Annotated in this window: 50 protein-coding genes (2 of these 50 cut by a window edge); 21 read left to right on the top strand and 29 right to left on the bottom strand. The window is 31.8% G+C overall.

Annotated features, from left to right (window positions below):
- A protein-coding gene (acs, locus tag ACFPTQ_RS09840) for an acetate--CoA ligase (protein ID WP_379776965.1) crosses the window boundary here: on the top strand, positions 1 to 1,029 show its 3' portion. It extends 879 nt beyond the left edge of the window; 1,029 of the gene's 1,908 nt are visible here — the last part of the coding sequence; its start codon lies off the left edge, out of view; it ends in the stop codon at positions 1,027 to 1,029.
- Between the two features lie 45 nt (positions 1,030 to 1,074).
- Here acs and ACFPTQ_RS09845 read toward each other — a convergent pair whose 3' ends face one another.
- The 6 genes from ACFPTQ_RS09845 to ACFPTQ_RS09870 form a co-directional block, all read right to left on the bottom strand.
- Entirely contained in the window at positions 1,075 to 1,674 is a 600-nt protein-coding gene (locus ACFPTQ_RS09845) for a 3'-5' exonuclease (RefSeq protein WP_379776966.1), read from the bottom strand.
- Between the two features lie 3 nt (positions 1,675 to 1,677).
- A complete protein-coding gene (locus ACFPTQ_RS09850) occupies positions 1,678 to 3,585 on the bottom strand; it encodes a DUF294 nucleotidyltransferase-like domain-containing protein (protein WP_379776969.1) in 1,908 nt (635 codons plus the stop codon).
- A gap of 487 nt (positions 3,586 to 4,072) precedes the next feature.
- Positions 4,073 to 5,476 (bottom strand): L-fucose:H+ symporter permease, encoded by a 1,404-nt coding sequence (fucP, locus tag ACFPTQ_RS09855; protein ID WP_379776972.1) that lies wholly within the window; start codon positions 5,474 to 5,476, stop codon positions 4,073 to 4,075.
- A gap of 26 nt (positions 5,477 to 5,502) precedes the next feature.
- Entirely contained in the window at positions 5,503 to 6,426 is a 924-nt protein-coding gene (locus ACFPTQ_RS09860) for a carbohydrate kinase family protein (protein WP_379776975.1), read from the bottom strand.
- Positions 6,427 to 6,449: 23 nt separating this feature from the next.
- Complete coding sequence (locus ACFPTQ_RS09865; RefSeq protein ID WP_379776978.1) at positions 6,450 to 7,313, bottom strand: sugar phosphate isomerase/epimerase family protein; 864 nt, start codon at positions 7,311 to 7,313, stop codon at positions 6,450 to 6,452.
- A 76-nt stretch (positions 7,314 to 7,389) separates the two neighbouring features.
- Positions 7,390 to 8,724 (bottom strand): carbohydrate porin, encoded by a 1,335-nt coding sequence (locus tag ACFPTQ_RS09870; RefSeq protein WP_379776981.1) that lies wholly within the window; start codon positions 8,722 to 8,724, stop codon positions 7,390 to 7,392.
- Positions 8,725 to 9,109: 385 nt separating this feature from the next.
- Between ACFPTQ_RS09870 and ACFPTQ_RS09875 the strand changes: the two genes are divergently transcribed.
- Positions 9,110 to 9,862, top strand: a complete 753-nt coding sequence (locus tag ACFPTQ_RS09875) for an NUDIX hydrolase (RefSeq protein WP_379776984.1) — start codon at positions 9,110 to 9,112, stop codon at positions 9,860 to 9,862.
- A 176-nt stretch (positions 9,863 to 10,038) separates the two neighbouring features.
- Here ACFPTQ_RS09875 and ACFPTQ_RS09880 read toward each other — a convergent pair whose 3' ends face one another.
- The 5 genes from ACFPTQ_RS09880 to ACFPTQ_RS09900 form a co-directional block, all read right to left on the bottom strand.
- Positions 10,039 to 10,524, bottom strand: coding sequence for a hypothetical protein (locus tag ACFPTQ_RS09880; protein ID WP_379776986.1), 486 nt, complete (start codon positions 10,522 to 10,524; stop codon positions 10,039 to 10,041).
- A gap of 244 nt (positions 10,525 to 10,768) precedes the next feature.
- Positions 10,769 to 12,049 carry an NAD(P)/FAD-dependent oxidoreductase gene (locus ACFPTQ_RS09885; protein ID WP_379776989.1) on the bottom strand — a complete coding sequence of 427 codons (1,281 nt, stop codon included), beginning with the start codon at positions 12,047 to 12,049 and terminating at the stop codon, positions 10,769 to 10,771.
- A gap of 57 nt (positions 12,050 to 12,106) precedes the next feature.
- Entirely contained in the window at positions 12,107 to 13,453 is a 1,347-nt protein-coding gene (locus ACFPTQ_RS09890) for a DEAD/DEAH box helicase (RefSeq protein ID WP_379776991.1), read from the bottom strand.
- A 41-nt stretch (positions 13,454 to 13,494) separates the two neighbouring features.
- On the bottom strand, positions 13,495 to 15,045 hold the full coding sequence (locus ACFPTQ_RS09895) for a DEAD/DEAH box helicase (protein ID WP_379776993.1): 1,551 nt from the start codon (positions 15,043 to 15,045) through the stop codon (positions 13,495 to 13,497).
- Between the two features lie 104 nt (positions 15,046 to 15,149).
- Positions 15,150 to 15,677 carry a DUF6155 family protein gene (locus ACFPTQ_RS09900; protein WP_379776996.1) on the bottom strand — a complete coding sequence of 176 codons (528 nt, stop codon included), beginning with the start codon at positions 15,675 to 15,677 and terminating at the stop codon, positions 15,150 to 15,152.
- A gap of 99 nt (positions 15,678 to 15,776) precedes the next feature.
- Here ACFPTQ_RS09900 and ACFPTQ_RS09905 point away from each other — a divergent pair, with 99 nt between their 5' ends.
- From ACFPTQ_RS09905 to ACFPTQ_RS09985, 17 genes are all read left to right on the top strand, one after another.
- A complete protein-coding gene (locus ACFPTQ_RS09905) occupies positions 15,777 to 16,052 on the top strand; it encodes a DUF3817 domain-containing protein (RefSeq protein WP_379777212.1) in 276 nt (91 codons plus the stop codon).
- A 151-nt stretch (positions 16,053 to 16,203) separates the two neighbouring features.
- Positions 16,204 to 16,611, top strand: coding sequence for a glyoxalase (locus ACFPTQ_RS09910; protein ID WP_379776999.1), 408 nt, complete (start codon positions 16,204 to 16,206; stop codon positions 16,609 to 16,611).
- Between the two features lie 238 nt (positions 16,612 to 16,849).
- On the top strand, positions 16,850 to 17,563 hold the full coding sequence (locus tag ACFPTQ_RS09915) for an alpha/beta fold hydrolase (protein ID WP_379777002.1): 714 nt from the start codon (positions 16,850 to 16,852) through the stop codon (positions 17,561 to 17,563).
- Between the two features lie 45 nt (positions 17,564 to 17,608).
- Positions 17,609 to 18,553 carry an ATP-grasp domain-containing protein gene (locus tag ACFPTQ_RS09920; RefSeq protein WP_379777005.1) on the top strand — a complete coding sequence of 315 codons (945 nt, stop codon included), beginning with the start codon at positions 17,609 to 17,611 and terminating at the stop codon, positions 18,551 to 18,553.
- A gap of 96 nt (positions 18,554 to 18,649) precedes the next feature.
- Entirely contained in the window at positions 18,650 to 19,756 is a 1,107-nt protein-coding gene (locus ACFPTQ_RS09925; protein WP_379777215.1) for a carboxylate-amine ligase, read from the top strand.
- 34 nt (positions 19,757 to 19,790) lie between these two features.
- On the top strand, positions 19,791 to 20,621 hold the full coding sequence (locus ACFPTQ_RS09930; protein ID WP_379777008.1) for a type 1 glutamine amidotransferase: 831 nt from the start codon (positions 19,791 to 19,793) through the stop codon (positions 20,619 to 20,621).
- Between the two features lie 2 nt (positions 20,622 to 20,623).
- The gene (locus tag ACFPTQ_RS09935) at positions 20,624 to 21,817 is read left to right on the top strand and encodes a hypothetical protein (RefSeq protein ID WP_379777010.1); all 1,194 of its coding nucleotides are present in this window, start codon (positions 20,624 to 20,626) and stop codon (positions 21,815 to 21,817) included.
- Between the two features lie 240 nt (positions 21,818 to 22,057).
- A complete protein-coding gene (locus tag ACFPTQ_RS09940) occupies positions 22,058 to 22,615 on the top strand; it encodes a gluconate 2-dehydrogenase subunit 3 family protein (protein ID WP_379777013.1) in 558 nt (185 codons plus the stop codon).
- Positions 22,616 to 22,652: 37 nt separating this feature from the next.
- Positions 22,653 to 24,356 carry a GMC oxidoreductase gene (locus ACFPTQ_RS09945; protein ID WP_379777016.1) on the top strand — a complete coding sequence of 568 codons (1,704 nt, stop codon included), beginning with the start codon at positions 22,653 to 22,655 and terminating at the stop codon, positions 24,354 to 24,356.
- Between the two features lie 13 nt (positions 24,357 to 24,369).
- A complete protein-coding gene (locus ACFPTQ_RS09950; RefSeq protein WP_379777020.1) occupies positions 24,370 to 25,536 on the top strand; it encodes a Gfo/Idh/MocA family protein in 1,167 nt (388 codons plus the stop codon).
- 32 nt (positions 25,537 to 25,568) lie between these two features.
- Positions 25,569 to 26,621 carry a sugar phosphate isomerase/epimerase family protein gene (locus ACFPTQ_RS09955; RefSeq protein ID WP_379777022.1) on the top strand — a complete coding sequence of 351 codons (1,053 nt, stop codon included), beginning with the start codon at positions 25,569 to 25,571 and terminating at the stop codon, positions 26,619 to 26,621.
- A gap of 10 nt (positions 26,622 to 26,631) precedes the next feature.
- Complete coding sequence (locus tag ACFPTQ_RS09960; protein WP_379777025.1) at positions 26,632 to 26,997, top strand: c-type cytochrome; 366 nt, start codon at positions 26,632 to 26,634, stop codon at positions 26,995 to 26,997.
- Between the two features lie 33 nt (positions 26,998 to 27,030).
- Positions 27,031 to 28,476: a Gfo/Idh/MocA family protein gene (locus ACFPTQ_RS09965; protein ID WP_379777028.1), complete on the top strand. Its 1,446-nt coding sequence runs from the start codon at positions 27,031 to 27,033 to the stop codon at positions 28,474 to 28,476.
- 29 nt (positions 28,477 to 28,505) lie between these two features.
- Entirely contained in the window at positions 28,506 to 29,234 is a 729-nt protein-coding gene (locus tag ACFPTQ_RS09970) for a 3-keto-disaccharide hydrolase (RefSeq protein WP_379777030.1), read from the top strand.
- Between the two features lie 52 nt (positions 29,235 to 29,286).
- Positions 29,287 to 30,513 carry a nucleoside permease gene (locus ACFPTQ_RS09975; protein ID WP_379777032.1) on the top strand — a complete coding sequence of 409 codons (1,227 nt, stop codon included), beginning with the start codon at positions 29,287 to 29,289 and terminating at the stop codon, positions 30,511 to 30,513.
- A gap of 18 nt (positions 30,514 to 30,531) precedes the next feature.
- Positions 30,532 to 31,425 carry a hydroxypyruvate isomerase family protein gene (locus ACFPTQ_RS09980; protein WP_379777035.1) on the top strand — a complete coding sequence of 298 codons (894 nt, stop codon included), beginning with the start codon at positions 30,532 to 30,534 and terminating at the stop codon, positions 31,423 to 31,425.
- 11 nt (positions 31,426 to 31,436) lie between these two features.
- The gene (locus ACFPTQ_RS09985; RefSeq protein WP_379777038.1) at positions 31,437 to 32,312 is read left to right on the top strand and encodes a sugar phosphate isomerase/epimerase family protein; all 876 of its coding nucleotides are present in this window, start codon (positions 31,437 to 31,439) and stop codon (positions 32,310 to 32,312) included.
- Positions 32,313 to 32,338: 26 nt separating this feature from the next.
- Here ACFPTQ_RS09985 and ACFPTQ_RS09990 read toward each other — a convergent pair whose 3' ends face one another.
- The 18 genes from ACFPTQ_RS09990 to ACFPTQ_RS10075 all read right to left on the bottom strand — a co-directional run bounded on the left by ACFPTQ_RS09990 (position 32,339) and on the right by ACFPTQ_RS10075 (position 54,639).
- A complete protein-coding gene (locus ACFPTQ_RS09990; protein ID WP_379777041.1) occupies positions 32,339 to 33,034 on the bottom strand; it encodes a DUF4240 domain-containing protein in 696 nt (231 codons plus the stop codon).
- Between the two features lie 53 nt (positions 33,035 to 33,087).
- Complete coding sequence (locus ACFPTQ_RS09995; protein WP_379777044.1) at positions 33,088 to 34,743, bottom strand: M1 family metallopeptidase; 1,656 nt, start codon at positions 34,741 to 34,743, stop codon at positions 33,088 to 33,090.
- A 38-nt stretch (positions 34,744 to 34,781) separates the two neighbouring features.
- Positions 34,782 to 35,996 carry an ATP-grasp domain-containing protein gene (locus ACFPTQ_RS10000; protein ID WP_379777047.1) on the bottom strand — a complete coding sequence of 405 codons (1,215 nt, stop codon included), beginning with the start codon at positions 35,994 to 35,996 and terminating at the stop codon, positions 34,782 to 34,784.
- A gap of 4 nt (positions 35,997 to 36,000) precedes the next feature.
- Entirely contained in the window at positions 36,001 to 37,431 is a 1,431-nt protein-coding gene (locus ACFPTQ_RS10005; RefSeq protein WP_379777049.1) for a leucyl aminopeptidase family protein, read from the bottom strand.
- A 4-nt stretch (positions 37,432 to 37,435) separates the two neighbouring features.
- Complete coding sequence (locus ACFPTQ_RS10010) at positions 37,436 to 38,566, bottom strand: alpha/beta hydrolase (RefSeq protein ID WP_379777052.1); 1,131 nt, start codon at positions 38,564 to 38,566, stop codon at positions 37,436 to 37,438.
- Positions 38,567 to 38,708: 142 nt separating this feature from the next.
- Positions 38,709 to 39,308 (bottom strand): bifunctional phosphoribosyl-AMP cyclohydrolase/phosphoribosyl-ATP diphosphatase HisIE, encoded by a 600-nt coding sequence (gene hisIE / locus ACFPTQ_RS10015; protein WP_379777055.1) that lies wholly within the window; start codon positions 39,306 to 39,308, stop codon positions 38,709 to 38,711.
- A gap of 92 nt (positions 39,309 to 39,400) precedes the next feature.
- A complete protein-coding gene (hisF, locus tag ACFPTQ_RS10020) occupies positions 39,401 to 40,156 on the bottom strand; it encodes an imidazole glycerol phosphate synthase subunit HisF (protein ID WP_379777058.1) in 756 nt (251 codons plus the stop codon).
- A 70-nt stretch (positions 40,157 to 40,226) separates the two neighbouring features.
- On the bottom strand, positions 40,227 to 40,952 hold the full coding sequence (gene hisA / locus ACFPTQ_RS10025) for a 1-(5-phosphoribosyl)-5-[(5-phosphoribosylamino)methylideneamino]imidazole-4-carboxamide isomerase (RefSeq protein ID WP_379777061.1): 726 nt from the start codon (positions 40,950 to 40,952) through the stop codon (positions 40,227 to 40,229).
- Between the two features lie 57 nt (positions 40,953 to 41,009).
- On the bottom strand, positions 41,010 to 41,597 hold the full coding sequence (gene hisH / locus ACFPTQ_RS10030; RefSeq protein ID WP_379777063.1) for an imidazole glycerol phosphate synthase subunit HisH: 588 nt from the start codon (positions 41,595 to 41,597) through the stop codon (positions 41,010 to 41,012).
- A 72-nt stretch (positions 41,598 to 41,669) separates the two neighbouring features.
- Positions 41,670 to 42,806 (bottom strand): bifunctional histidinol-phosphatase/imidazoleglycerol-phosphate dehydratase HisB, encoded by a 1,137-nt coding sequence (hisB, locus tag ACFPTQ_RS10035; protein ID WP_379777066.1) that lies wholly within the window; start codon positions 42,804 to 42,806, stop codon positions 41,670 to 41,672.
- A gap of 53 nt (positions 42,807 to 42,859) precedes the next feature.
- Positions 42,860 to 43,909: a histidinol-phosphate transaminase gene (gene hisC, locus ACFPTQ_RS10040; protein WP_379777069.1), complete on the bottom strand. Its 1,050-nt coding sequence runs from the start codon at positions 43,907 to 43,909 to the stop codon at positions 42,860 to 42,862.
- 88 nt (positions 43,910 to 43,997) lie between these two features.
- The gene (hisD, locus tag ACFPTQ_RS10045; protein WP_379777072.1) at positions 43,998 to 45,290 is read right to left on the bottom strand and encodes a histidinol dehydrogenase; all 1,293 of its coding nucleotides are present in this window, start codon (positions 45,288 to 45,290) and stop codon (positions 43,998 to 44,000) included.
- 96 nt (positions 45,291 to 45,386) lie between these two features.
- Positions 45,387 to 46,244, bottom strand: a complete 858-nt coding sequence (gene hisG, locus ACFPTQ_RS10050; RefSeq protein ID WP_379777075.1) for an ATP phosphoribosyltransferase — start codon at positions 46,242 to 46,244, stop codon at positions 45,387 to 45,389.
- Between the two features lie 280 nt (positions 46,245 to 46,524).
- Positions 46,525 to 47,025, bottom strand: coding sequence for a hypothetical protein (locus ACFPTQ_RS10055; protein ID WP_379777078.1), 501 nt, complete (start codon positions 47,023 to 47,025; stop codon positions 46,525 to 46,527).
- Positions 47,026 to 47,079: 54 nt separating this feature from the next.
- Positions 47,080 to 48,198, bottom strand: coding sequence for an efflux RND transporter periplasmic adaptor subunit (locus ACFPTQ_RS10060; protein ID WP_379777081.1), 1,119 nt, complete (start codon positions 48,196 to 48,198; stop codon positions 47,080 to 47,082).
- A gap of 10 nt (positions 48,199 to 48,208) precedes the next feature.
- On the bottom strand, positions 48,209 to 52,543 hold the full coding sequence (locus tag ACFPTQ_RS10065) for a CusA/CzcA family heavy metal efflux RND transporter (protein WP_379777084.1): 4,335 nt from the start codon (positions 52,541 to 52,543) through the stop codon (positions 48,209 to 48,211).
- Positions 52,544 to 52,591: 48 nt separating this feature from the next.
- The gene (locus ACFPTQ_RS10070; RefSeq protein ID WP_379777087.1) at positions 52,592 to 53,971 is read right to left on the bottom strand and encodes a sensor histidine kinase; all 1,380 of its coding nucleotides are present in this window, start codon (positions 53,969 to 53,971) and stop codon (positions 52,592 to 52,594) included.
- Between the two features lie 5 nt (positions 53,972 to 53,976).
- Complete coding sequence (locus ACFPTQ_RS10075) at positions 53,977 to 54,639, bottom strand: response regulator transcription factor (protein WP_379777089.1); 663 nt, start codon at positions 54,637 to 54,639, stop codon at positions 53,977 to 53,979.
- A gap of 182 nt (positions 54,640 to 54,821) precedes the next feature.
- On the opposite strand from ACFPTQ_RS10075, the gene ACFPTQ_RS10080 reads away from it, so the two are divergent.
- Positions 54,822 to 56,918, top strand: a complete 2,097-nt coding sequence (locus tag ACFPTQ_RS10080) for an LTA synthase family protein (RefSeq protein WP_379777092.1) — start codon at positions 54,822 to 54,824, stop codon at positions 56,916 to 56,918.
- 65 nt (positions 56,919 to 56,983) lie between these two features.
- Positions 56,984 to 57,671: the 5' end (the start) of an LTA synthase family protein gene (locus ACFPTQ_RS10085; protein ID WP_379777095.1), read on the top strand. The gene runs 1,229 nt beyond the window's last position; the window shows 688 of its 1,917 coding nt (coding positions 1-688); the start codon lies at positions 56,984 to 56,986; its stop codon lies off the right edge, out of view.

Consider the following 57,671-nt stretch of genomic DNA (forward strand, 5'->3'; position numbering starts at 1 on the left):
GGTTGGATAACCGGTCATTCTTATATTTTATACGGACCGTTATTAAATGGAGCAACAACAGTTATTTTTGAAGGTGTGCCTTCTTATCCTGATTATAGTCGTTTTTGGCAAGTAATTGAAAAACATAAAGTTACTCAGTTTTATACGGCACCAACAGCTATTCGCGCATTGGCAAAAGAAAAATTAGAATATGTTCAAAAATTTCCTTTAAAAAGTTTGAAAGTTATTGGTTCTGTTGGTGAGCCAATTAATGAAGAAGCTTGGCACTGGTATAATGATCACGTAGGAGGGAAGAGATGTCCAGTAGTTGATACTTGGTGGCAAACTGAAACCGGAGGAATAATGATTTCACCTTTAGCATTTATTACGCCAACTAAACCAACCTATGCAACTTTTCCTTTACCAGGAATTCAAGCTGTTTTGATGGATGAAAAGCGAAATGAAATCGAAGGTAACCAAGTAGTGGGTAGTTTGTGTATTAAATTCCCTTGGCCAGGTATGGCTAGGACGATTTGGAATGATCACCAGCGTTATAAAGACACTTACTTTTCTAAATATCCTGGTAAATTTTTTACAGGAGACGGCGCGTTACGTGATGAAGTAGGCTATTACCGAATTACGGGCAGAGTAGATGATGTTATTATTGTTTCTGGACATAACTTAGGAACGGCTCCAATCGAAGATGCAATAAATGAGCATCCAGCCGTAGCCGAAAGTGCTGTGGTAGGATTTCCGCATGATGTTAAAGGAAATGCTTTATATGGTTATGTTATTTTAAAAGAAACAGGTGAAGTTAGAAAAAAAGAGAATTTATTTATTGAAATTAATCAATACATCACGGATCACGTAGGTCCAATTGCTAAATTAGACAAAATTCAATTTGTTTCTGGTTTACCAAAAACACGTTCTGGAAAAATTATGCGTCGCATTTTGAGAAAAATTGCTGAGGGTAATTTTGCCGACTACGGAGATACAACCACACTATTAAATCCTGAAATTATTGAAGAAATTCAAAGTGGAAGAAAATAAAATAATTTAAAAAAAAATAGCTGCTCTTTTGAAGCAGCTATTTTTTTATTTTAACCCCAATTTGTTTTTTAATTTTAAAAAAAGTAAGGCTATTTTATAAGCGTTTTCAGTCGCCGAATCACCTTCTATTTTCTTTATTTTATAAAAATCAGAAAGTTCATCAAGTGATAATTCTTTATCTTCTGTTATTTCATGCAATTTTCTGTGCATGATATCAATATCCAAAGCTTCGTTACGCAATCTACCAAAATCCATGCGTTCAAGAGTGGCGTTTATCCTCTCTACATCCGATTGAATATCGTGTCCTACAAGTATTCCATTACCCAAATATTCAACAAACGATTTTAAGGCTTCGGGTTCAGATAATTTGAGTAATCTACTTTCAATAATGTATTCGTTTGAAAGATGGTTGTCGTGTAAAAAACGATATTGCAATAAAATAGTTTCAAAACTATCCTTAATCATGATACTATCATTTTCAACTGCAAATGCACTAATAAAAGTAATTACATCTTTCTCAATAGAATCACCAGTTGTCTTTGTTGATAATACAACATAGCGCTTGGATTTTTTGGAGAATTTTGTCAAATATTCTTTCCAGAATTCGGGATAATCTTTATTTATATTTTTTAACCAGTCTAGCATAAATTAAGAGAATTGAGTCAATTGGAACTTATCTTTTATTAATTCTTCCAGTTCTTTCATTGGAATAAGAGCATTTTTTAGTTTTTCTCTATCAATTTTAGACAACTCTTCTAGATTAATATATTGTCCTGAATTTTCATTTTTCAAGCCTTCTAAAGTTCTAATTCGTGTTAAAAATAAATAGGCTTCTGCACAGTTCAAATATATTTCCGAATGTTTAGGATCAGCAATAGCTAATTGCTTGAATCGCATATAGGTATTGTTAATTCCTTTTATATCATAATTTAAAATTAAAAGACGAGCACTATCAATCAGTGGCATTAATGCTCTGGTTTTAATATCAAATTTATCTTTATGAATTCCTTCTTCTTCAACAATAAATTTTTTGAAGAAACTCAGAGCTGAATTTTTTCGTAAAGCTTCATTACCAAGAAAGTCAAAAAAGAGTGCGTTGTTAGTTGCATTTTCAAAAACAAAATTATTGATTGTTGTTTCAATTTTTTGTTCGCCAATTATTAGTTCGTAATCAAAGAAAATCCCACTCAATGTTTCTGTGTTTTCTTTTGTAGCATTCATCCAATTGTTAAACTGTTTAATCCAGTCGCTCAAGGATTTACACCATAACATATTGCTACCCATGTGCCCATGAATACAGGGTTCATAGCCGATTTTTTCTAAAGTAGTCGTTGTCTTTTTTCCTAACTTTAAAAAGTAATCTTTGACTTCAATGTATTTGTTTTGAGGTACATCTTCAAATACTAAAAAGCTATCTTGATCAGTTAATAAAAGCTGTTCTTTTCTTCCTTGACTACCAATACTTATCCATGCATAACGGGCAGGAGGAGAACCTAAATCTAATATAGACAACTCGACTGCACGTTTTAAAATTGCAAAATTAATTTCGCTAGCGATATTTGTAATATGTGTTAATGGAATGTTTTTTTGAATTGATGATTGAATCAAATTGGTTAGACGTTTTCGTATTTCTTTTAGTTCATTTGAAGATAACGAACGTTTAATTTCTTTGATTAATACACCTGGGTTACTTGCTTGGGCAGCAATTAAATCGTGTTCAGAAATAACTCCTTTTATTGTTGATTTATCGGTGCCATCAACAGTTACACACAAATGCGTAACATTGTGTTTTAGCATCAATAATTGAGCTTCTGCCAAAGAAACATTTTCAAGAACAGTAATCACTGGCGACGACATAATATTACTTACCGGAATTGTGACTGGGTATCTTCCTGTAGCAATTTTTGAAGCCAAATCAGCATGAGTAACAATGCCGATAGGACCATTTTTTTCAAAAATAATCACATTATTTTTTAATGATTCAGCCATCATTTGAGCCACTTCTTGAGCGGTATTGTCAGAAGTAGCCAAAAGGGGAGTTGTATTGTATGCTAAAGTTTGAAAAAATTGTGCTTCAGATTGTTTTTCAGCATAAAATCCACCATCAGAAACAATGTTACCTTTAGTAGAACGATCATCGGGTAAATTACTAGCGAAATTTTCCAAAAGAAAATTTAATACTTCGGCATTATTTGCCAATAACGGTTTGAATACAGAAATAGGAATAGCATATACTAAACTGTCTTCTCTCGCTTTTGTTGTTACTTTATAATTGTTTTTAGCAAAAAACGGTCTCAAACCAAAAATACTTCCTTCGTGGCATTTATCTATGATATTTTCTTCGGCATCAACAATTACAGAAATAGTAATAACACCCGAAGCTACCACATAAAAGCTATCGTGCAAAGGGTCATTAGTTTTAAACAAAACTTGTTTTTTTTCTAAACTGACCACACGAATATTGCTAGCAATTTCAGCTAATTCTTCAGAAGTAAGCTGATTAAAAGGGGCGTGTTCTTTTAAAAATTCAGCAATTTGTTCGGCAATTAAATTCATTTGATATAGATAAATTACATTTCAAAATTAGTAAATAAACCATTATGATATTTACATAATTTAGTAAATCTCTTTAATATTTTCGAACTATCTTTCTTTAATTTTTTTATTTCTTTTTCATGTTTATTAAACCTTATTTCAATTTATATATCATTGGATAATAATTCCATTTATTACATTATAATTAAATATATCTTCGGTAGTGGATGCAAATTTCATACATTTTCTATTTTACATAATATAAATTATAGTTCAAAATATATAACTCAAAAAAAATACTTCATTTACTGTTTTTTGATTATTTATTATTCGGTATAACCAACTTTAAAAAATGAAACATAATTAACGTCGAACCTTACTAAATAATACAACTTATTTACCAATTAATTTTTAATATAATATTGTAATTCTTTTTATTAATCTATTACTTTAAATAAAAAACCGATATAATTAAGTCTATATCGGTTTTTAGAATTAAAACTATTTGTTATTTCGAAGTTTTATAAGTTGAATATCCATATGAAGCCACAACTGCCAAACAAATTAAAGGTAAAATAAAAGAAAAGTTAACTTCAGGGATAAATCCTAAAAGCTGTAAATCTGAAAATCCTGAACCACCCCAATCTAAAATACTTCCTTGTAAAACTGGCATTAATGCGCCGCCAACAATTGCCATAACTAGTCCGGCTGAACCAATTTTAGCTTCGTCTCCCATATCTTTTAATGCAATTCCGTATATCGTTGGAAACATAATCGACATAAAAATGGAAATACAAACTAACGCAATTAATCCCGGAATTCCTTGTAAAACAATTGCTCCAGTTGCACAAAAAACACCACCAACACCAAAAATCATTAACATTTTTGAAGGATTAATATTCTTCATTAATGCGGTTCCTATCCACCGTCCTATTAAAAATAAAACCATTGCCGTAATATTATAATATGTTGCCGTTAATTCTAAACCAAAGGTTTTATTAATGTTGTCTACATATTGAAAAATAAAAGTCCAGCACATAATTTGTGCGCCAACATAAAAAGCCTGTGCTACAACACCGTATTTGTAATTTTTGTTAGCAAATAACTTTTTAAACGATTCTCTAATAGACATTTTATCTTCATGAGCTGTTTTCGGCATTTTGGCTAAACTAATAATAATCAGAATAATTAAAACAAAAAGTCCCAATCCGATATAAGGAACACTAATAACATCTAAATCATTTTCCCGAATTGCAGCTAATTCATTTGATGTTAAAGCTTTGAAAGTTTCTGGAGTATAATCATCTGATTTGATTTTGTCAATTACTAAAAATTGCGCGATGATTAATCCTGTTATTGCGCCAATTGGATTAAAAGCCTGAGCTAAATTCAAACGTTGTGTAGCGGTTTCTTTGTTTCCAAGGAATAAAATCAACGGATTAGAAGTGGTTTCTAAAAATGCCAATCCACATGTAATTACCCATAATGAAATTAAAAAAAACGTATAACTCTGATATTGTGCTGCCGGATAGAATAAAAAAGCACCAGTGGCATACAATAGCAATCCTAATATAATTCCTGATTTATAACTGTATTTTCTAATGAACAAAGCTGCCGGTAATGCCATAAAGAAATAACCAAAATAAAACGCAAATTGTACTAAGGAGGCTTGTGTATTGGAAAGTTCAGGCATTACTTTTTTGAAAGTAGAAACCATAGGGGTTGTCAAATCATTGGCAATTCCCCAAAGCGCAAATAATATGGTAATGATAATGAACTGAAAAACATACTCTTTACTGATTACGGGTATTTTTTTAGTTGTCTTTTTAATTGTATCAAATTTGCGAGAGCTAATTAGCTCCTGTTGGTGGAATTCATCACTGATTACTGATGTTTTTTCAAATTGTGTCATTGTTTTTTTTTTGGTTTGGTTATTAATTAAAGTAATTCATATTTAGAGATTTCGTGATTAAAACCACTCAAAAACTCTTCAATTTCTGAAGGCGAGATTACAGGGTTTGCTCCTTCATTTTGTGCTACAATTGCCCCTATTGCGCTAGCAAAATTGATGGCGTACTGTGGATCTTTTCCGCTAAGCAGCATTGTAATTAAGGAAGCCAAAAATGAATCTCCTGAGCCTACCGTGTCCACAACATTTACTTTGAATCCACAATTATGATAAAAAGTATCATTACAATACAAAACCGCCCCATGAGAACCAAGAGTAACACATACAATAGCGGTATTGGTTTCCTTTGCAATGAATTTTATATTTTGCTCTAACGATTTTTTATTCGAATGTAAGTCTTCGCAGATTTCATTCAATTCTTCATCGTTGAATTTTATAAAATCGGCAGCATACAATAATTCTAAAATGTTCTTTTTTGTATAATGTGGTGCTCTCAAATTCACATCAAATATTTTGTATTTGGCTACTTTCAAAAGTTCGTCCAATGTATTTCTTGACACCGAATCTCTGGAAGACAAACTGCCATAAACAAAAAAATCAGCTTCTGCAACGATAGTAGTACTCACATTAGAAGACTCAATTTTATCCCAAGCCGAAGGATAATGAATATCATAAGAAGCATTTCCTTTTTCATTCAAAATTACATTTACTATTCCTGTTGGGTAATTTTCTTTCACCTGAACAGCTTTAGTATTTATACCTACTCCATCTAAATAATTAGTCAGTTTTATGCCATTGCTATCGTTTCCAATCGCACTGATTATGGCAACATCAATACCTAGTGAATTCAATCTTGACGCAACATTTAGTGGCGCTCCTCCAATTTTTTTATGCTCAAGAAAAACATCAAAAAGGATTTCTCCAAAACACACTCCAGTTAGTTTCTTTTTCATTTTTTATCTTTTTTAGTTAGGTGTTATTTGTATTCTATTGGATTGTCATACCATTTTGCAACCATTTTTCTCATAAATAATAAACTGCCTTTGGCCAGCTCTTCCGAATTGTATTTAGAAGGTCTCCATAAAGAAGTTGCTCCAATTAATTCGGTTATTTCAGATGAAAAATTTTCAAGGACCAAGGGGCCTTGGTAATTAATTTCTGCCAAAGCTTTAAATAAATCATCCCAATGCACATTTCCTTCCCCGGTCATACCTCTATCGGATTCTGTGATATGTAGGTGATTTAAATTGTTTCCTGCACGAATAATAGGATTGTAGAAATTACGTTCTTCAATATTCATGTGAAAAGTATCTAAATGCAATCCGATGTTAGTTGTACTGATGTTGTCAATCATATTTAAAACTTCCTCAGCTGCTGTAAATACATAACTTTCGTAACGGTTGATTGGCTCGATTCCTAAGTTTATATTTCGTTCTTTAGCATAAGCTGCAACTTCGGTAAATACTTGTTGAACAATTAATTTTTCATTCTTAGTACAAGGATTTCCGGTAAATGTTCCAATGGCTGAATGTAAAACGCCTCCTAAAAAATCACCATTCATTTCGGCTACTTTATCCAATGCTGATTTAATGATTTTTATGGCCTGTTCCGGATGAAAAGGAATATGACAATCAGCAGGTAAATTGAGTGTACAACGAGCCGAAATTTCTACTGCATCTAATTGTTTTTTTACTTGTTTTGAATCGAAATCCAATGAAGTTGGTAAAAGAATTTCAAGCATATCAAAACCGTATTCGGCTGTTTTTTGTATTGCATATTGTCCTCCGTCAGCAGTCCAATTAGGTATAAATGATAAAATAGATGTTCCAAAAATTGGCATAACAATTTAATTTTTAATTTAAAAAATAATTCAAGTGATACATTATAAATGACTAATAATTAGATGATAATGATTTTTAAAAAAACCACCATTCTGTTTTAACCCCAATATAAGATCCCCAGCGTTTTTGATTGATTTGTAGAAAAGGAGAATAATTATGGTCTCTTGCGTAATCATTATATCTTGCTACAGTAGCAACTAATCGAATGTGGGGACGGCTCCAGGGATCACGTTGTCCTAACGGAACAATTGTAGGAGCCAATGAAAATTTCCACATACTGGCTTCGGGATTATCACCATCTTTTCTAATTGCATAATGCACTTCCTGAATTAGATGAAGCCAATTGGTTAGATAATAGAAATTTCTTAAACCAATAACAAAATCAGTTTTTCGATTATAGAGTTGGTTACCATTAAAATATTCATCCGTATTTGTACTTGATGATCCTCCTTTGCTTTGGGTAAAAACGCCATAACCGTTAATACTAAACTTATTCGAAAGATTCAGTAAAAAATGCTCGACTATTGTAAACGAATAAGCTTTTATATATTTTCCGTTTTCATCCGGAGCACCATAAGTTGCCCAGGTAAAGGTATTTCCGTTATCGCCTCCATTAGCAATTCCGGAACCGTAACGAACAGAAATCTGATTAAATGAACCCGGCTTCACTGTTCTAAATCGACTATTGTATTTAATTCCGGCCACCCAGCCATTATCAGAAGGAAAATCTTTAGAAGCTTCGGCTGAACTTTTAGAAACATAATGGAATTCACCTAAAAGTTTCATTACACTCTTATTCTTAAAATGAATACTATGCTCTCCTATCCAAACCATGCGCTGACGGATAGCAGGATTCGTTGCTCCAGAAACCGTAACTTCATAATTATATGGAAAAACTCCTGTAGAATCAGTTGATGCAGGCATCAGCATCGTTAATTCGGTGTTTTTATATTTTACACCAAAGCCCTGAGATGAATGATCGTCAAAGTAAAAATAATCACTAATGTGAATGTCGTCATATCTGCGAAAACGGGATCCTGCCCAGGCCGACCATTTACTCCCCAAAATATTAGTTGCTTCAACATAAGCTTCTGGAAGAATAAAAGTCAATCCGTTATTAGACCGACTGCTAACATTACCTACAAACTGACCGTTAGCAGAATACATTCCTAATCGCATTTGAAAAGTAACATTCGTACTGTCATTTCCAATGATTTTTGGAGTAAAATGAATCGCAGGTAAAATATCTACATAATCTATCTGTTCCATTCGTCCGCCCAGTGATCCCTGTCCGGATAAATTTAACGGTTTCCATTGATTTCCTTCTCCGTTTGGAGACAGTCCAACCCCTATCCTACCAGTTGTACCCATTGAAAAATTAGAATTAGTAATTACTACCTGAGCCTTCATGTTTATTACAAAACAGCAAAATAACAGTACCCCAACTTGTATTTTTATTTGACCACAAAGGCCAGTTTTGCAATTTGTTTTCATGGTTTTGAATTAGTTTAAAATGTATTTTTATTAAACGTCAATTAGACTATTGTTTTTCAAATGTATTATTTTAATTTTATACACAATAAAAAAATTATAATATTTTTACATTTTAATTAAAAATATAAACTAATTATTACACATAAACCAGTTAGTTTAAAGAATTTTAAATAAAAAGTATATAGAATAATTTAACGTCATTAATACGTTTAATAATATTTTTCAAACAAAACCAAAAGAAGGAATATTAAAATTTAATCGTTAAATTTGTGGCTTAATAAAACCAACTTAGCCAAAAAACATGAGTTTAATTCAAAACAAGAAAGCCGAAATAATTCCAAATATATCTGTTGACTGTGTCATTTTTGGATTTGATAACACAACAAAATCACTTAATGTATTGTTAATTGAACGTGTTTTGAAACTAGAAAACTCTGAAAATACAATTGTTAACGATTATGTTTTGAAAGGATTTCACACCTATGAAAACGAAACCATAGACGATACGGCTAATCGGGTTTTGAAAGAATTGACTGGTTTAGATAATTTATACAAAAAACAATTCAATGTTTTTGGTGATCCCAATCGTTTAAAGAATGAAAAAGATGTGATTTGGGCCAAAAACGAACATTTCAGCGAAAGAACCATCACTATTGCTTATTATATTTTATTACCAACAAATATGGTTCAATTAGAAAACCAATACAATCCGCAATGGTTTCCGGTAAATCAGCTGCCGGAATTGGGTTTTGACCATAAAAAAATCATTGCCGAAGCCTATGCTGATTTAAAAGAAGATGCCTTATCTAAACCCATTGTTTTTGAATTATTAGCAGATAAGTTCACTATTAAAGATCTTCAAGATGCTTACGAAGCCATATTGGGAGTTGAAATAGACAATAGGAATTTTAGACGAAAATTAATTACTAAAAAATACATCATCGCGTTAGATGAAAAACAAGTGGGCGTTTCTAAAAAACCGTCTCAATTGTATATGTTCAGTAAAGATGTGTATCAAAAAATCTATAAGGAGAGTTATTTGATTAATATTTAAATTTTCTTTTAACCACGGAGCTATCTGCCGACAGGCAGGTTGCACGGATTTTAAGGATTATTTTTGTCATTCCGTAGGAATCCTAACTATACTCAATATATTACAAATGCTTTGTTTTTCTTTTAAAAAGTAAGTTAGTGGTAGTTGCAAACGAGTGCCAGCGACAGTAAATTTAATTAGTGGAAGCGAATTGGACTTAGGAAAACTTTTTCTTCCGATAACTTCATATTAACAACTTTATTTAACTGTATTTTTTTATTTTCAACATTCAATAACATGGAAATTTTTATTTTGATATTCTCAGGTTTTACCTTATTCGTTTCAAAATTCCAACTGTAATTAAAGTATGCTTCAATGCTGTCATGAACTATTTTTAAGTGCTCTGGAAGTTTATTGAAAATTTTTGCTTTTCCATTCTTTTCTGTTACCCAATTATAGAAGCCATCAGTTGCATAAACTTGTTTAAGTTTTAGTTCTTGATTGTCAAAAGCTTCGATATTTGCAGATTCGATGATTATAGTTTGTATTAAGTTATTGAAGACAATATCAACTGATAAAGCTGAATCGTTTGGGGTTGCGAAAAGGTGCATCTTAAAATTGGAATTTTTAAGCAATTCTATGTTCTGTTTACCAACATTTTCGTAAGAATATCTTTTTTCCAAACCTGAAAAATATAGTAATGCAAAAGATAGTAGAATTACCAAAAACAGTATAAGTTTTTTCACAAAATGACTAATAATTCACAAATTAATACAACTTCAAAGTTGAAACATTTTTAATTATTTTAACTTTTTACCAAATATAACAACTTTACCCAAAGTAATCCATTTCTCATTACCAAAGATTTCACTATAAAAAAAACCGATACAATTTCTGTATCGGTTTTAGTAGTATCAATAAAAGAAATTATTTTGCAACATCTTCTACTTTTACTTTTTTATCAGGTCTGATAATCATTCGTAATGAATTGTCTTTTGCAAAATACGAAATCATCCAGTTGTAGAATGTTCTAACTTTATTTCGGTAAGTAATCAAAGAAATTAAGTGAATAAATAACCAAATTAACCAAGCAAATGTTCCTTTAAAATGCATTTTTGGTTTTGGTAAATCCACTACCGCCTTAGCTTTTCCAATTATTGCCATCGAACCTTTATCTACATATTTGAATGGAACTAATGTTTTTTGATTAATAGCATTTTTAATGTTTTTAGCTAAATTAATTCCTTGTTGAATAGCTACTTGTGCTACTTGTGGATGTCCATGTGGGAAAGCTTCATCATTAAACTGAATACAAGTATCACCAATGGCGTAAATATTTGCAGTGTCTTCAATTTTATTATAAGCGTCTGTTTTTAAACGTTTTCCACGACCGTAACATTCTGTTGGAAGACCTTTAAATTCACGTGCTGTAACACCAGCAGCCCAAATTAAGTTCTTTGTTTGAATGGTGTCACCATTTGCGAAATATACGGTATCATTTACATAATCTACAACGTTGTTGTTTAATTTTACAATAACTCCTAAATCAGTAATAGCTTTGTAAGTATCTTCCTGAGATTCTTTACTCATTGGAGTTAATAAAGCTGGCGCTCCATCAACCAAATAAATATTACTTGCAGAAGTTTCTAATTCAGGGTATTCTTTTAAAAGAATGTTTTTACGCATTTCTGCAAACATTCCAGAGATTTCAACCCCTGTAGGCCCACCTCCAGCGACAACTACGGTTAATAATTTTCTTCTTTTACGAATATCTTTGGTGATTGCAGCTTTTTCTAAATTTTTAAGCAAGGTATTACGCATTACGATGGCATCGTTAAGCGTTTTCATTGGAATAGCATTTTTACGCACATTTTCCATTCCAAAATAACTCGTCTCTGCACCAGTTGCAAAAACCAATTTGTCATAATTTAATTCGCCATTGCTTAGAATAACTTTATTCTCAGCAGGCACAACTTCGATTAATTCTCCTAAACGAAATTGAAGGTTCTTTTTGCCAGCAAAAAATTTTCTAAATGGATAACTAATACTTGATGGTTCTAAATAAGCTGTAGCAACTTGATAAATAAGTGGCGGAAAAAAATTATAATTGTTTTTATCTACCAAAGTCACATGAACCCCTTCTTGATTTAGTAGTTCCTTTGCAAGGTTTAATCCAGCAAAACCGCCTCCGATTATTACGATTTCCATAGTTTTAAAATTTAAAAATAACATCTTTCGCTTGGTGCCAAGGATGTTGTACCGTTTTTAGTTTTTATTTTTAGTTTTTTGTTTCTTAACTGGTTTTTCTGTTGCCTGACTTTTGTTTTGCAACAAATAATTGGCTAGTATTTTTTCAACCAATTCATCCTTGGTCAAATGATGAAAAATGGTTTTAATTTTGTTTTTTAATTCGGCATCCACCTCATGGTTAGGCTTTGTTTTGAAAATTTGTTTTGCCCAAAGTAAAGTGTTGTTGTCTTCAATACTCTCTGTTGATGGTTTTGCAAATGGTTTGAATTGAATCCCTAGTTCTCTTTCAAAATCAGCAATTTCAATTTCTTCCTCCGCTTGTAAAACGGTTAACGACAATCCCTTCGCTCCTGCTCTAGCCGTTCTTCCACTACGATGAACATAATTTTCATAGGTATCAGGTAAATGATAATTGACTACATACGTAATTTCTTTAACGTCTATTCCTCTTGCTGCCAAATCGGTAGCTACTAAAATTTTGATATGTCCTTCACGGAATTGTTCCATTATACGGTCACGAATTCCTTGAGTTAAACTTCCATGAATTGCTCCCGAAGAAAATCGGTTGATTGCAAGATTTTTAGCTAGTTTATTAACTGCAGCTTTTGTTTTGCAAAAAATAATACCTCTCTCCCCTTCTCTGGAATTCAAAAAATGCATTAAAACATCTAGCTTTTCTATTGGATCTACAATAATGTATTGATGATCAATACTTTGATTTCCAGAAGTTTCCATGTTTGCACTTACTTGAACAACATTTTTATGCAAATAATTCTGAATCAACTGTTTGACAGTGCCAGGCATAGTTGCCGAAAACAAAAAAGTTCGGTGTTTTTTAGGCAGTTCAGCCACAATTTCATCCAAACTTTCTTTAAGAATACTAACCATTTCATCTGCTTCATCCAGCACTAAAAACGAAGTTTCTTTTAGGCTTATGGCTTTTCTTTGCAACAAATCAATCAAACGACCAGGAGTAGCCACTACCACATGTGTAGGATGGCTTAAACGTTCAATTTGTGGTTTTATTGAAATTCCACCACATGTTGCTGCAATTGATATTTCTGCTGAGTTTTTTGAAAACGCTTCTAGATTTTTATAAACCTGATGTCCTAATTCTCTAGTAGGAACTAGAATTACGGCTTGAACATTTGGTTTTGAAGCATCTATTAATTGTAAAATAGGCAAACCAAATGCAGCTGTTTTTCCCGTACCTGTTTTAGCCAAACCAACCAAATCAGTTTCATTTGCCAAAAGCAAAGGAATTACTTGTTCCTGAATAGCTGTTGGCTCCGTAAGATTCAAATCAGTTAAGGATTGAACTAAAGCGGGTGAAATTCCTAATTCTGAGAATTTTTTAGACATTATTTTGTTTTACTAATTGATATAAATAACAGTTTGAAAAATTAATCTTCATCTTCATCTGGTTCGTTCATGATTTTCTCACGATACTTTTTCCCAATAAGTAAGGTTAATTTTTGTTTGTAATCCTCCACAAGCCATTCGCGGTAATTTTTACTACATTGGCTTAAGCATTTTGCATAACGTTTTATTCTGCACTCAATATCGTCATCCAATTCTTTTGCTAATAATTTAGCTTCTTGTAATGTTTCGGTATTATACACACACATAGTGGCATGCTGATCTAATGATTTATCGAGAACTACTTTTGAACGTAAATTTTGTTTGATAGCTAATTTATGCTCTTCATCCACATCAAAAGTTACGTCTTCGGTTTTGCTAAATTTAGCTCTTAATTCCGGTGGCATTGTATATTTAAAATACATTTCGATTTCGGCATCATCACGTAAATTTTCCAAATAAAATTCAGGTGATTTAAAAATGTGCTGCCAGTTTACTGGGTCACTCCACAATCCAAAACGAGCTGCGTTATTTCCCAAATCGATAACAGTAAATTCGTCTTTATTTGGTAATTTTCTGGAACCACGACCAATCATCTGAAAATACAAAGTCAACGATTTTGTAGCACGATTTAAGATGATAGTTTCCACTGTTGGTTCATCAAAACCTGTGGTTAAGATTCCTACCGAAGTTAAAATAGCATCCTTAGTATGCTTAAACCAGTGCAAAATCTCTTTTCTTTCTTCGTTACTACTGGTGTTGTCTAAGTGTCGAATGGCATATCCTGCTTCTCTAAATGTTTCATATACATATAAAGATGTATTGATACCATTATTAAAAATCAAGGTTTTTTTTCCTAAAGATCGTTCTGTGTAGGCATGCAGTAATTTTTCCTGCATTAAACTATTAGTGTATAAATCATCGGAAGATTTTACAGTATAATCACCGTTGATACCTACTTTTAGAGAAGTCAAACCTACATCATAACTGTAAGTCGTAGCTTTTGCCAAGAATCCTTTTTCTATCAATGAACCTATTGTATCGCCTACAATTAATTCATGGTAATTTTGATTCATTGGTAATTTAATATTGGAGCTTAAAGGAGTTGCTGTTACTCCTAATATAAATGCGTTTGCAAATGAATTTAATAATTTACGGAAAGAATTATAATGAGCCTCATCAATAATAACTAAACCGATATTGTCTAACAATAATTTTTCGTCATTAATACGGTTTTTTAGGGTTTCAACCATTGCCACAAAACAAGAATATTCGTGTTGGTCTGGTAAATCTTTAACCTTACTATTGATGATTTTATTTTTTACACCAAAACCTTTTAACATCTTAGAAGTTTGTTTACACAATTCAATTCGATGTGTTAAAACCACTACTTTTTTGTCGTGTTTAGATAGGTATCGGCGAACAATTTCAGAGAATATAACTGTTTTTCCACCACCTGTAGGTAATTGATACAGTAAATGGTGTTTTTCAGGGCCATTATCGATTCGTTCAAAAATTGCATCGATATCCCCCTGCTGGTAAGCATAAAGTTCTTTTTTTTCTTCTTTTTCTATTTCTAAAGTACTTTCGAACATTTGTTTTTGTTGAATTTTTGCAAAAATACGTCTAAAAAACAGTTCTATTGTTATATTTAATTTAAAATATTAACCAAAATTGAAATAATTTGAATTACATCTTTTTATGCATCAATTCGCTCTATAATTTGTAAAAAATCGTTCTTATTTTTCCATTTTTGTTCAATTGTTTCTTGAAACACTGCATTTATTCGGTCTTGAAATTCGCTAATAACACCATTTGCAATTGAAAATTGTACCATTTGCTCAAATGAATTGAACATACTTTTGTAAAATGCTTCTTGATTAATGGTGTTTTCGGCTGAGTAGGCTTGAGCAATTTCAATACTAAATAACATCAAATCGACAATAATGTAGGGATCAACACCTAATGTTATAAAGTGCTTAATATTTTTCTGTGCTACGGAACGACGTAATTTAGCACGTTTCTTTTTTCCTGAAGACGCAATAGGAAAATATTCGTTAGAGATTTTAAGCTTAGCTTCTTGTAATCGTTTGTCCTCTTTGGGATTAAACACAAAATCATAGTAATCTTTGACTGCACTGAATTTGTCATACAATTCCAAAATTTGTTCTTGAAGTTGTTCTTTATCCAGTTCGCTTAGATATTTCTTTAAATCTCTTTTACTCATTACAAAAAATTTTATCATTACAAATGTAAATTACTTTTGAGCTAAATAGGAATAAAACAAATGTTATTACTTATTTTTGACATCATCAATTTTTATAATATGCTTAAAATTTTCAAAATCACTGCCCTACTAGAAGGGATATCCTATTTAGTTTTGTTTTCCAATATGCTTTTTATAAAACCTAATAATTTTGAATTGTACCACACCTTATTGTATCCAATAGGAATGAGTCACGGTATTTTATTTATTGGTTATATCGTTTTGGCTTTTTTACTCAAAACATCTCAAAAATGGAGTATCAAAGATTTTGGGATTATCTTAATCGCTTCTCTACTTCCATTTGGTACTTTCTATGTAGAAAAAAAATATTGCTAAATACCTAATTGAGAGCCACATTTGAAACAACATTCTCTTGTGGCTTTTTAGTATATCTTCTTCACTGTTCAAAAACTCATAACTTTGTTAATTACTTAAGTTATACGAACTCACTTCTGAAGTATTTTTTCGCTATTTTTAAGAAAAAAAGATGAACCCAAGAGATCGTTTTTTAAGTGAATTTAGAGGAGAAACTATCGGGAGTGTTAGTACGCAATCCTCTGCGGATGAAATTTTTCAAAATGAAGTTTTGAGACCTATTTTAAAACTACAAAATGATTTATTCATAGCTTCTTTTCATAATTATATAAGTAAATACAAACGTGATTTTTATTCGCTCAGTGTCGAAAAAAAATTGGCTACAATTGAAAATTCCATTCAAAAAGACATTAAATTTAGAAATGCTCTAAAAGGAATGGTAATTGCTTTGTTCACGGTTGATGAATATTCGCAATACATTAAAAATTCGTCTAGTTTGAATAAACGAATGATGAATATGCTGATTGAAAGACTAAAAAATCAGGTTCAATTATTTGAAAAAAGTTTAATCGAACAATAATCCCTTTATTTCTTCATATAGGTTTTATATATAGCATTATTCAAAGCCTCTTTATTTTAAAGTTCTATATCGATTTAATGTTAAGAAATTAATATTAAAATTATATTTTTAACAAGAATAATCATATTTTATATAACAATATATTGTGTAGTATTATCATTTTGTTAAAAGTAAAATACTACAAATCATTTCAAGAAATAGTATCATTTTATTCTTTATAATTGTTAAAAATATAAGTATGAATGAGTGCTATTTTAAATGGTACTCTCCAAATTTGAATAGAGAAACGGAGATGCTTGTCTTTGGTCACGCAGGATATCCTGTTGTATTGTTTCCAACATCAATGGGGAGTTTTCATGAAAACAAAGACATGGGATTAATCGAATCGGTTCGTTGGTATTTAGAACAAGGGCTAATTCAAATCTATTGTCCTGATAGTATCGATAAAGATAGTTTTTACAATAAACATATTCACCCGTATCATCGTATAGAAAATCACGATTGGTATGACAAGATGGTTTGTCATGAAATCGTTGAAAAAGTTAGATACAATACCCCTTATGGAAAAGTGGTTATGGCAGGATGCAGTTTTGGTGGCTATCATGCTGCTAATTTTGCCTTCAGACATCCTGGATATGTGAGTCATTTATTTAGCATGAGCGGAATTTTTAATATCAAAAGTTATTTAGACGGCTTTCATAATGATACTGTTTTTTACCATACTCCAGATGATTTTTTACCAGGATTTAATGATTATGAACTATGGAATATGGATATTGTCTTAGGAACATCGAATTGGGATATTTGTTTTGATGCTAATCTAAAAATAAGCAAGGTCTTATCCCAAAAAAATATGGGACACTGGCTAGATATTCGTCATGAAAAAACACATGATTGGCCACTATGGAAAGAAATGTTTCCTCATTATTTATCACGAATAAAATTTAGCTAAACCAACAAAATACAAAGTATAAAAGCATTTAAGAATATGAAGAATATGAAGAAAATAGGAATCTTATTTGGGATGGAAAACAGCTTTCCTCAAGCATTTATTGATAGAGTAAATTCAAAAAACGAAAAAGATATCATAGCCGAAGCCGTTTCTATTGATAAAGTTATTCAAAATAAGGCTTGTGAATATGCAGTGATAATAGATAGAATTTCTCAAGATGTACCTTTCTACAGGGCGTTCCTAAAGAATGCTGCGTTAACAGGAACTAATGTGATCAATAATCCGTTTTGGTGGAGTGCCGATGATAAATTTTTTAATAACGCTTTAGCTGATACACTTGGAGTTCCGCTTCCTAATACTGTTATTTTACCTTCAGCAGCGCATCCTACAGATACTACTTCAAATTCTTTTAGAAATCTGCAATATCCATTGGATTGGAAAGGCATATTTGAGTATGTTAAATTCCCAGCTTACATGAAACCCTATGCTGGTGGAGGTTGGAAAAATGTATATCGCTTGGAGAACGAAGAAGAGTTTTGGGAAAAACATAAGGAAACAGGACAATTAGTTATGTTGTTGCAAGAAGAAATTGTTTTTACCCATTATTTTAGAGTATATTGTCTTGGTTGTAAAACTGTAAAAATTATGCAATATGAGCCAAGAAATCCACATCATTTGCGTTATGTACAGGACGGCCCAGCAGTTGACAAAAAATTATTGGCCACAATAAAAGATTACACCATTCGTCTTTGTAAAGGTTTAGGTTATGATTTTAATACTGTCGAATTTGCGGTGAGAGATGGTATTCCGTATGCAATTGATTTTGGGAATCCTGCACCAGATGCTGATATACATTCTGTGGGGCCTGAAAACTTTGAATGGGTAGTTGAAGAATCGGCAAAAATGGCGATTGCAGCAGCAAAAAAACACAAATCAGGTAAAATAAATTTAACTTGGGGTGATTTTATAAAAGAAGCAGTTACTCTTTAGAAATAAATTATTAATGATTTGATTAATTGATTTTTAAAATAGGTATAGTAAAGTTATTATTAAGAAAAGAAAAAGACGTTCAGGAAAGAAATGAGAATAAAAAAGTTACCTGTTTTTACACTTGGTATAGAGGAAGAATATCAAATTATAGATCCAGAAACTAGGGATCTACGCTCACACCTGTCAAAAATTGTTGATGGAGCAAAAATAGTATTAAATGAACAAGTAAAAGCAGAAATGCACCAATCGGTGGTGGAAGTTGGGACTAACGTTTGTAATAATGTCAAGGAAGCCGAGTGTGAAATTAAATTTTTACGAACAAAAATTGTAGAATTAGCAAACAAACAAGAATTGATTGTAGGCGGTGCTGGTACACATCCTTTTTCTAAATGGCAAGACCAACTTATTACTGATGATCCTCGCTATCATAATATAATCAACGAACTTCAAGACGCCGCTCGTTCCAATTTAATTTTTGGAATGCATTGTCATGTAGGAATCGAAAGCCGTGAAATTGGTTTGAAATTAATCAATCAAGCCTGCTATTTTTTGCCTCATATATTTGCTTTGTCTACTAACTCCCCTTTTTGGGAAGGAAGACAAACCGGTTTTAAATCATTTAGAACTAAAGTATTTGATAAATTTCCAAGAACAGGTTTACCTGAATATTTTGATTCTGTGGCTTCTTATGATAATTTCTTAGATACCTTAGTGAAGACCAATTGTATTGATAATCCAAAAAAGATTTGGTGGGATTTACGACTTCATCCATTTTATAACACAATCGAATTTAGAATATGTGATATGGCACTAACAGTTGAAGAAACGATGTGTATAGTATCTGTTATTCAAGCAATTGTTGCTAAATTATATCGATTAAATACTCATAATTTAAAATTTAACACCTATCGATTAGCTTTGATTAAGGAAAATAAATTTAGAGCAGCACGATATGGTATTGATGGAAATTTAATTGATTTTGGACTTCAAAAAGAAGTTGAAACCAAGAAACTTATCAAAGAATTATTAGAGTTTATTGATGATGTTGTAGATGAATTAGGAAGCAGGGAACATATTAATTATGTAAGCCAAATTTTAAAAAATGGCACAGGTGCTGATAAGCAACTTGCTGTTTATGAAGAAACTAAAGATTTAAAAAAAGTAGTTGATTTTATTACCTCAGAATTTACCAAGGGGCTTTAAAATACTTCAAGTTTGTAAAAACAAAAATGGACTAATGAAAAAGAAAAGCATAAAAATAGCTCTTTTAGATATGTACAACGGCGAACCTAATCAAGGAATGCGTTGTATAATTGATATTGTAAATCGTTTTGTTCCTTTTGTAAGTTTTAAAATATTTGATGTTAGAGGGAAATGTGAATTACCAGAAATTGATAAATATGATATTTATATATCCACTGGTGGCCCAGGAAATCCGCTAGAAGGCGACGGAATATGGGATCAAAAATATTATGCTTTCGTAGATACAATTGTAAAATGGAATATTGAACACGCAAATAAGAAACACCTTCTATTTATTTGTCATTCCTTTCAAATGGCTTGCAAGCATTTTGGTTTAGCCGAAATTACTAAAAGAAATGTTACTTCGTTTGGAATTATGCCTATAAACAAAACTAAAGAAGGTCTTACAGATATTTTATACGAAGGATTAGACGATCCTTTTTATGCTATTGATTCAAGAGACTATCAAGTAGTTCAACCTAAACTAAGTGTTTTTGCTAAAAATGGAGCTAAAATCCTTTCGTTAGAAAAAATTAGAGACCAAGCAAAATATGAAAGAGCTATCATGGCTGTCCGATTTACTGATGAAATAGTCGGAACACAGTTTCATCCCGAGGCCGACCCTATTAGTTTTATTACGCAATTAAGAAATAAGGAAGTAAAAGATAAAATTAGAAAAATGAAAGGGAAAAGAAAATTTAGAAATATGTTGGAAAATTTAATCGATGATGATAAAATTTACCGAACAAATGAAACATTAATTCCTAATTTTCTACGTTATGCCATTTCTGATTTAATGAAAACTAAAAAAATTTCATCCAATTAATTATGATTACAAAATATCGTGATTTTTTCAATGAGCAATTTTCAAGTGAAAAATACCAAGCTTTAAAGCAAGATATCACCGCTGATTTTGATTACGAACCTACCTTTAGATTGGGTGAAACACCTTTCTTTATTTCGAATGAATTAAAAGACCAATTACTTGAAGGTTGTAATGATGTTATAGCTTTAATACAAAACAACCAATTTAAATCACTTACAAATAAATCATTAGAGTTAAATAATAATGTTCCAAATGAAGATGAACACAGCACTTTTATAGCTATTGATTTTGGAATTTGTGAAGAAGATGGAAAAATAATTCCTAAACTAATTGAAGTACAAGGTTTTCCTTCGCTTTTTAATTATCAGAATAACTTATTTGAAAAATTCAAAAAACAGTATCCTTTTTTAGCCGATTTAACTCCTTTTATCAACAACATCACAAACGAAGAATATCTTGAAATTTTAGAAGAGGTATTGTGCAATAAACATCCTAAACAGAATGTTGTTTTACTTGAAATTGAACCTGAAAAACAAAACACCAAGATCGATTTTTATTATTGCAATAGAGATATCGGAATTCCTATAGTATGCGTAACAGCGGTTATTAAAAAAGGGAAGCAACTTTTTTACAAAAATGCAGCTGGTGAAGAAATTCAAATCAAACGAATTTATAACAGGGTAATTTTTGACGAACTAGATTTAAGAAAATATCTACAACTCAATTTTAATTTTTCTGATGAATTGGATGTTGAATGGGCAGGACATCCTAATTGGTTTTTTAGGATTAGTAAATTTATTTTGCCAATGCTAAAAGGAAAATATTGTATTGAAACGACCTTGCTGAGTGAATTAAAAGAAATTCCTGAGGATTTAGAAAACTATGTTTTAAAACCTTTATTTTCTTTCTCTGGTTCAGGGGTTATTTTTCACGTAAAACGAGATGATATCGAATTGGTAAAAGACAAAGAATTGTATATACTTCAAAAGAAAGTAAATTATTTACCTATTGTTCAATCTCCTGATGGAAAGGTAAAAGCAGAAGTGAGAATGTTATATGTTTGGAAAAAGGAAGATACAAACCCTACTCCTCTTTGTAATTTAGTACGACTAAGCCGTGGTGAAATGATTGGTGTAAAATACAATAAAGACAAAGACTGGGTTGGAGGAACAATTGGTTTGTTTGAAAAAGCGTAATTTATTTTAGCAACAAAATGATACTATTTTGTACAATCTAAATTACATCTAGAATATCATTTTATTTACCTCATTATCTTTTTGTTAAATTATGTGTTTTTTATAGATTAAATTTCTCTAAATATTTTTATTATATTGTATTTTTATACAAAATGAATTTTTACCTATCTTTTTTTAATTAAAATTTTTTTTAGTAAATCGTTTTAGTATATTTGTTTTTTTAACAACATTATATGAAACATGGACAGACGTCATGCAATAAAGAATTTAGCTGTACTCCTAGGTGGAGCTATTTCTGCTACAACAATGGGAGCTTTATTTGAAAGTTTTACAGTTTTAGAAAATGATACTGTATTTTTTGCGCCTCTAGAAGAAGATATTTTGGCTCAATTTGCTGATATTATTATTCCTACTACTGCCTCATCTGCTGGAGCAAAAGAAGCTGGACTAGGTAAGTTTATACCGATGATGATAAGAGATTGTTATCCAAAAGAGATTCAGGAAATTTTCATGGTTGGTTTTAAAGAAATGCAAACTAAATGCCAGAAAAACTATGGGAAAACTTTTTTAGAGATGAGCATTTTTGAGCGTCAGCAATTAATGAATGTTTTAAAAGATGAAGCTATTGAGTCCAACAAAAAACCATCCTTTTTTATTATTGCTAGAGATTTAACAATTCTGGGGTATTTTAGTTCAGAAATAGGTTGTACTCAAGCAAGAGAATACATTGCTGTTCCTGGAAGATATGATGGAAGTGCAGATTATAAACCTGGACAAAAAGCTTGGGCAATAAATTAAGAATCATAAATTTTTAAACGTAAATACAACTATTAAAGTGAATATTAATACAGATTTAAAAAAACAAAACACATATGATGCTATTGTAGTAGGATCAGGTATTAGTGGTGGTTGGGCAGCAAAAGAACTTACCGAAAAAGGGCTAAGAGTTTTGATGTTAGAAAGAGGGATGAATATAGAGCATGTAAAAGATTACGAAAATGCTATGAAAGCCCCATGGGAATTTGAACATGCAGGTAAACTTACAGAAGAACAAAAAGCTACACACCCTGTACAAATAAGAGATTATCCTTACAGCGAAGCTAATGAAAAATGGTGGGTAAATGATTTAGAGTGTCCTTACACCGAAATTAAACGTTTTGATTGGTATAGAGGATTTCATGTTGGTGGAAAATCACTTATGTGGGGTCGTCAATCCTATCGTTTTAGTGATCATAATTTTGAAGACAATGCGCGAGATGGTCATGGTAACGACTGGCCTATACGTTATAAAGATATTGCACCATGGTATGATTACGTTGAAAAATTTGCTGGAATAAGTGGACAAAATGAAAATTGGCCGTTACTACCAGATGGTCAATTCTTGCCACCAATGGAAATGAATTGTGTTGAAAAATCTGTTAAAGAACGAATTGAAAAACACTACAATAAGTCAAGAATAATGACAATTGGTCGTACTGCTAATTTAACAGTACCTCACAATGGACGAGGAAGTTGTCAATATCGTAATTTATGTAGTAGAGGCTGTCCGTTTGGAGCCTACTTCAGTACACAATCAGCTACTTTGCCAGCTGCAATGGCAACTAAAAAACTAACTGTAAGACCCTACTCTATTGTCAATCATATTATTTATGATAAAGACACTAAAAAAGCAAAAGGTGTAATGGTCATTGATGCAGAAACAAATGAAACAATGGAGTTTTATGCCAAAATCATTTTTGTTAATGCTTCTACATTAGGATCAACTTTTTTACTTCTAAACTCTACTTCAGAGGCTCATCCAAATGGACTGGGCAATGGAAGCGGACATTTAGGACATAATTTGATGGATCATCACTTTAGATGTGGTGCTGAAGCCGATGCTGAAGGATTTGAAGATAAATACACCTATGGCAGAAGAGCAAATGGTATTTATATTCCAAGATATCAAAATATGGGTAATGATAAGAGAGATTACTTAAGAGGTTTTGGTTATCAAGGAGGAGCTAGTAGAGGATTATGGCATAAAGAAGTTGCTGAGTTAGCCTTTGGAGGGGATTTTAAAGAGTTGTTGTCTAAACCCGCCGATACCTGGACTATGGGACTTGGTGGTTTTGGAGAAATGTTACCTTACTATGAAAACAGAGTTTATATTGACCATTCTAAGAAAGACAAATGGGGACAGCCTGTATTAGCAATTGATTGTGAGTATAAGGAAAATGAAGCTAAAATGCGTGAAGATATGATGTATGATGCTGCTGAAATGTTAGAAGCAGCAGGATTAAAAAATGTAAGAACATATGATAATGATTGTCATCCAGGAATGGCAATTCATGAGATGGGTACTGCAAGAATGGGTAATGATCCTAAAACATCAGTTTTAAATAAGTGGAATCAAATGCACGAAGTGAGTAATGTATTTGTAACAGATGGATCATGTATGCCATCCATAGCTTGCCAAAATCCTTCATTGACATTTATGGCATTAACTGCTAGAGCATGTGATTATGCAGTTAAAGAATTGAAGAAAAAAAACATATAGTCTCCCCTAGTTTATGAAAAGAAAATTAAGAATGGGTATGCTTGGTGGTGGAAAGAATTCTTTTATCGGAGCTATTCATCGAATTGCAGCTAACATGGATGGACTTATTGAATTAAGTTGCGCCGCATTGAGTACAAATCCAGAAAATGCTGTAGCATCGGCTAAAGAATTATTTCTTCCAGAATCCAGAACCTATTTATCATTTGAAGAAATGATAAAAGCTGAAGCAGCTTTACCTACTGATGTTCGAATGGATTTTTTGACAATAGTAACACCTAATTTTGCGCACTTTGCCCCAGCAATGATGGCTTTAGATCACGGTTTTCATGTGGTAATTGAAAAACCAGTTACTTTTTCATTAGAGGAAGCCAAATTATTAAAACAAAAAGTTGAAGATACGGGATTACTTCTTTGTTTAACACATACTTACGCTGGATACCCTATGGTTAAACAAGCGAAAGCAATGGTTACACAAGGCGAATTCGGAAAGATACGTAAAGTTTGGGTAGAATATCCCCAAGGATGGTTAAGTAGTCTATCTGAAAAAGAAGGAAATACTCAAGCAGCTTGGAGAACTGATCCTAACAAAACAGGAAAAAGTTCTGTGATGGGAGACATTGGTACTCATGCCGCTCATTTAGCAGAATATATTACAGAATCTAAAATTACGGATGTTTGTGCCGAACTAAATACGTTAGTAGAAGGACGTATTATGGATGATGATGGAGCTGTATTATTAAAATTTGATAATGGTGCTAAAGGAGTATTAATGGCATCCCAAGTTGCTGCAGGAGAAGAAAATGCTTTACGTATTAGAGTATATGGTGAAACTGGGGGCATCGAATGGTCTCAGCAAGAGCCTAATACTTTAATCGTAAAATGGCATGATAAACCAACACAAATACTTAGGGCTGGTGTAAATTATAGTTCACAATTATCCTCTTTTGCAACTTTCAATTGCAGAACCCCCGGAGGTCATCCGGAAGGTTATATTGAAGCATTTGCTAATATTTATCGCAATTTCGCTTTAAGTTTATCTTGTAGATTAGAAGGAAGAGAAGCAAGTATCGAAATGCTTGATTTTCCAACTATCGATGATGGTTTAAGAGGAATGGCTTTTATTGAAAATGTAGTTGTTTCTTCAAAATCAGATAAGAAGTGGACTCCATATATTTTATAATTAATTTCTAGTGAAAAACTTCTAATACTCACATGACAACAATACAAGGACCTGCCGTATTTTTAGCACAGTTTATCAGTCAAGAACCTCCTTTCAATACTTTGGATGGAATATGCAAATGGGCAGCTGATTTAGGTTTTAAGGGCATACAAATGCCTACTCTAGATGCTCGCTTTATTGATTTACAAAAAGCAGCAGAAAGTAAAACATATGCTGATGAATTAAATGGAAAAATAGCCTCCTATGGTTTACAGATTACGGAATTATCCACGCATTTACAAGGACAGTTGGTAGCTGTTCATCCTGCTTATGATTTGTTTTTTGATGGATTTGCTCCTGAAAACTTAAGAGGAAATCCAAAAGCTAGACAAGAATGGGCAGTTCAACAACTTAAATATGCAGCCCAGGCATCACAAAATTTAGGATTAAATGCACATGCTACGTTTAGTGGTTCATTACTATGGCAGTATTTTCACCCTTGGCCACAACGACCACAGGGATTAATCGAGGAAGGTTTTTCAGAATTAGCAAAAAGATGGACTCCAATTTTAAATGAATTTGATCAAAACGGAGTTGATCTTTGTTATGAAATACATCCAGGGGAAGATTTATTTGATGGTGAAACTTACGAAATGTTCTTAAAAAAAGTAAATAATCATCCTAGAGCCTGTTTGCTATATGATCCTTCACATTTTGTATTACAACAACTTGATTATATACAATATATTGATTTTTATCATGAACGAATAAAAGCCTTTCATGTAAAAGATGCTGAATTTAATCCAACTGGAAAACAAGGAACTTTTGGAGGATATCAAAGTTGGGCAAATCGAGCCGGAAGATATCGTTCATTAGGTGATGGACAGATTGATTTTAAAACAATTTTCAGCAAATTAGCACAATATGATTTTAAAGGCTGGGCTGTAATGGAATGGGAATGCTGTCTTAAAAATCAAGAAGATGGAGCACGAGAAGGCGCAGCATTTATTAAAAACCACATTATTAAGGTCACAGAAAAGGCATTTGATGATTTTGCTGCAGTTAAAGTCAACAACGAATTAAACAAAAAAAGTTTAGGATTATAAATAATAAAAAATGAAATCGACTTATTTACTTTTAGGTATTGCAATAGTGACCTTATCTTCATTTTCAATTTACAATAAAGTTGAAAATAACTCCAAAAAAAACTGCATTCCACAACAACAGTCTGAAGGAGAAAAACTTATTTCAAAAATGGATTGTATTGGTTGTCACAAATTAGACAAAAAACTGGTTGGACCTTCTTATTTAGATATAGCCAAAAAATACAGTTCTAATGATAAAAATCTTAATTATTTATCTGATAAGATTATAAAAGGTGGTACAGGAGTTTGGGGATCTATTCCTATGGCAGCACATTCAACTTTAAAAAAGGAGGATGCTAAAAAAATGGCTAAATATATTTTATCCTTAAATAAATAATTCAAAGTTTGATTCATATAACAATTGATTTAAATGAAAGAAGAAGAAATTAAAAATGTTCGTCGTGATTTTTTAAAAAAAGGAGTATTAGCTACTGCTGCCTTTATGATAGTACCTCGTCACGTATTGGGAAGAGGATTTGTAGCACCAAGTGATCGGTTATCAATTGCTTCAATTGGTGTAGGTGGAAAAGGAAGGTCAGATATAGCAATGTTTGACAGAAGCGGTAAAGCAAACATTTCTTTTTTGTGTGATGTGGATACAAGAAGAGCGACTGATAGTGTCAAGGCATTTCCTAAAGCTAAATTTTATAAAGATTGGCGTGAAATGCTTGATAAAGAACACAAAAATTTTGATGCTGTTTCTGTTTCAACACCAGATCATAATCACGCTATTCAAGCATTAGCAGCTATGCAATTAGGAAAACATGTTTATGTTCAAAAACCAATTGCTCATGATTTGTACGAAGCCCGTATATTAACCAAAGCAGCCCAAAAATATAAAGTGGTTACCCAAATGGGTAATCAAGGAGCGTCTAATGATGGAACACGTATTTTAAAAGAATGGTATGAAGCTGGTTTAATTGGTGATGTTCATACTATATATGCTTGGACCGACAGACCTGTATGGCCGCAAGGTATTCCTTGGTCTTCTAATAAAGCTGATGTGCCAAAAGAACTAGATTGGGATTTATGGTTAGGAACCGCTCCATATAAAGATTATGTCAATAAATTAGTACCATTCAACTGGAGAGGATGGTGGGATTATGGAACAGGAGCTTTAGGTGATATGGGATGTCATTTATTAGAGGCACCATTTAGTGTACTAAATTTAAAGTATGCCAAAGATGTTCAATGCAGTGTTGGATCAGTTTACATAGACGAGTTTAGGAGAGGTTATTTCCCTGAAAGTTGTCCACCTTCAAGTCATGTTACATTTACATTTCCTAAAACAAATAAAACAAAAGGTGATGTTACTGTTCATTGGATGGATGGAGGAATCCAACCAGAAAGACCAATTGAATTAGGCCCTAATGAAATTTTTGGAGATGGTGGAAATGGAACCTTATTTATAGGCACCAAAGGTAAAATGTTGTGTGATACATATGGATTAAGTCCAAGATTACTCCCTTTGAGCAAAAATGAAAATCTTAAAATTGCACAAAAATATTCCAGAGTTCAAAATGGTGCCGATGGACATTATAATCAATGGGTAGAAGCAGCAATTGCAGGTTATGGTAAAAAAGAATTAAGTTCTCCTTTTGAAATTGCAGGACCATTAACTGAAGCGTTGTTGATGGCAAATCTAGCTATTAGAGGTTATGATATAATAAGAGAAGAGTTAGGCGAAGAAGTTTACCCTGGACGTTCTGCTAAATTATTATGGGATAATGATGCTATGAAAATTACCAATTTTGATGAAGTAAATCAATTTGTTAAGCGTGAATACCGTGAAGGTTGGAACAATTTAACTTTATAAAACAATTTAATACTATAAATACAGATACAATGAAAAATATTTTTGCAACTTTAATTTTAATGATAATGATTCAAACTGCTAATGGACAGATTGTACCACGAGGATTTAAATTATTATTTGATGGAAAAACAACTACAGGATGGCATAATTACGGAAAAAAAACTGTAGGAACTGCATGGAAAATAGAAGATGGTATTTTACACTACGACCCAAGTGCAGCTCAAAATGATCAGGGAGGAGATTTAGTGACTGACTTAGAATATGAAAATTTTCACTTAAAATTAGAATGGAAAGTTGCCAAAAATTCGAATAGCGGGATTATTTTTTATGTGAATGAGGATGTTGAAAAATTCAAACACCCATATGAAACTGGTTTAGAAATGCAAATTTTAGACAATGACGGGCATCCTGATGGGAAAATCGAAAAACACAGAGCTGGTGATTTATATGACTTAATTAAAAGTAGTTCTGAACCTGTAAAAGCTGTTGGAGAATGGAATTCAGTAGATATTGTATGTAAATTTGGTAAACTAACCATGTTGCTTAATGGAATTAAAGTTGTAGAAACAACACTGTGGGATGATAACTTTAAAAAATTAGTAGCGGGCAGTAAATTTTCAAACTGGCCAGGTTTTGCAGCTTTCAAAAAAGGAAAAATTGCATTACAAGATCATGGTGATAATGTATGGTATAGAAATATTATGATCAAAGAATGGAATACAATGAAAGTTACAACAGGTTGTGAAGTTGGTATGTAATATAATTCATTTGAGTGGGCAAAATCATTAACTAAAATAAAGTTTAAATACAATGAATAATACAATCCGTATTAAATTATCAATAATGATGTTTCTGAATTTTTTTATTTGGGGAGCTTGGTTTGTAACATTAGGAACATTTCTAGCTAATAATCTAAAAGCTACAGGAACAGAATCTGCTGCTGCCTTCGGTACACAATCTTGGGGTGCAATTATTGCACCATTTATTATAGGTTTGATTGCAGATCGATATTTTAATGCGGAAAAAATATTAGGATTACTTCATTTGGTTGGAGCTTTATTGATGTATCAAATGTATCAAACTGAAAATTTTGATTCATTTTACATATATGTATTCAGTTATATGATTGTTTACATGCCCACTTTAGCCTTGGTAAACTCTGTATCCTTCAATCAAATTCAAGATCCAGAAAAAGAATTTTCAAAAATTAGAATTTGGGGAACTATTGGATGGATTGTCGCTGGCTTATCTATAAGTTATATTTTTCATTGGGACACATCAGATTCTATTAGCAATGGTTTCTTGAAAAATACATTTTTACTTTCTGGAATAGCTTCGTTTATATTAGGTATATTTAGTTTTTTATTACCTAAAACGCAACCCAAAATTAATACTGAAAAATTAAAAATTGTGGATCTTTTTAACTTGGAAGCCTTACAATTATTAAAAGATAAAAACTTTGCAATATTTTTCTTTTCCTCTATATTGATATGTATACCTTTGGCTTTTTATTATCAAAATGCTCACTCTTTCTTAACTGAATCTGGCGTAACCAATCCAACAGGAAAAATGGCAATTGGTCAAATTTCTGAAGCTTTATTTCTTTTACTTATTCCCGTTTTTTTTAACCGATTTGGTTTTAAAATTACTATTTTAGTGGGTATGTTGGCATGGGCTGTTCGATATCTATTATTTGCTTATGGTAATGGAAGTGAATTAAGTTTTATGCTAATTATTGGAATCGCTTTACACGGAATTTGTTATGATTTCTTTTTTGTGTCTGGACAAATTTATACCGATTCAAAAGCAGGAGAAAAATACAAAAGTGCGGCTCAGGGATTGATTACATTAGCAACTTACGGAGTGGGAATGTTAATTGGTTTCGCAGTAGCTGGCAGCATTACTGATAATTACAAAACTATTGAAGGTACAATTAATTGGCAATTGGTTTGGATTATACCATCTGGAATTGCACTAATAGTATTTTTGATTTTCTCACTTTTGTTCACTGATAAAAGCGAAAAAAAGTTAAGTTAATTAAAACCTAAAAATTCAATGAATACTAATTTAGACAGAAGATCAGCTATAAAAGGGATTGTTGCTTCAACAGTTAGTTTAGGTATTTCCTCTGCTTTTAAAGATTTTTCAGATGAAAATACTATAAATGAAATGGACTCAGAAAAACTAAAAGGTAATATTAATCATTCTGTATGTAGATGGTGTTTCGATAGCTTGGATATTGAAACGCTCTGTATTGAAGCAAAAAAAATTGGAATTTCAGGAATTGATTTAGTTGGACCAAAAGATTGGCCTGTATTAAAAAAATATGGTCTTATTTCCACTATGTGTAATGGTGCCGAAATCAATCTTGTAGACGGTTTCAATGATGTACAATTTCATGATGTTTTGATCAAAAAATATACTGAAATGATTCCTTTGGTTGCCGAAGCAGGTTATAAAAATCTGATATGTTTTAGTGGAAACCGTAGAGGAAAAACAGATGAAGAAGGCTGGGAAAATTGTGTAAAAGGTTTAAAAGCATTAATACCTTTAGCAGAAAAACATAAGGTTACACTTGTGATGGAATTACTTAACAGTAAAATTGACCATAAGGATTATCAATGTCATACAACTAAATGGGGTGTCGAACTAGCAAAACGTATAGGTTCTAATAATTTTAAATTGCTGTATGACATTTACCATATGCAAATTGATGAAGGTGATATCATTAGAAATATAACCGAAAATCATCAATATATTGCTCATTATCATACAGCAGGTGTCCCTGGAAGAAATGAAATTGATAGTTCACAAGAATTAAATTATCCAGCAATAATGAAAGCTATACATAAAACCGGTTTTAATGGCTTTGTAGCTCAAGAGTTTATCCCTAAAAACTCCAATAAATTAGAATCTTTAAAACAAGCTATTAAAATTTGTGACATCTAATTTTAAAAATTATGATCAATAGAAGGCAATTTATAATTAATTCTGGAATGGCTATTGGTGCGTTAGCAATAGCTCCTTCGCTAGCTTTTAATACTAAAAATAACATCATTGGATTGCAATTATGGACTTTAAAAGATAGTCTTCCAAATAATGTAAAAGGGGTTCTACAACAAATCAGTAAAGCAGGTTTTAATGATTTGGAGACATATGGTTATTCTGTTGATGACGGATTCTTTGGTACTTCTTTAAAAGATTTTAAATCGATTATAGATGATAATGGTTTAAAAGCTAGTAGTAATCATTTTGATTTTAATGCTACAATTGAACATAATACTACTGAGTACATTAAACCTTATATTGAAGCTGCCAATTATTTAGGAAGTAATTATATTACTATCCCCCACTTCAATGCTAGTCTATATGGAAAATCTATCGATGATTATAAAAAATTAGCTTCGTTATTTAATGAAATTGGTAATTTGTGTCAAAAAGGAGGTTTAAAACTAGCCTATCATAATCACGATTTTGAATTCAATAAATTAGGTAGCACAAACGGATATGAAGTTTTATTAAAAGAAACAGATGCTAACCTAGTTGATTTTGAATTGGACTTATATTGGATTGTACGATCAGGGAATAGTCCATTGGAATTTTTTAAAAAATATCCAGGACGCTTCAAAATGTGGCATGTCAAAGATATGTACAAAAGTAATCCTAATTTAAATACTGAAATTGGAGCGGGTACTATCGATTTTAAAGCTATTTTTAATCAAGCAAGACTTTCTGGTATGAATCATTTTTTTGTTGAACAAGAATCAAACTATAATCCAAATCCAATAGAATCTATTACAAATAGTTTAAGTTTTATTAAAAAGGAATTATTGTAGTTCTTGCAAATGATACTTTATAAAAATCATTTTTTCCAAAACTTCTGAAATAACAATGGATAGATTTTTTCCATTGTTTTGGGTTCATCTACATTCCAGTTAAACTCTAAAATGGGATAATTTTCATCGTTAGTTTTGAAATTTTCATAATCAAGATAAGGATTCAATTCTTGATTAGTCATATTTTTAAAAGCGTTCATGGCAACATACCAAAAACCTTCAAAATCGTAGGTCTTAGGTTCATTTTCTACTATATTAATCAAATATTCTGGATTTTCTTGAACTTTGTAAAAAGCGTCTCTCCCTCTAGAAATTAACCAACATCTAAAATAATCAAAACCATCATCAGCAACGCCATTACTTATGATATAATTAGCACACCATAAATTTGATGTATAGGAATCGTACATTAATTTATCGGTTCTCAATCTAAAACCTAACATTTCCTGAGGTGATACTTGTTCTAATGCTGAAATAAGATAAATTTCCTGATCTTCTTGATTATTTGTTTCTTTAAGCGATTTTTCAATAATTGCCCAAAATTTATCCTCATCGATCATTTGATTACTCGGTTTAAATCCTAAAGAATCCAGATTAATTTTAGGAATTTCAACAGAATCAACAATAGTCGTTTTTGCATCCATTTTTACTTTGCTTTCTTGCCCATATTGCATAAGAGATAACATTGAAAAGAAAAAGAGATATAAAAACGAAGTTTTCATCTTTTAAAATTTAAATTGGATACTATTAAAAACAAGTATAAAATTAGTCTATTTTATTTCTTAATTTGAATAGCGGAAACATAAAAATTGGCGTCTAATTGAAGTTTTGAATTATCCTCAATGTTTTTCATGGTTTTCCAATTAGTTTGAGGATATATCCATGTTTCCTTGCCATCAATAGTGATTTTTAAAGGCATATCAAAATTTGAAACACAATTAGTCCAACGATAAAGCACTTGTTGTTCTTCAAAATAATATTCTAGCACCGGAATTCTGGTGTCTCTCAAATATTGATTAAAGAACGATGTCAAATCCAATCCTACGGCTGCACTTAAATAATCTTCTATTTGTTTCGTCGTTACTGTTTGATGATAAAATGTACTATTTAAACCTCTTAAAATACTCCTCCACTTATCGTCATTATTCAAAATTTGGCGCAGGGTATGAAGCATGTTTCCTCCTTTAGGATACATATCTCCTGATCCTTTTTGATTTACATTATAATATCCAATTATTGGAGTATCGTTTCGAATATCGTTTCTAGTTCCAATAACATATTCGGCGCCAGCTTGTTTCCCATAATAATATTCCACAAAAAGACTTTCTGAATAATTAGTAAAACTTTCATGTATCCACATATCAGCTATATCCTTGTAGGTAATATTATTAGCAAACCATTCATGTCCAGATTCGTGAATAATAATAAAATCAAATTTAAGCCCCCAACCTGTTCCACTTAAATCTCTGCCCAAATATCCGTTTTTAAATCCATTTCCATAAGTCACAGAACTTTGATGTTCCATTCCTAAATAAGGTGCTTCCACTAATTTATAGCCATCCTCATAAAATGGATAAGGACCAAACCAATATTCGAAGGCCTTGAGCATTCTAGGTACGTCTTTGAATTGTTTTTTTGCTTTGGCTAAATTGTCTCTTAAAACATAATAATTACAATCCAATGTTCCTTTTTCACCTTTAAATTTTTCAGAAAAAGATACATAATCCCCAATATTAATGTTTACGCCATAATTATTAATAGGATTTGCTACATACCAATGATAGGTTTTGGTTCCGTCTTTTTGTTTTTTCACACTTAATAATCGTCCATTGGAAACATCCATTAAATCTCCTGGTACATTTACACTAATGTGCATATCTTTTACTTCATCATACATATGGTCTTTATTAGGCCACCAAATACTTGCGCCAATTCCTTGACAGGAAGATGCAATAAAAGCTTTTCCATTACTGTCTTTTTTCCAAGTAATTCCTCCATCCCAAGGTGGTGTTTTAGCGACTAAAGGTTTACCACCATAAAATATAGTGAGCTCATTGACAGATCCTTTTTTTTGTACAGAAGTCAATTCGATAAAGTAAGCATTTCCTTCTCTACGGTATTTAAGTTCTTTAGCATCTTGAACAATAGATTTCATTACTAATGGATCTTGCAAATCAATTTGCATAATATTGTAGGGTTCTAAAACTTCGTATTTAACAACGTTAGAACCACTAATTGTGCTATCTATTGGATTGACTTTTATATCTAATCGATATTGTTTTAAATCCCACCAAGCTCTTTCCTTAGTAATACTTCCACGTAAACTATCTTGCTTAGTGAATTGAATTTCTTTCTTTACTGATGATTGTTGAGCGATTAATGATTTTGAGGAAAAGAAACAAAAAAGAATAAAAATATAAGTTTTACGCATCTTTATATAAATTACTTGATAAATATTGTTTACTACAATTAGTGAAAATTAACCACTTTATTTTGTTCAACGACAACTGTATAATCTGCAACTAAACGATCTACATAATTGTTTAATAATTCTTGAATTCTTTCCTCCCTCTCCGACTTTATAATTAAACCTGCGTGATACTCTAATGGCACTCTAAAACAAACTTCAGGATCGGAGAAAGAGGCTAAATCAGGATGCTGGTATTTGGATAAGGTTAAAACAATTCCGGCATATTCTTTTTTTAGCTCGGGTAATTGATACTTTTTTTCTTTGACTAATGCATCTTCAATTATAGCCCATTCTTTCCAAAGATTTACATTTGAAGCAGCTTCAACCATCTCAGTAATGTGTGCACCTCCAACACGAGAAGATGTTTCTAAAAAATAAATCTGTCCGTCTTCTTTGCATTTAATAAATTCAGTATGTGCCGCTCCATTTTTCAAGCCAAATTCTTTTAATACCTTTTCATTCATGCTTTTAATTGCGACATCATCTTCAGAATCATACGTAATATTACTTGTTCTAAAAACACCTCCTCCTTGTGAAATTTCCATTGGTGTGGCTAAATATTTAGAAGACAAACTAAATAAAAGTTTTCCATTTAAAATTAAACTATCACAATGATAAACATCGCCAGGTTTAAATTGTTCAATCAAATATTTAAAACGGTTATTCCCCATTTCGTTAATGTGATTCCATAGGGATTCTTTATTAAAAACTTTTATGATTCCTGCAGCAGAAGCCTCTGAACGGGGTTTTAAAACCCAAGGTGGCGAAATGGTATCTGCAAAAGTATTGATATCATGGTCATTAAATAAGGAACAAAATGCTGGAATTGGAATCCCACAGCTTTTCGCTCTCATTCGCATAGCTAATTTATCGCGAAAATAACGCCCAGTTGTTTGACCCATTCCATCAATTCGAAGATTCTCCCTAAGATAAGTTGCTTTTTCAACATCATAGTCATCAAGGGCAACAATAGCATCGACCTTATTTGATTTCATTAGATTGCTTACACCTAAGAATAAATGTTCTAAATTCCATTCGGTATCAGAACCTTGCATATAGAATATTTCATCTATGTGTTCTTTTGGCCAAGGTTTATCTCTTAGTTTCTCACTCGTTACGAGATATACTTTATTCCCTAAGGCTTTTAACTGAATAATAAAATCAGTTCCTTTGAAATAATTTGATATGCAAACGAAAGTTTTTACATTTTTCATAATGTCATAAAATTTCTACGAATTTAGTCAATAAATGAACACCAAAAGCAGTGGCATGTTTAGTTTTAGCAAATTCATCATCACCAAAAGCAACTCCTGCTATGTCAAGATGCGCCCAAGCTTGATGTTCTTTAGTGAAAAACTCTAAAAATTTTGCAGCACTAATTGCACCAGCAACAGCTTTTCCACTGAAATTTTTTACATCGGCTATATCACTTTCGATATCGCTTTTATAGGATTCCCATAATGGTAATGGCCATGAGCGCTCCCCAATACTCTCACCTATTTGTTGAATAGCACTTCCAATAAAAGAATTATTTGTAAATAAAGCAGCCGCTTCATATCCTAAGGTAGCGACGCTACTTCCTGTTAAGGTGGCAATATCAATTAAATATTCTGGATTGTAATTTTGAATTAAATAGGATAAACCATCAGCCAAGATTAAACGACCTTCGGCATCTGTATTAGTGATTTCTATAGAATTTTCACTGTAACTGTAAATGACATCGCTCGGAGCAAAAGATTTACTATCCACAGCATTTTCAGCACAAGGTACTATAGCGGTAACTTTAACAGGAAGTTGTAAATCGGCAATTAATTGCATAGCTCCCAAAACGGCAGCTCCACCAGCCATATCACATTTCATATGAACCATTCCAGCTGTTTTAATATCTAAACCTCCAGTATCAAAAGTAATTCCTTTACCAACCAAACCGATGTGTTTTATATTTTCAGCTGCATTTTTAGGCTGATAATTCATGATTATAAATTGTGGTTCTTTTTCACTCCCTTTACCAACAGCAACAAATGCGCCTAAACCCTGTTCGATAGCTTCTTTTAAATCGATTACTTTTACTTCAAAACCAAAGTGTTTTCCTTTTTCAACAGCCCAATCTGCTAAATATTTAGGTGTTACAATATTTGAAGGTAAATCAACTAATGAAAAAGTTTCCAATTGAGCGTTGGCAATTTTTATCGCTTTAGAAATGACTTTTGAGTAATCTTTGGTAGAGTAAATTTTTAATTCAAAATCAGGATGTAAAAAAGGATGCACTTCTAATTTTTTAAAATGTCCCAAATTATACGTTCCTAAAAGTAAACCACTTATCGCTGCTTCTATCTGTTCCTCAGTAAAAACTTCTGGAAAAAATAAAGACACATCTTGAGCAAATGTGTCTTTTTGTTTTTGGGCAATTCTTCGGAAAATGTTTTTTAATGACTTGTAATCAATTTTGTTCCCTATTCCAATAAAAATATAAATGGTATCGTTTTTCTCTATTAGGTAATGAGTATCTTTTTTCCCAGAAAATACTTTTGGATTAACTTCGAATCCATCAAATATATAAGGAGTCGAGTCGTTAAAATTACTTTCAAATACGGGGATTAATACCGTACCGGAATATTTTTCGGGAATATTGAGGAATCTAGTTTTCATTTTTTTAATTGTCTTTAGTATTAAAAAACAGCCATTCTATTGCTTTAGGAAATTCATCACTCCAATAGATTTCATTATGTTTTCCTAATTTGTTTATACTTAAATTGATTTTCATGTTATCGTCAACAAATTCGTTTTCTAGTACTTTGTTTTTAAAGTCTTCTACATGTTCTAGCATAGTTTCACTTTCATCACCACCAGCATATAAATAAATTTTAGTACTTTCTCCTCCTCTATTTTTTATTTTCATTTTTGGAGTTACCCAAAGGGACGGTGAAAAAATCATTAATTTACCAAAAACTTCAGGATATCGTAATCCCGAAAAAATACTCACTAAAGCACCCATCGAGCTTCCTCCAATTCCTGTAAATTCCCTTTCTTTTTTGGTCCTAAAATTACTATCTACATAAGGTTTAAGAGTTTCAACTAAAAACTTAATGTATTTTTTTCCTTGTCCTTTTCCTAAAACTGTTTTGCCAACATTGTATTCTTTTATGCGGTCTTCCTCGGCGTGTTCTACAGCAATTACAATGATTTTTCCAATTTTGTATTCGGACATTACGGCCAATTTCTTGTCAATTTCCCAATTCCCAAATTCAGCATTCTCATTGAATAAATTCTGAGCATCTTGCAAATACATAACTGGATAACTTTCGCTAGATTGATCGTAATCATGTGGTAATAGTGCCCAAACTTTACGGGTAGTATTTAATTGCGGAATTTCAAATTCATCTGAAATTAATTGAATTTGAGGCAAAAAATTGGGTTTATAAGGTAACCAATTTTTTCTCCAGCGAAACACATGCTCTTTTTGAATACCAGTATGATTCGTAGTCGAACGATTTTCTGTGCGTTCACCGTTGACGTCAATTTCTACAGCACTCCAATCTCCTTTTGTAAATTTATACAACACCGTTTCTGGCAACGGAAAATCATGTTCAAATTTAAAATGATACAATCCTACACCCATTTTTTCCATAACAAAATCAGGGTCTTGAGTTCTCCATTCATTAAAATTTCCTGAGATATAAACAGGTCGAAAATCATCTTCATCAGTTGTTAAAATGATATGTAGTCCTGTTTCTATATTGGTATCTGTACATTTTTCTGAAAGATGGCTGTTTTGAAAAATCATAATTGGTAATAAATAGGAATCCTTAATAAAAGTGGTAAATATAACAGATTGGTTTTTTGTAGAAAAATGAAAACGAATCCATAAAGTTTATTTTACACTTATAGATTCGTTTTTAATAATAAATTAACAGAAAGCGCTAAAGTTATTTCTGACGACTTTTTAAAACTTCAATTACATCATTAAGCTTATAGCCTTTTGCTTGCAAAAGAATTAAATAATGAAAAAGTAAATCAGCACTTTCACTCAAAAACAAATCATCATTATCATCTTTTGCTTCAATTACTACTTCAACAGCTTCCTCCCCTACTTTTTGAGCAATTTTATTGATTCCTTTTGCAAAAAGTGAAGCTACATAACTGTGTTCTAAGTCCGCATTTTCTTTTCTTGTTTGAATAGTACTTTCTAAATTAGAAATAAAACCATAGTTCATTTCATTTGGTGTTTGCCAACATGTATCTGCTCCTGTATGACAGGTTGGACCCACAGGTTGTGCTTGTATCAACAAAGTATCTCCGTCACAATCATTTTTAATATCAACCAAATTTAAAAAATGACCACTTTCTTCCCCTTTTGTCCAAAGTCTTTGTTTGGAACGACTGAAAAAAGTCACTTTTCCTGTTTCCATTGTTTTTTGAAAGGCTTCATCATTCATATAGCCTAACATTAATACATTTTTAGTTTCACTATCTTGTATAATGGCAGGAATTAATCCGTGTGCACTTTTTGAGAAATCTATTTCCATGTTTTTTAAGTTATGAGTTTGGTAAAAGTTATGGGTTATGAGTTAAGCGTTTTTGAAGTCCAGACTTCAACTCTTAACATATAACGTTTAACCTATAACCTTACTGCTATATTATTATTTTTAAGTTCTTTTTTCAACGTTTTGATTTCGATTTCTTTAAAATGAAAAACGCTTGCGGCCAAGGCGGCATCTGCATTTCCATCAATAAATGTATCGGCAAAGTGTTGCATGTTTCCAGCTCCACCAGAAGCAATAATTGGAATATTAACCAAACTAGACAAATGGGACAAAGCTTCATTTGCAAATCCATTTTTAGTTCCGTCATGATCCATTGAGGTAAACAAAATTTCCCCTGCACCTCTTTGTTCTACTTCTTTTGCCCAATCAAACAATCGGATTTCCGTAGGTACTTTTCCACCTACTAAATGTACAATCCATTCGCCATCAATTTGCTTGGCATCAATCGCTACAACAACGCACTGACTTCCAAATTTCTGAGCTAAATCATTAATCAATTGTGGATTTTTTACAGCAGATGAATTGATGGAAACTTTATCGGCACCATTTTGCAATAAAACTTCCACATCTTCCACAGCCGAAATTCCTCCTCCAACAGTAAAAGGAATATTGATGGTTGCAGCTACTTTTCGAACCAAATCTACTAAGGTTCTTCTTCTTTCTTCAGTAGCCGAAATGTCTAAAAAAACCAATTCATCGGCACCTTCATCCGAATAGATTTTAGCCAATTCAACAGGATCTCCTGCATCACGTAAATCTACAAAATTTACCCCTTTTACAGTACGACCGTTTTTAATGTCTAGACAAGGTATGATTCTTTTTGTAAGCATGTTTATTGTTTATGGTTTTTGGTTTGTAGTTGATAATTTACGTCTTGAACAATAAACTATTAACAACAAACTACAAACTAATAATATATTGTTCTAATTGTTTCAATGTGATTCTCCCCTCGTATATGGCTTTACCAATGATAGTTCCTTCACAACCAATTTCGGCCAATTTAGGTAATTCATCGAAAGTAGAAATTCCTCCAGATGCAATTAATTTCAATCCTTTGGCTTGACTTAAAATTTTAGCATACAAATCAAAACTTGGACCTTGCAACATTCCATCCTTTGCAATGTCTGTACAAATAACATATTCAATTCCTTTTGACTGATAGTTTTGAATAAAAGGAACTAAATCTTCATTGGATTCTTCTAACCAGCCTGAAACAGCTACTTTTTCATTATTAGCATCGGCTCCTAAGATGATTTTTTCTGCACCAAATTTGGTAATCCATTCTTCAAAAACTGGACGGTTTTTTACGGCAATACTTCCTCCAGTAATTTGGTTTGCCCCTGATTCAAAAGCAATTTTCAAATCAGAATCGGCTTTTAAACCACCACCAAAATCAATTTTCAGTTTGGTTTGTGTAGCAATTTGTTCCAAAATTTTATGATTTACAATTCGGCTTGATTTGGCTCCATCTAAATCTACTAAATGTAAATATTCGATTCCATGTGCTTCAAATTCTTTGGCAACTTCAAGCGGGTTTTCGTTGTAAACAATTTTAGTGTTGTAATCTCCTTTAGATAAACGAACACATTTTCCGTCGATAATGTCTATGGCTGGTATTATTCTCATTTTTTATTTAAAGATTTAAAAATTGAATGATTTAAAGATTTTTAAACTTTCAATTTTTTAATTATTCAATTCAAGAAAATTTCCTAAAATTTTCTCTCCAACATCTCCACTTTTTTCAGGGTGAAATTGCGTTCCAAAGAAATTTTTATTTTCCAATGCCGATGAATACGGAACTTCGTAGTCAGTAGTTGCAATAGTTTCTTCGCAAAGTGGCGCATAAAAACTATGTACCAAATACATATATTCCTTTTCAGCTACCTCTTTAAACAAATCCGATTTTAGATTATAAATCGTATTCCAACCCATTTGAGGTACTTTTACTTTGGGTGAAAACTTAATTACATCTACATCAAAAATTCCCAAACCAGTTGTATCTCCTTCTTCGGTATGATTACACATCAATTGCATCCCCAAACAAATCCCTAAAACAGGTTGTTTTAATGTAGGAATCAAAGTGTCTAATCCGCTTTCTTTAAGCATTTTCATAGCATAACTAGCTTCACCAACACCAGGAAAAATCACTTTGTCAGCAGCTTGAATTTCTTCATGATTATTGGTTAACACAGCAGAATATCCCAATCTTTCTATTGCAAATAGAATGCTTTGAATATTTCCTGCTCCGTAATTTATGATTACTATTTTCATTCTTTTAAGTTAGATGTCAGGAGTTAGAAGTGGGAAGTTTCTAACCTCACACTTCTAACTTCTAACTTTATTTTATAACATCCCTTTCGTTGAAGGTAAAATCATTTTTTCGGTGTCACGTTTAACAGCTACTTTTATCGCTTTCGCAAAAGCTTTAAAGATTGCTTCAATCTTGTGATGTTCATTGTCCCCTTCGGCTTTTATATTAATATTAGCTTTGGCACCATCAGAAAATGATTTAAAAAAGTGGAAAAACATTTCGGTTGGCATTTTCCCCACCATTTCACGTTTGAATTCGGTTTCCCAAATCAACCAGTTTCTTCCACCAAAATCGATGGCTACTTGTGCTAAACAATCGTCCATTGGCAAACAGAAACCATATCGTTCAATACCTAATTTATTCCCCAAAGCTTTAGCAAAAACCTCACCTAAGGCGATCGCAGTATCTTCAATGGTATGGTGTTCGTCAACTTCTAAATCACCTTTTACTTTAATGTCCAAGTCCATTTGTCCGTGACGTGAAATTTGGTCTAACATGTGATCGAAGAAAGCAATTCCAGTATCGATGTTGCTTTTTCCGGTTCCGTCCAAATTTAATTTGATATAAATATCCGTTTCATGCGTTTTTCTAGTGATAGATGCTGTACGTTCTTCTAACTTTAAAAACTCGTAAATCTTTTTCCAATCAGTAGTTTGTAAAACGATAGTTTCTTCTAATTCGTTGTGAGCAACCGAAGTTTCTGTACCTCCCAAACCATCTTCCTGTTTTAAGAAAATGGCTTTTGCACCCAAGTTTTTAGCTAATTCTACATCGGTAATTCGGTCACCCAAAACAAAAGAATTGGCCAAATCATAATTAGGGTTGTCAATGTATTTGGTTAGCATTCCTGTACGCGGTTTTCGTGTAGGCGCATTGTCCTCAGGAAACGAGCGGTCGATGAAAATATCGTCGAATAAAACACCTTCGTTTTGGAAAGCTTTTAAAATGAAGTTTTGTGTTGGCCAAAAAGTATCTTCTGGAAAAGAATCAGTTCCTAATCCATCCTGATTGGTTACCATTGCTAATTCATAATCCAATTCGTTAGCGATTTTTGCCAAATATTGAAAAGCTTTCGGGAAAAACTCTAATTTTTCCAAGCTGTCTAATTGATATCCTTCCGGTTCTAAAACAATCGTTCCGTCACGATCGATAAAAAGTACTTTTTTCATCTTATTTTAAATTTACCACAGATTAAGTTCATAACAACAATCTGTAATCTATACTATTTTAATTCCTTTAAAGCTGCTATTAAAACCTTGTTCTCCTCTTCTGTTCCAATGGTAAATCGTAAACAGTTTTCGCACAAAGGTTGCGTTGTTCTGTTTCTAATTACGATTCCTTTGGCAATCAATTCATCATAACGTTTGTTAGCATCATCTACTTTGGCTAAGATAAAATTGGCTTCAGAAGGATAAATATTTTCAACAAAGTTCACTTCACTTAATACTTTAAGTAAGGCTTTTCTTTGATCAATAATTGCAGCTATTTCGCTATCAATTTTAGATTGATCTTTTAGTCGTTCTAAAGCTTTTTGTTGCGTTAATTCATTAACGTTGTAAGGTGGTTTTATTTTGTTTAAAACAGCAATTACTTCAGCTGACCCATAACAAATTCCCAAACGAATTCCAGCCAAACCATAGGCTTTTGAAAGTGTTTGTGTGATTATTAAATTAGGATATTGATCTAATTTGGCTAACCAACTTTCTTTTTCAGAAAAGTCGATATAAGCTTCGTCAATCACCACAAAACCATTGAATTTTTCCAATAAAGTAGTAACACTTTCGGTAGTGAATGAATTTCCTGTTGGGTTATTTGGCGAACACAAAAAGATGATTTTAGTATTTGGTGTTACCGCTTCTAAAATAGCATCTACTCTTGGTTGGAAACTATCTGAAAGTATAATTTCTTTGTGTTCTACGTTGTTGATATTCGCCAAAACACCATACATTCCGTAAGTAGGCGGTAACGAAATTACATTGTCTTCTTTGGGTTCGCAAAAAGCTCTAAATAATAAATCTAAAACTTCATCACTTCCATTTCCTAATAAAATTTGTTTTGAACTTAGCCCTTTGTTTTTTGCCAAAACTGCTTTCACACTGTTTTGTTGCGGATCTGGGTAACGGTTTACTCCATTTTGATATGGATTTTCATTAGCATCTAAGAATACCATTTGAGCCGTATCAAAATCTTCAAATTCATCACGAGCCGAGGAATACGGTTTTAAAACCTTAACATTGTCACGAACTAAATTATTTATATCGAAATTTTTCATTATACTTATTTTTTGAAGAATAAAGAAAATAGAATAGAGAGAATAGACTTTGTGGTATATTTTCTTTCTATGTTCTATATTCTTTTCTCTATTTTCTTTTTTCTATCTCAGCTAATCTCAGAGTCACGGCATTTTTATGAGCTTGTAAACCTTCGGCTTCAGCCATGATTTCAATAGCACTTCCTATTTTTTGAATGCCGCTTTCAGAGATTTTTTGGAACGTCATGGATTTCACAAAACTATCCAAATTTACTCCGCTATAATTTTTAGCATAACCATTAGTTGGCAAAGTATGATTAGTTCCTGAAGCATAATCTCCAGCACTTTCCGGAGTATAATTACCAATAAAAACTGAACCTGCATTTTCAATTCCATCAACGTAAAAATCATTATTGGCAGTACAAACAATGAAATGCTCTGGTCCGTATTCGTTAATTAAGTCTAACGCAATTGTATCGTTTTCGACAAAAATCAATTTTGAATTCGCTATTGCTTTTTCAGCAATGGCTTTTCTTGGTAATACTTCTAATTGCAATTGAATTTCATTTTCAACAGTATCCATAAAAGACTTAGATGTAGAAACTAAAATTACTTGACTATCGGTCCCGTGTTCTGCTTGTGATAATAAATCTGAAGCTACAAATGCAGGAATCGCAGTATCATCGGCTACAACTAATAATTCAGAAGGTCCTGCCGGCATATCAATAGCTACTCCAAATTGAGTGGCTAATTGTTTAGCAACTGTTACATATTGATTTCCGGGTCCGAAAATTTTATATACTTTAGGAATAGCTTGTGTTCCAAAAGTCATTCCAGCAATAGCTTGAATCCCTCCCACTTTTATAATTTTAGTAACACCACATAGGTTAGCAGCATACAAAATAGCAGGATTGATGTTTCCGTTTTTATCAGGAGGCGAACACAAAACAATTTCTTTGCAACCCGCAATTTTAGCAGGAACAGCCAACATCAAAACAGTAGAAAACAAAGGAGCAGTTCCGCCAGGAATGTATAAACCTACTTTTTGAATAGGTCTTTTTTCTTGCCAACATTGTACACCTTCAGTAGTTTCAACTGAAACACGAGTCGTTTTTTGTGCTAAGTGAAATTTTTCAATATTTACTTTTGCTAAAGCAATTGCCACTTTTAAATCGGTTGGTAAGCTTGCAACAGCGGTTTCGATTTCAGCAGAAGAAACTTCAATATTTTCAAAACTTACACCATCAAACTGTTTTGTATAATTGGATACAGCAACATCTCCCTCTTTTTGAACAGCAGCAAAAATTTCTTTAACTATTGATTCAATATCGTTAACCGTTTTAGTAGGTCTTTCTAGAATGGTAGACCAAGTAGTAGCGGTTGGATTGTATATTTTATTCATATTTTAAGTTAAGGGTTAAGAGTTATGAGTTAAGTGTCAGTTGCATTCTATATTGTTTGAAAACTTCTAACTCCCAACTTCTAACATCTAACTTATTTAAAGTACCATTTTCTCGATTGGGCAAACCAAAATTCCTTCGGCTCCCGCTTCTTTTAATTGATCAATTACTTCCCAAAAAGTATCTTTTTCAATCACAGTGTGTACACTACTCCATCCTGGTTGAGCTAATGGCATAACCGTTGCACTTCTTAAAACAGGAAGAATATTGCTTACTGCTTCAATTTTTTCGTTAGGAACGTTCATCAAAATGTATTTTGAATTTCTCGCTCTTAAAACAGAATCAATACGGAATTTTAAAGTATCGATTATTTTTTGAGTATCAGGGCTTACTTTTGGAGAAACTGCTAAAACGGCTTCACTCTTTAAGATTACTTCAACTTCCTTTAAATTATTTTTAAACAAGGTACTACCGCTAGAAACAATATCTACAATAGCATCAGCTAAACCAATATTAGGCGCAATTTCAACAGAACCAGAAATTTGGTGAATATCAACTGTAACGCCATATTTGTTAAAGAAATCAATAACGGTATTTGGATATGAAGTGGCCACACGTAAACCGTCTAAATCTTTGACTGATTTGTATTCAAAAGATTTAGGAACAGCTACAGAAACTTTGCATTTAGAAAAACCTAATTTTTGAATTACTTCAATGTTTTTGCCTTTTTCAACTAATAAATTATCTCCTACGATAGCAAGATCTACAACTCCATCAATCAAATATTGAGGAATATCAGAGTTTCTTAAGTATAAAACTTCTAGAGGAAAATTAGAGGCTTCAGCCTTTAATTGATCATTTCCATTGTTGATTGAAATACCAGCATCTTTTAAAATCTGGATACTGTCTTCGTTTAATCTACCTGATTTTTGAATTGCAATTTTTAGCGTACTCATTTTTTTCTTTTTAGTTTTTTATTGTTAGTGTTGAGTACTACGGACTTAACACACAATGAAAAACCCGTTTGATGTACTCAAACGGGTTTATTAATATGATGACTTACAGACATACCATTAACATATCGCTTGAGAGCAATAATGTAAATGATGATGGTGTAATTGATTTGATAGCATTATAATTTTAATTCTTTTATTTTTTTGTTGTGCAAATATAAGAGATTAATCCATTACAAACAAAATTTTAATTTAACAAAACATTTGGAAAATATTAAATAATCTACTCCTCTTGGTGCTCAGTTGATAATTGACTATCGCTAGTTTCAATTAAATTGACAGTAGTGTCTCTTATTTCGGTATGTCGTATTTCACCTCCAGAAGTCCCCACTTTTGTTCCAAAAAAGATAGCTACGATAGCGATTACAGCAATTGCATAAGAAAAGAAAACAGCCTTAGGATGATTTTTAATATTAGATATAATTCCAAAAACTGAAACAGCACCCAAAAGATATAGAATGATAGCGAGTTTTTCAGCTAATTCTTCGTGTTCGTGAACTAATTGTTTACTAAAACCAGGGATGTTTTCAACTACTTCCTCAGCGCCCTCACCAGTTGACATACTAAAAACAGCAAATACTGAAGCGATTATAAATAAAAAATAAGCCGTGTTTTTGATAGGTACATTTTTAAAAAATATTCCTCCCATTAAAACTAATAATCCTAAAATAGGTCCAACAATTGGAAAATGGTTTACTATCAGGTGTAAATGTGCATCGTTCATAGTATAAGCTTTTAAATTATAGAGTCTGTATTCATTTATAAGATTATCAAAAAATTAATTAGCAATGTCGTAAGCTCCTTTTGTTACGATTTTAGAATTCTCATTGACTTGATTATCAGGAATTATTTCAACATAATCTTCTGATATTGTACCAATAGTAACCGCAACTTTTTTAAATGAGTAATTAGCATTCTTGCTCTCACTAACTAAAAGTACAAAATTTTTGTTTTGTTCATTCAATAAAGCGTCTTTTGGTATTGCTAGAACTTTTTTTGAATCTACAATAACATTTGCTTCTACAAACATTCCAGTTAATAATCGTTGTTTTATTTGATCATCCAAATGCGCATGAACATTAATTGTGCGATCATTTCCTTCAATTGATTTTCCTACCAAATGGACTTTGGCATTAAAAACCTCTTTAGAAGCTTCTGGAACAGTAAAAAGAATATCCTGATTTTTCTTAATTTTCAAAATATCCTTTTCAAAAATAGCCAATTCTAAGTGTAAATGATCAGTTTCAATGATTTCTAAAATCACATCCGAAGGATTAATATGCATTCCTAAATGTGCATTCATTACCACAATGTCTCCAGAAATTGGCGCATAAATTGTAACCGTAGAGGTTAATTTTCCTTTTTCGACTTGTGCAGGATTAATGTTCAATAATTTTAATTTTTCTTTTAAACTTTGATACATCCCTTTTGCTCTACGATATTCGCTTTCTGCTTTTAAATAGTTTTTTTGCGAAGTAATTTTTTCATCAAACAAGGTTTTTTGACGAACATATTCCGATTTCAAATAATTAATCTGTTCCGCTACTTCTAAGTATTCTTTTTGAACATCTAAAAACTCTGTGTTTTCAAGCGTTAACAAAGCTTGACCTTTTACTACTTTGTCACCAACTAACAATTGAGTTGACTTCACGTAACCACCTACAAAAGAAGTGATTTGAGCACGATTTTGTGGAGGAACATCAATTTTCCCTGTTGCTTTTACAGTCACATCAAAATTTTGCTCCGAAGGATTGGCAATTTCCATTCCAGCCGACTTAAATTGACTAGCTGTCACACTAATTAAATCAGAATCAGCAACAGTTGTTTCTTCGGTTTTAGCTTCTTTACAAGAAAACAAAAGGAGTGAAATAGAAAGTATAGTGAGTATATTTTTCATTGAATTTGTATTAAAAATTTAAGTATTGGTAATCTAATTGGGTTTTGTTAAAAAGTAGTACATTATCTAAATATTCAACTTCAATGATTGTTGCATTTTCTAGACTTTGAATATATTGAAAAAAGTCAATTTCACCCTGTTTGTAGCTCATATTTGCCACTTTTAAAATTTCCTCTCCTAACTTTTTTCCTTGTTGGTTGTAATAATTAATGGCTTCCTGATATTTCAACAATTCACTTTTTTTACTTTCAACAAAAGCGGTTATTTTTTGATTCTCGTTTTGCATCTGAGTTTCCCAACTTTCCAATTCTAATTTGGCAACTTTAGTTTTGGATACATTTCCAGAATATAAAATTGGCAATGCAATTCCCACTTGAAAACCGTTTAACGATTGTGATAATCCTTTATTCGAACCTCTAAAATATTCTAAATTTAAATCAGGCAACCAATTCTGTTTTTGCAAAGTAATTTGAATTTTGTAATTATTTCTAACTGATTCTAAATAATGAGTATAAGTTGATTTACTTAAATCTTCCGTTGAAAATTCTATTGGTTTAATTTGATTCGATTTAATAAACACTTTTTCATCTGATTGAATGCTATATTGAAGCAAATCATATTGAGCATTTTTTTCATTTCTAATTTGCGAAAGCTTTAATGCAATTTGTCTTGCCTTCGATTGCGCAGTAATTTTTTCCAGATAATTTGTTTCTCCCAACTCAAATCGGCGATTACTGGCCTTGGTGAAATTTTGGTACAAACTATCCAACCTTTGATATAAAATTTCCTGATGTTGTAAATAGACAATTTGATAATACAACTTAGAAATCTCCAGACTCAGTTTGTTCTTTTCTAATTCAAAACTGGCTTGTTGCTTTTCGTATTCAGCGGAATTTAATTTCTTTTGTGCTCCATAAACTGTTGGAAACGAAAAACGTTGTTGTGCACCAATTACCGAAACAGCTTTATCATTGTAAGCCAAATTATTTTGATCATAATTATAATAAATATTGGTTTTATCAAAAGCATAAGCGCTATTGATGTTGGCTTTTGATTTTTCAACTTGTAATTGAGAAGCTTTTAAAGCTTTGTTGTTATTAATACCTGTGCTAATTAATTGATTCAATTCAGGATTAGTATTTTGTGAAAAAACAAATGAAGTACTCAACAAAAACAAAATTACAATAGCTCCATTATGATGTTTTTTGAATTTTGGTTTTTTAAATTCCTTTCCATCAAAAACTTTATACAAAACAGGCAATACAATCATTGTTAAAATAGTAGCCGTAAATAATCCTCCAATCACTACGGTTGCCAATGGTCGTTGAACTTCGGCTCCAGCAGATGCAGAAACAGCCATAGGTAAAAAACCTAGAGCAGCAGCGGCGGCAGTTAATAATACAGGACGTAATCGATCTGTTGTTCCTTTTAAAATTAATTCGCCTTTATTAGTCATACCCTGATGTTTCAATTCTTTAAAATGTTCGATTAATACAATTCCGTTTAAAACAGCTATTCCAAATAAAGCGATAAAACCTACTCCAGCCGAAATACTAAAAGGTAAGTCTCTTATCCATAAAAACAATATGCCTCCTACTGCAGACAAAGGAATCGCCGAATACACCATCAAAGCTTCCTTTACAGAACCAAAGGCAAAATACAATAGAATAAATATCAGAATCAAAGCAATTGGAACAGCAATCATCAATCTGGCTTTAGCACTTTCCAAATTTTCAAATTGACCTCCGTATTTCACATAATAACCAGTAGGCAATTTGATTTTAGTATCTACAATTTTCTGAATATCCTTCACTACACTTTGTAAATCACGATTTCGCACATTAATTCCAATAACAATTCTTCTGTTAGTATTGTCTCTGGAAATTTTAGCTGGCCCATCAGAATATGTAATAGTTGCCAATTGCTGCATAGGTATTTGTTGGCCTGAAGGAGTGCTCACATAAAGATTCTTTACATCTTCAATATCGTGACGATTATTTTGGTTTAAGCGAATAACCATATCAAAACGTTTTTCACCTTCAAAAACATTACCAACCGTTTTTCCAGCAAAACCTAGCGCAATTAATTCATTCAAATCGGCTATATTTAATCCATATCGAGCAATTTTTGAACGATCATATTGCACTGTCATTTGAGGTAAACCTTCTGTTTTTTCGATGATAATATCTGATGCTCCTTCAACATTAGCAATTGCTTTTTCGATTTCATGTGCTTTTTTAGCCAAAATATCCAGATTTTCACCAAAAATTTTCACCGCTACATCCGAACGTGTCCCTGAAATCAGTTCGTTAAAACGCATTTCGATAGGTTGGGTAAATTCTAATTCCATATTTGGAATTTCTACTTCGATAGCTTCCTTTATTTTGTCGGCCAATTCGTCTTTAGTAGAAGCCGAAACCCATTCTGATTTTGGTTTCAGCTTAACCATAACATCACTTTCTTCCATACTCATCGGGTCAGTTGGAACTTCTGCAGCTCCTATTCTACTTACCACCTGCTCTACTTCCGGAAAGTTTTTAAGGATTATTGATTCGATTTTAGTAGTTGTTTCAATCGTTTTGCTTAATGAAGTTCCTGTTTTTAAAACAGGTTGAATTACAAAATCACCTTCGTCCAAAGTTGGAATAAATTCGCCTCCCATTGTAGAAAATAATGCAACCGCCATCGCTAATAAACCAATTGAACCATACATTACTTTTTTTGTATTAGCCAAAGCCCAAGTAATAACTGGTAGGTAAAAAGAATTCAATTTGGTAATTAATCGATTCGAAAAAGAATTTGCTTTTTCTTCTTTTGGCTTTAAAAACAAGGAAGAAACTACAGGAACATAGCTAAAACAGAATAGCATAGCGCCTACTAAGGCAAAACTAAAGGTCAGTGCCATCGGCTTGAACATTTTTCCTTCGATACCTGAAAGTGATAAAATTGGGATAAAAACAATCAAAATGATTAATTGACCAAAAATGGCTGAATTCATCATTTTTGAAGCACTTTTATAAGTGATTTGATCAATTTCAAGCTGAATTTCCTCTTGCGAAAGTTTTGCTAAATGAGCCGATTTATGTGCGATCTGAAATGCAATAAACTCCACAATAATTACAGCTCCATCGATAATAATTCCAAAGTCAATAGCCCCAAGACTCATCAAATTGGCATCAATTCCAAAAATATTCATCAAGGAAATAGCAAACAACAAACAAAGTGGAATGACCGAAGCCACCACTAATCCTGAACGCCAATTTCCTAACAACAAAACCACTACAAAAACGACGATCAAACAACCTAAAATGAGGTTTTCGGCCACCGTAAATGTTGTTTTACCTACTAATTCACTTCTTTCTAAAAAACCATTAATATAAACGCCTTCAGGTAACGTTTTTTGAATTTCGGTAACCCTTTCTTTTACATCTTGAATTACTTGTTTCGAATTAGCTTCTTTGAGCATCATCACTTGTCCCAGGACCTTCTCTCCTTCTCCATTACCTGTAATGGCACCAAAACGATTCGCATGACCAAAACGAACATCGGCTACATTTTTAATCAAAACAGGAAGTCCGTTTTGATTTGATACTACAATGTTTTCAATATCTTCGATAGTTTTAACTTTACCATCTGCTCGAATAAAATAACTCTGATTGACTTTTTCAATATAAGCACCACCAGCAATTCCGTTATTGTTTTGCAGTGCTTTAAAAACATCTGAAACACTAATATTCATTGCATTCAAACGAGAGGGCGAAATGGCTATTTCGTATTGTTTTAAAAATCCACCCCAGGTATTAATTTCAACAACCCCCTTAATTCCTGAAAGTTGACGTTTAATAACCCAATCCTGAATAGTTCGTAAATCGGTGATTGAATAATTGCTTTTAAATTCAGGCTTAACTTCCAGTGTGTATTGATAAATCTCGCCTAGACCAGTAGTTATTGGACCCATTTCTGGAGTACCAAAACCTTCAGGTATTTTTTCGGCTGCCGATTTTATTTTTTCGGCTATAAGTTGTCTGGGTAAAAAAGTTCCCATATCATCTTCAAAAACAATGGTAACAACTGATAGCCCAAATTTTGAAATGGAACGAATTTCTTTAACCCCTGGTAAATTAGACATTTCAATTTCTACAGGATAGGTAATATATTGTTCTATATCTTCAGTAGATAAATTACGTGAAGTTGTGATTACCTGCACTTGATTGTTGGTTACATCAGGAACAGCTCCAATCGAAATTTGGAACAATGAAAAGATACCATATCCAAAAACTCCTAAAGTAAAAAGTAAAATGATTAGTTTATTCTTTAAACTAAATGCAATGATTTTCTCTAACATTCTTTTTTATTTATGGCTCAAAAATAAAACTTAATGTTTAGCATTTGCTTAAGGAAAGCTTAAGATAACATGAGTTCCTAGACCTTCTGTACTTAAAATTTGTATTTCAATATTTAATAACAAACAGAGTTTTTGGACTATTGATAATCCTAAACCTGTTCCTTTTATTTCGGGATGTTCGGTAGCTTTTGAACGGTAAAATTGATGAAATATCTTTCCCAAATCAGCTTCAGGAATTCCAATACCTGTATCTATGATTTCACATTTTACTTGATTCTTTTCCTCCGATATTCGGATAGTTAAAACACCGTTAGAATTAGAATATTTTATAGCATTTGAAACGATATTATTAATAATAATTGACAATAAGTATTGATCTGAAATCACTGAAATTTCTTCAAGGAAATCAGTTGTAATTTTTATATTTTTTGCATTAATGGCATTGGAAAAACGTGATAAAACCTCAAGGATACTTGCATTTAAAATTACTTTCTCCTTTTTAAGGGATTGATTTTGATTTTCAAATCGAGCCAAAAGTAATAATTGGTCAACCAAATTATTTAAACGGTTAACTTCGGCAACACAGTAATTAATTTTGTCTTGGTATTCTTCATGTGTTCTTGGTTTTCGAGCCAAGACTTCTAATGTTCCTTTAATTACAGTGAGTGGAGTTCTTAATTCATGTGACGCATCAGAAGTAAATTGTTTTTCTCGTTCTACTGCTGTTTCAATACGATCTAATAAGTTATTGATTGTTTGGGACAAAATAAATAATTCGTCTTTTTTATTGGGTAATTCGATGCGGGATTTTAAGTTATCTTTTGTGATAATATCTGCTGTTTTAATTATTGAAGTTACTGGTTTTATACTTCTTCCTGCGATGAAGCGTGCTATAAAAAAGAGTAATAATAAGATTAAGGGATAGGCAATTAATAAAGTTTGTAATAAATTTTGAAGCACCATTATTGCTTCTTCCAATGACATTGCAATGATAATATAACCAATAATTTCCGTTTGTTTGTATATTGGAACCTGAATTTGGCGAATTTTATTGTTTAATAATTTAGAATCAAAAAATTGATTGTTTTCAACTTTTGAATTGAAAATTAGCGTTTCATTTTTAAGATTTGGTGATTTTTCTATTACTTTTTTTTGACTGTCTAAAAACTCAATAAATACAGGATTAACGTCTATTGTATTGTGTTCTCTTTCGTTCCATTCGTTCAAATGTATCAATCGATAACTAGTATCAATAATTTCAATTTCGTTTAAATGATTTTCCACTTCTTTCGATATATCGTCATTCAAATGATTGTAAACACTGAATTTTACAATTGAATAGATAGTAAAAAACACCACAAAAATTAACAAAGCAGTGGTGATAATATAATTAAAAGCAATTCTATTTTTAAAGGAAAGTTTTTGCATACACTTTAGTCGTTTGCGATATAGCCTACACCACGAATGGTTTTTATATAATCTTCTTCAATTTTTAGATTTAATTTTTTGCGAATAGCATTCATAAAAACATCAATTACTCCCGTATCATATTCAAAATGAATATCCCAAACATCCTCTATAATTTGGTTTCTACTGCATACCTTACCTTTATTTTTTACCAAATAAGAAAGCAATTCAAACTCCCTTTGTGTTAACGAAACCTCTTTATCATTTACAAAAACGAGATGCTTTTGAATATCAATTGTTACAGGTCCTAATTGCAGTATTTCATTTTCATCCAAATTTCTAAAATGGACTTTTATCCTTTCAACTAATTCTTCAAAACTAAATGGTTTTTTGATGTAATCATTAGCACCCGCTTGCAAACCTTCTATCGTTTCCTGAATTGTATCTTTAGCTGTTAAAAACAAAATTGGTGTTTTTTTATCTTGATTTCTAATGGCTTTACAAAGTTCTAATCCTGTCATTTTAGGCAACATCCAATCCAGAATAATTAAATGAAATGAATGCTCTTGAACCAATTGATATCCTTTTGCACCATCAGAAGCAGTAGTAATTTTATAGCCTTCTTCTTCCAGACCTTGTTGCAAAAACTGCATAATCCCTATTTCGTCTTCGACAATTAATATATGCATCTACTTATTTTTTATAAGACTTTTTAGAAATGTAATTTGAATATTGTTTCCAAAAATACATCAAAATGAAATCTAAAATTTAAATATGAAACTATCTTAAGTAAAACTTAAGACATAGTTATGTTAAGTTTATACAATCATAACGTTAAATTAACTAATTTTACAAAAAAATAAAATTGGTTATGTTCTCTACCAAAAAATTAGCTCCTTTTTTCTATCTGACTCTATTTTATGTAGTTATCAGTTTTATTTTAAGGATAATATTGTTATTCCACCCTATAACACAATCCACTTTTTCTGGTGTAGAAATACTAAAGATTTTTTCTTTTGGAATTCTTTCTGATACACTCATTTTTGTACTAGCCAGCGCTTTTTTATGGTTGTACCTAATTTTTATCTCGAATAGTAAGTACCAAAAGCCTTATGGGTATATTCATTTAGGTGTATTATCGGCTTTGTTTTTGTATATTTTATCAGGGAAATCGATTCTTTCAGAATACGGAGGTGGATTAGAAAAAGTAGGTCTCATTTTCGTAGGTATCAAAACTCTTTTATTTTCATTACTACTATTTCTTCCTCAAAAGCGAGACAAAATAAGGTATTGGTTATTTTCATTTGTGATTTTTTTATACGTTGTATTGATTTTACAAAATGCCATTAGTGAATATTTCTTTTGGAATGAATTTGGTGTAAAATACAACTTCATTGCTGTAAATTATTTAGTTTACACCACCGAAGTTATCGGGAATATTATGGAATCTTATCCTGTTATTCCAATTTTTACTTCGCTATTTATTGTAGCAGGAACCATCAGTTATTTCATCATCAAAAAATCAAAAATTTACATTGAAAAAATTCCTTCGTTGAATGAAAAATTACAAATCTCATTTTTGTATTTAATGCTTTTTGGACTTTCACTTTGGTCAGTACCAAATTTGGCTAAGACAGAAAATGCAAACAATGTTTTTACCAATGAATTACAATCCAATGGAATTTATCGTTTTTATTTGGCTTTCGTAAACAGCGAGTTGGATTATTTTAAATTTTACAAAACTTTACAGGAAAAAGAAGCCTTTGCATTATTAGATAAACAAATATCCGACATACATGGAATTTCTGTTGATAGAGAAATTGTATCTGATAGTGTTGAAACACATAAAAATGTAGTCTTAATTACCATTGAAAGTTTTAGTGCCGATTTCATGAAAATGTACGGCAACAAAGATAATATTACCCCTTTTTTAGATGATTTAGCAACAAGAAGTTTAGTCTTTACTAATCTATATGCAACTGGAAATAGAACAGTTCGCGGCTTGGAAGCAGTAACATTATGTTTACCTCCTACAGCTGGTGAAAGTGTAGTAAAACGAAAAGACAATAAGAACAAATTTAGTACTGGAAGTGTTTTTAAATCTAAAGGTTACGAAGTAAAATACTTATATGGTGGTGATGCTTTTTTTGATAACATGCAAGATTTCTTTTCAGGAAATGGATATGATATCATTGATATAAAAGACTTTCATCCAGAAGAAATTACATTCGCAAACATTTGGGGTGTTTGTGATGAAGACATGGCAAATAAAGCCATTAAAATCATGAATAAAGAAGCTCAAACAAATAAGCCTTTTTTCAACCATTGGATGACAGTAAGTAATCATAGACCGTTTACATATCCAAACAATAAAATTGATATTCCTGGAGATAGTAAATCGAGAAATGGCGGTGTTAAATATACGGATTATGCCTTGCGAAAATTTTTCAAAATGGCTGAAAAGCAACCTTGGTTCAAAAACACTGTCTTTGTTATTGTCGCAGATCATTGTGCGTCAAGTGCAGGGAAAACAGAACTTCCATTAGATAAATATCGAATTCCTGCAATGGTCTATAGTCCAGGATTTATTGCGCCAAAGCATTGTACAAAACTAATGTCACAAATTGATTTAATGCCAACGGTTTTTGGATTGTTACATTTTGATTACGAATCTAAATTCTTCGGTCAGGATGTGTTAAAATCAGATTATAAGCCAAGAGCCTTAATTGCAACTTATCAGGATTTAGGATTAATTAAAGATAACATTTTGACAATCCTTTCCCCAAAACAAGAAGTAAAACAATACAAATTAGTTTTAAAACCAAATGAAGATATTAAAGGTCATTTCAAATTATATTATGATGAAAAACCGATGAAGGAACAAAGAAACGATTTAGTTAATGATGCCATTTCTTACTACGAAACAGCATCAGATGTGCTAAAGAAAAAAATATATCAAAATCCATAAAGTAGTACAGATTCAAACGGATCTCATTATTTATTAAAATTCACCTTACCCACATTACAATATTTATGCAAAAGAATTACCGTATTTCTTTTTGGTTGCGCCTTTGGTTTTTTTGGATACTTTACTTTTTAATTTTAAGAATCGTATTTATTATTTACAATTATTCCGTTTACAAACCTTTTTTACTTTTAGAAAAGTTAAAAGGATTTTGGAACGCTATTCCTTTAGATTTGTCAGCAGCTGGTTATTTAATAGCATTACCCACTCTTTTAATAATTGGAAAAATTTTCTCTGTCAAATTCATCAATAGATTCAATTACTTCTTGATTTACTTAATTGGTATTATAAGCATAACCGATACTTTATTGTATCATGAGTGGGGTACTAAATTAAATGCTTACGCCCTATCTTTTCTGTTTTATCCATCGCAAATGCTCGCTTCTGTAACAGCATCGCAGATTGTACTTTCTATTGTATTAAGTATGGTTTTAATTAGTTTGGGTATAATTGTATATCAGATTGTTCTAAAAACGGGAATCAAAAATACAATTAAATTTGAAGAAACCCATTATAGAAAAAAAAGTATCAGTCGGATGAATCTTTTTGGATACTCTTTTTTGATGCTGTTAATTACATTTTTGGCGATTCGTGGAGGGGTTGGACTTGCACCAATCAATCAAAGTTCATCTTATTATTCTTTTCATGCTCCTTTGAATCATCTAGCGACTAACACTTCTTGGAATTTATTATTTA

Origin of the sequence: Flavobacterium sp. GCM10022190, from assembly GCF_042656445.1 — a bacterium.
Taxonomy (GTDB): domain Bacteria; phylum Bacteroidota; class Bacteroidia; order Flavobacteriales; family Flavobacteriaceae; genus Flavobacterium; species Flavobacterium nitratireducens.

Bases quoted from the DNA above. Each gene is read 5' to 3' on its own strand.
- ACFPTQ_RS09845 (WP_379776966.1), bottom strand. From the start codon at position 1,674: ATGCTAGACTGGTTAAAAAATATAAATAAAGATTATCCCGAATTCTGG.
- ACFPTQ_RS09850 (WP_379776969.1), bottom strand. From the start codon at position 3,585: ATGAATTTAATTGCCGAACAAATTGCTGAATTTTTAAAAGAACACGCC.
- fucP (WP_379776972.1), bottom strand. From the start codon at position 5,476: ATGACACAATTTGAAAAAACATCAGTAATCAGTGATGAATTCCACCAA.
- ACFPTQ_RS09860 (WP_379776975.1), bottom strand. From the start codon at position 6,426: ATGAAAAAGAAACTAACTGGAGTGTGTTTTGGAGAAATCCTTTTTGAT.
- ACFPTQ_RS09865 (WP_379776978.1), bottom strand. From the start codon at position 7,313: ATGCCAATTTTTGGAACATCTATTTTATCATTTATACCTAATTGGACT.
- ACFPTQ_RS09870 (WP_379776981.1), bottom strand. From the start codon at position 8,724: ATGAAGGCTCAGGTAGTAATTACTAATTCTAATTTTTCAATGGGTACA.
- ACFPTQ_RS09875 (WP_379776984.1), top strand. From the start codon at position 9,110: ATGAGTTTAATTCAAAACAAGAAAGCCGAAATAATTCCAAATATATCT.
- ACFPTQ_RS09885 (WP_379776989.1), bottom strand. From the start codon at position 12,049: ATGGAAATCGTAATAATCGGAGGCGGTTTTGCTGGATTAAACCTTGCA.
- ACFPTQ_RS09890 (WP_379776991.1), bottom strand. From the start codon at position 13,453: ATGTCTAAAAAATTCTCAGAATTAGGAATTTCACCCGCTTTAGTTCAA.
- ACFPTQ_RS09895 (WP_379776993.1), bottom strand. From the start codon at position 15,045: ATGTTCGAAAGTACTTTAGAAATAGAAAAAGAAGAAAAAAAAGAACTT.
- ACFPTQ_RS09900 (WP_379776996.1), bottom strand. From the start codon at position 15,677: ATGAGTAAAAGAGATTTAAAGAAATATCTAAGCGAACTGGATAAAGAA.
- ACFPTQ_RS09905 (WP_379777212.1), top strand. From the start codon at position 15,777: ATGCTTAAAATTTTCAAAATCACTGCCCTACTAGAAGGGATATCCTAT.
- ACFPTQ_RS09910 (WP_379776999.1), top strand. From the start codon at position 16,204: ATGAACCCAAGAGATCGTTTTTTAAGTGAATTTAGAGGAGAAACTATC.
- ACFPTQ_RS09915 (WP_379777002.1), top strand. From the start codon at position 16,850: ATGAATGAGTGCTATTTTAAATGGTACTCTCCAAATTTGAATAGAGAA.
- ACFPTQ_RS09920 (WP_379777005.1), top strand. From the start codon at position 17,609: ATGAAGAAAATAGGAATCTTATTTGGGATGGAAAACAGCTTTCCTCAA.
- ACFPTQ_RS09930 (WP_379777008.1), top strand. From the start codon at position 19,791: ATGAAAAAGAAAAGCATAAAAATAGCTCTTTTAGATATGTACAACGGC.
- ACFPTQ_RS09935 (WP_379777010.1), top strand. From the start codon at position 20,624: ATGATTACAAAATATCGTGATTTTTTCAATGAGCAATTTTCAAGTGAA.
- ACFPTQ_RS09940 (WP_379777013.1), top strand. From the start codon at position 22,058: ATGGACAGACGTCATGCAATAAAGAATTTAGCTGTACTCCTAGGTGGA.
- ACFPTQ_RS09950 (WP_379777020.1), top strand. From the start codon at position 24,370: ATGAAAAGAAAATTAAGAATGGGTATGCTTGGTGGTGGAAAGAATTCT.
- ACFPTQ_RS09955 (WP_379777022.1), top strand. From the start codon at position 25,569: ATGACAACAATACAAGGACCTGCCGTATTTTTAGCACAGTTTATCAGT.
- ACFPTQ_RS09960 (WP_379777025.1), top strand. From the start codon at position 26,632: ATGAAATCGACTTATTTACTTTTAGGTATTGCAATAGTGACCTTATCT.
- ACFPTQ_RS09965 (WP_379777028.1), top strand. From the start codon at position 27,031: ATGAAAGAAGAAGAAATTAAAAATGTTCGTCGTGATTTTTTAAAAAAA.
- ACFPTQ_RS09970 (WP_379777030.1), top strand. From the start codon at position 28,506: ATGAAAAATATTTTTGCAACTTTAATTTTAATGATAATGATTCAAACT.
- ACFPTQ_RS09975 (WP_379777032.1), top strand. From the start codon at position 29,287: ATGAATAATACAATCCGTATTAAATTATCAATAATGATGTTTCTGAAT.
- ACFPTQ_RS09980 (WP_379777035.1), top strand. From the start codon at position 30,532: ATGAATACTAATTTAGACAGAAGATCAGCTATAAAAGGGATTGTTGCT.
- ACFPTQ_RS09985 (WP_379777038.1), top strand. From the start codon at position 31,437: ATGATCAATAGAAGGCAATTTATAATTAATTCTGGAATGGCTATTGGT.
- ACFPTQ_RS09990 (WP_379777041.1), bottom strand. From the start codon at position 33,034: ATGAAAACTTCGTTTTTATATCTCTTTTTCTTTTCAATGTTATCTCTT.
- ACFPTQ_RS09995 (WP_379777044.1), bottom strand. From the start codon at position 34,743: ATGCGTAAAACTTATATTTTTATTCTTTTTTGTTTCTTTTCCTCAAAA.
- ACFPTQ_RS10000 (WP_379777047.1), bottom strand. From the start codon at position 35,996: ATGAAAAATGTAAAAACTTTCGTTTGCATATCAAATTATTTCAAAGGA.
- ACFPTQ_RS10005 (WP_379777049.1), bottom strand. From the start codon at position 37,431: ATGAAAACTAGATTCCTCAATATTCCCGAAAAATATTCCGGTACGGTA.
- ACFPTQ_RS10010 (WP_379777052.1), bottom strand. From the start codon at position 38,566: ATGATTTTTCAAAACAGCCATCTTTCAGAAAAATGTACAGATACCAAT.
- hisIE (WP_379777055.1), bottom strand. From the start codon at position 39,308: ATGGAAATAGATTTCTCAAAAAGTGCACACGGATTAATTCCTGCCATT.
- hisF (WP_379777058.1), bottom strand. From the start codon at position 40,156: ATGCTTACAAAAAGAATCATACCTTGTCTAGACATTAAAAACGGTCGT.
- hisA (WP_379777061.1), bottom strand. From the start codon at position 40,952: ATGAGAATAATACCAGCCATAGACATTATCGACGGAAAATGTGTTCGT.
- hisH (WP_379777063.1), bottom strand. From the start codon at position 41,597: ATGAAAATAGTAATCATAAATTACGGAGCAGGAAATATTCAAAGCATT.
- hisB (WP_379777066.1), bottom strand. From the start codon at position 42,806: ATGAAAAAAGTACTTTTTATCGATCGTGACGGAACGATTGTTTTAGAA.
- hisC (WP_379777069.1), bottom strand. From the start codon at position 43,909: ATGAAAAATTTCGATATAAATAATTTAGTTCGTGACAATGTTAAGGTT.
- hisD (WP_379777072.1), bottom strand. From the start codon at position 45,290: ATGAATAAAATATACAATCCAACCGCTACTACTTGGTCTACCATTCTA.
- hisG (WP_379777075.1), bottom strand. From the start codon at position 46,244: ATGAGTACGCTAAAAATTGCAATTCAAAAATCAGGTAGATTAAACGAA.
- ACFPTQ_RS10055 (WP_379777078.1), bottom strand. From the start codon at position 47,025: ATGAACGATGCACATTTACACCTGATAGTAAACCATTTTCCAATTGTT.
- ACFPTQ_RS10060 (WP_379777081.1), bottom strand. From the start codon at position 48,198: ATGAAAAATATACTCACTATACTTTCTATTTCACTCCTTTTGTTTTCT.
- ACFPTQ_RS10065 (WP_379777084.1), bottom strand. From the start codon at position 52,543: ATGTTAGAGAAAATCATTGCATTTAGTTTAAAGAATAAACTAATCATT.
- ACFPTQ_RS10070 (WP_379777087.1), bottom strand. From the start codon at position 53,971: ATGCAAAAACTTTCCTTTAAAAATAGAATTGCTTTTAATTATATTATC.
- ACFPTQ_RS10075 (WP_379777089.1), bottom strand. From the start codon at position 54,639: ATGCATATATTAATTGTCGAAGACGAAATAGGGATTATGCAGTTTTTG.
- ACFPTQ_RS10080 (WP_379777092.1), top strand. From the start codon at position 54,822: ATGTTCTCTACCAAAAAATTAGCTCCTTTTTTCTATCTGACTCTATTT.